We start from the raw sequence: 57,671 nt of genomic DNA, 5'->3' as shown, positions 1-57,671 counted from the left end.
AATAGGGATCCGGGATGACGCCGTGCGCCAGCAAGGAGGTATGGACATCTCCCGGCACCGCCGCCGTCAGCCAACCCTCTCCCTTATAATCAGGCCGATGGACCGCCGGCGCCAGTTCCTCCGCCGTCTCCAATGACCGTATCGACCAACCTTCATTTAGCTTGATCCAATTGCTGTTCTCCATGTCGACGATTCCCCTTTCCCCATCATCTTAGCGGAAAGGAGAACCGTCTCCTATGAGGCAATCTTGAATCTTACTGGGAAAAATCCGAGGTTATCGCTCCGTTCAGCGATTCCTTTGCGCGGAGCGGATGGCGCGAATCGCCATTCGGGTCGGATGCAGCATAGACTCCAGACTTTCAGCCGAAGCGGGAGCGTTCAATAAGATGGCGTCCAGAAACCGGTCGAATTCGGTATAGCCCGGCTTCTCGAAGTCGATGCTGCCGCAATCCCGATCTCCGATGACCAGTCGGGTTCGAGCTCCGCCATCCGTCGACTCGAGAATCCCCTTCGTTCCGAATAGGCGTAGATGGTCGTTCCCCCATTTGCCGAACCCCGGCTGATTGAGATAGTTCGCGACGCCGCACGCAACTCCGCCGTTCTCCAGCTTCATCGTTAGCGTGGCCGCCATACTCAGCCGGCCTCCCGGCACCGGGTTCCCTAATGCGGTCTCGACCGCCGTCACGTCGATCACTCGCTGCATAGCAACTTGCTCTATGAAGCGAAGCAGATAAATCCCGACTTGCCCGACCAGTCCTCCATCTACATCGGGGTCTTGCGGCCGTCGGTCGTGGTAGGGATATGATTTCTGCGCAAACACCTGCACAATTTCACCGATTTCCCCCGAGCGGACGATGTCCCGCATGGCCATATAGGGCTGGGCAAACTCCAGTGCCGACATCTCTCTGAAATGTCTGCCGCTCCGACCGGCTGCCTCAATAATGGCGTCGAGGTCGCTCTCCTGCAAGGCGCACGGCTTCTCCGCCAGTACATGCTTGCCGGCCTGCAAACAAAGAACGGCATCTCGAGCCTGATCCCTTCGATAGGGCGAGCACAGCGAGATGACGGACAGACGAGAGTCCCCTAGCATGGCCTCCAGCGAATCATAGGCTTGGACACTTACATTTTCCGGCATTTTCGTTGGGTCGATCACAGTCTCCAAGCCTACATGCGCCAGCAGCTCCGCCTTCGGATGGTTCTGCAGCAGTCTGTGAATTTGATGTCCATTCGCCCCATAGAGGCCGATTCCCAGCTTTTCTCCGTTCATAGCAGATCGCTCCTTTTGAGGTCTATCATAAAACGGGAGGCCAGCAACTACAAGGAAAACATCCATTTTCAGCCAAATTCATCTCTCTATACAACAGAAGTGTCCTATAATCAGCTAACTTTTCTAGCAGTATACTGGAGGTGTCTTTCCTGTAAGCGCTTATTTTTGTAAAAAAGGAGGTGAGCTTTACTTAGAATGTCTCCATGAACTCTGATCGGCAGTTTGGACAAACAACAATTCTAAGAAAATGGCGGTGCATTTAATGAGATTAAGGAAATCCAGGAAATCGTTAACCGTATTGACTATCGCCACTTTAGTGGCAACCAGCTTCGGGTACTTCGGGGCTCCCCCCGCTCCAGCCGCTGCCGCTTCCATCGAGGTCAACGTGGCCAAGGGCATCCAGGACGTAACGACCAACGGCATTGCGTCCCGCAACGGCAAACGCCTTTCCCTTGTAACGGACGGCAATCGTTCCGCAGCGGAATACGCGCTCATCAGCACTTCGGCAGGCGCCAAGTATGTGCAGTTAAATTTAGGCGAATCGCATTCCATCACCAAGGTCAATATTGTAAACGATTACAATCCGGATGCTCCGCGAGCCGGCAAAGACATTGTCATCCAGCTCTCGAACGATTCGACCTTCGGCTCCGGCGTGACCACGATCTATAACAACGATGCGGACAATAGCTCCGGTCTTGGCGCAGGCAGCGACTCCGAGTATGTCGAACCCTCTTCGGGGGACGGCATGACGGTCACGCTCGGCACCCCGGTCAACGCCCAATATGTCCGATACTGGGCGAACGGGCATACCCGGACGCTGAACAACGCATACAACGCAGTCAACACTCCGATCGAGATTGAAGTTTACGCCTCTCTCCCTGGATTAAACAACACCTTGCCCTCCATCTCCACTCTTGCTGCAAGCAATCTCGCCAACAATTCCGTCCAGCTGTCCTGGACCAGTCCGGGGACGAGCGGCATCACCGGTTACGATATCCGCTATGCCTCCGTGCCGATCACCGAAGGCAACTGGAACGACGGCGCCGTCGTCAAGCGGGTCGTAGGCGAGCCGGCAGTTGCGGCAGTCAGTACGACGCAGCAGATGACACTCACCGGACTCCCGCTCAATACTAGCAATTCGAAGCTCTACTTCGCCATCAAGACGGTGAACGGGCTCACGAATGCTTCGGCCTTATCCAATGCGGTGGAGGTAACCTTGCCTCTGTCGGTTAACGTCGCGCTCAACAAAACCGTGACTTCCAATGGGACCGCCGGCAGCGGAACCTCCTTGACAAGCGTCACGAACGGCGTGCTTACCCGCAGCGACTACGCTCTGATCTCGACTTCCGACGGCGCCAAGTACGTACAAGTCGATTTGGCCGACGACTATGAAATCGTAGGCGTGAACCTGCGCAGCGACTGGGGTTCGGACGCGCCGCGTTACGGTCTCGACTATGTCGTGCAGCTGGCCGATGACGCGGGCTTCACATCGGGAGTCGTCACGGTCTTCAATAACGATGCGGATAATACGCTCGGCCTTGGAGCCGGCACCGACCCGGTCTATGTCGAGCCGGTGGACGGAGCCGGTTGGACGATTCCTCTGCAGACGCCGGTGGAAGCCCGCTACGTCCGCTTCTGGGCCAACGGACATACGCGCACGGCAGGCACGACGAACACCTCGAATACACCGGTAGAGGTACAAGTGTTCGCGAAATCGAAAGACGTAACTCCGCCTTCGGCCATTGCGGACTTGACGGCAACCAGCGTCGGCTGGAAGAGCGTCGGGCTGGAATGGACGGCTCCTGGCAACGACGGCAATACGGGAACGGCACTCGAGTACGACATCCGCATGTCCACCTCGACGATTACGAGCGGCAATTTCAGCTCCGCCACCCAGCTGACCGGCGCTCCGACGCCGCTCGCGGCGGGAACGACGCAGACGTTCTCCTACGGCGGCCTGCAGCCGAATACTACTTATTACTTCGCTATGAAGGCGAAGGACGAGGCTAATGCCTCCGCGATCTCCAACGTGATCAGCATCACCACGCCGACGTCCGATACGACGGCGCCTGCGGCCATCTCGAATCTTGCAGCGGGCCGCGTGAACAGCAAGAGCGTCCAGCTGTCTTGGACGGCGCCCGGCGATGACCTGAACGCCGGCACCGCCGCCTCGTATGAGGTTCGCTATTCGACCTCCCCGATCACGGCGGGCAATTGGAGTTCGGCGACGGAAGCGATCGAAGAGCAGATCCAGCTGACGGCTGGTTCAGCGATGGTGTATAACGCGAATGAACTCGATACGAACGAGACCTATTACTTCGCCGTCAAGACGAAGGATGCCGTCGGGAACGTATCGCCGATCTCGAACGTCGTCAGCGCGACTACGGTAGCGGCCGCTCCCGATTCGGTGCAGGTCAGCTCGATCGCCGCGCTGCAAACGGCCATCAACGGCGCTCCGCAGTCCGGACGTATCATTACGCTCGAGGCCGGCGTGTATGACGTTACGTCGAACATTACGATCAACGGGAAAGACAACATTACGATACAGGGCGAAACGTCCGATCCGGAAGACACCGTGCTTCGAGGACCGGGGATGTCGAGCTCGCTCGGCCAAATTTTCGACGTAAACGGCTCCCACTATTTGACCATTAAGAACTTGAGGACCCAGGATACGAAATATCACGGCGTCAAGATCAACCTGGGCTCCAACTACTTCCTGGCGGATAATATGGTCGCGTGGGATCACGGCGAAGGCGGCTTCAAAGTAACCGCTAATACTTGGACCGAAGGCAAGCCGTACTCCGATTACGGCACGATCCGAAATTCCAGCTTCGGTTACACCACGGCCGGCAACAATACGGTCGTCGAAGCGATCGACATAATCGCCGGTTTGAACTGGAAAATCCAAAACAACCGATTTGAGAATACGTACAAAAGCGTTGGAAACGGCGTTGCCTATGCCGTCTTCGCGAAGGGCGGCTCTCGAGGCACGCTCATCGAGAACAATGAGTTCCGCAACAACTTCACTGCCATTTCGTTCGGCGGTGGAGGTACCGCGGCGGCCTATTTCCGGCACGGGGTCGGTACTTACGAGCATTACGACGGCATCATCCGGAACAACATCATTATCAAGACGACGGATGCCGCTGTGTATATGAATAAAGCAACCAACTTCCAAGTGTACAACAATACGATTTTGGGCGTCGGCTCCGGTGTCGGCGCGATCGAATCCCGTTACGTGCAGAGCAGCGGGATCGTGAGCAATAATCTTATGAACGGGATTATCAAGAACAGAGATTCCGGTACTTACACGGGCTCGAACAACATTCTGAACGCCACGATCGACTATATGGTGGACGCGGCGGGCGGCAATTACCGATTGAATCCGCTGAAAGCGTCGGCAGCCATCAATACCGGGGCCACTTTGACTGAAGTGCCAACGGACTACTACGGCACGGCACGTCCATACGGTGCCGCTTATGATATCGGGGCGGTCGAGTTTACGCCCGACGAGACGATACCGCCGGCAGCCATCAGCGATCTGAGCGCCGTCGATGTCACAATGCGCAAAGCTACGCTTACATGGACGGCACCCGGAGACGATGGTATGGTCGGGACCGCGCATGCCTATGACTTGCGGTACAGCACATCTCCGATCACGTCAGGCAATTGGGCTTCCGCCATACCGCTGAAGGCCGAGCCGACTCCGGCTGTTGCGGGAACGACTCAATCCTACACGTATTACGGCATACCTGCCGGCGGCACGTATTATTTCGCTCTGAAGACGATCGACGATATGAACCAAGAATCAGGGTTGTCGAACGTGCTTGCCGTTACAACGACGTCTAGCAGCACGACCGAGTTCAATGCTGCCGAAGATACGACGATTAGCGGCGCAAGCATTTTGGGCAACTCGGCAAATCTAACCGTCAAACACAACACAAACACCAACGAGAACATATACGCCTTGCTGAAATTCAACATCTCGGGCTTCTTGTCCGGCTCGACTTGGAATGCCAAGCTGTATCTCAATCTGAGGACCGCAGGAAGAACGGATATTCCGGTTACCGTCTTCGGCGTGTATGACGACAGCTGGTCCGAAGCCACGGCGAAGAAAAACGTAGAACCGAATTTGACGAACGAAGTGGCGCTCGGCACGTTCCTCACGAACGAGCTTGGCGTGATCGAGGTCGATGTGACCGATTTCGTCAACAGCCAGCTGGCCGGCGACGATATCGTCACGTTGCGCTTGGCCGACCTCTCTGCGAACAAGTATACGGCCACATTCGAAAGCTCGGAGAGTACCGTGAATCAGCCGTTCCTCCTGATCTATGACGGCACCGATTCGATCGCTCCGGCGGCGGTATCGGATCTGGCCGCTTCTAACCCGACGAACAAGACGGTCGACCTGGCTTGGACGAATACCGGGGACGACGGAGTCACTCGGAACGCGACCAGCCTGGACATACGCTACAGCACGTCGCCGATCACGTCGGGGAACTGGAGCAGCGCGACGCAGGTATCCGGCGAGCCGCTTCCGACCGCGCCGGGAACGGCGCAAGGCTTCACATTGTACGGTCTTAATCTAAACACGACCTACTATTTCGCCATGAAGACGCTGGACGACGCAGGGAACGCTTCCGCGATCTCGAACATCGCTTCGAGCACAACCTCCGCGGGCGTGAATGTAGCCGCGAACAAGTCGGTTACGGCCAGCACGAGCGACCTGATCTCCAAGCCGCTGAGCGTCGTGACGGACGGCAGCTATCTAGGCGTATACGACTACGTGGGCATTCGCACAACGGCCGGACCGCAATATTATCAAGTCGATCTGGGCGCTTCGTATACGGTGAACCGTCTGCGCATCGTCAACGACTGGGGCGATTCAGCCGCGAAGTATAGGACGAACAAAGACATGATCATTCTGTTGTCCAACAATCCTACCTTCTCTACGGGCGTTACCGTCGTCTACAACAACGACGCAGATAATACGGTCGGCCTCGGTGCGGGGACGGATCCCGAATATCAAGAGCCTGTAGGCGGCATCGGCACATGGTTCGATCTGACCTCGCCGGTCTCCGCCCGCTATGCAAGAGTGTGGGGGAACGGCCACGTTCGAGTGGACAACAGCGTCCATGCACTCAATACTCCGATCGAATTCGAGGCTTATGCGGATCCGGGCGACAACACGGCTCCGGCAGCCGTGAGCGACCTGACGAACGAATCCATGACTTACGACAGCATCGATCTCTCCTGGACGGCGCCGGGCGACAACGGAACGAGCGGCCAAGCGAAACAATATTTGCTGCGTTACGCTTCGTTCCCGATTACGGCTGACACTTGGAATTCGGCCACTCCGGTCAGCGGACTGTCCTTGCCGAAGACCAGCGGTCAACCGGAGCTGGCGACCGTAGGCGGACTGACCACGAACGCCACGTACTATTTCGCCCTGAAGACAGTGGACCTGGCGAATAACATCTCCGCGTTGTCGAACGTCGTAACGGCTACGATCACCAACACCGATACAGTAGCACCTGCCGCTATTGATGATCTAGCGGTGCAGCGGATAGGCCCGAAGAGCGTCCGCCTAGGATGGACGGCGCCTGGGGACGACGGCGAGACGGGCAGAGCCACGTCGTATGAGGTGAGATACTCGACTTCGCCGATTACGGAAGGGAATTGGAGCTCGGCTACGGAAGCGATCGACGAGCTGCTGCAGCTGACCGCCGGTTCCTCCATGGTGTATCAGGCCAACGAATTATCGCCGAATACGACCTATTACTTCGCGGTGCGCACAACGGACGACGTAGGCAACGTCTCGGCCATCTCCAACGTAGTCACCGGATCGACTGCCTATGCCGTTCCGGACAGCGTAATCGTGACGTCGCTTGCCGACTTGCAGAACGCCATCGATACGGCGCCTGCCTCGGGACGCATCATTACCCTGGCGGCGGGCACCTATTCGCAAACAACGTCGATCAACATTACGAACAAGGATCACATCACGATTCGCGGCGCCACCTCTACTCCTCAAGACACCATGATTATCGGCCCGGGCATCACGAGCGCACTCGACATCAGCATCCGGGTGAACAATTCCAACTATGCGACGATCCGCGATCTTGCGATCAAGGAATTCAACTACCATGCCATCCAAGTCAATTCCGGCTCCAATTATTTCCACGCAGATAACATCTATGCTTGGGACCTGGGAGAAGGGGCGTTCAAGACGACTTCGGGTGCTCATTCGCAAGGGGGGCTTTATTCCGACTACGGGCTCATCGAAAATTCCGTCATGGGCTACACGACTCGAGGGGCCCGCGGCGCCGTCGAAGCGGTCGACATTATTGCCGCTCGGGGCTGGATCGTACGAGGCAACTCCGTGTACAACGCTTACTACCCGACCGACAACTCAGTCGCTTACGCTCTCTTCGCCAAAGGTGGCTCGATCGATACCATATTCGAGAACAACTATATCAAGGGCAGCGACATTGCAATTTCCTTCGGCGGAGGCACGACCGGCGCCCAGTATTTCCGCAACGGCATTCTCGGCGTAGAGCATTACGGCGGCATCATTCGCAACAACGTCATCCACAACACCGACGACGCCGGCATTTATTTGTCCTACTCGCAAGGCTTCCAAGTGCTGAATAATACGCTGATCAATATCGCACCTGGCGTTAGCGTTGGCGGCGTCGAATCCCGCTTCGCCGTCAGCAATGGAGAAATCCGCAACAACCTGATGGATAAGCCGCTCAAGAAGCGCAATAGCGGGAACTACACCGCATCGAACAACATAGAAACGGTGCCATCGACTTGGTACGTCAATCCTAGTGCAGGCAACTACGCGCTGAATCCGAGCACGGCCTCCGCCGCTATTGATACGGGCGCTTCGTTGCCTACGCTGGTACCGACGGATCGCCTCGGCGTCAACCGGCCGATCGGCTCGGGCTACGACCTCGGCGCCATGGAGTCCGGCACGCCCGCGACGGATACTACTGCTCCAAGCGCGCCTAGCGGCTTGACGTCCGCCGGCGAGACGGGCACGACTGTCTCGCTGTACTGGACGGCCGCGACGGATAACGTCGGCGTCGTCAGCTATGACATCTACGCCGGCTCGACCAAGCTGAATGCGCTGCCGGTCACCAGCACGAATTACGTCGCTTTCAACCTGAATCCGGTCGCTTCCTACTCGTTCACCGTGAAAGCGAAGGATCGCGCGGGCAATGAATCCGCGGCCAGCAATGCGGTGGTCGTCACCAGAGCGGATACGACTCCGCCAAGTGCTCCGACTTTATCCAGCACAGGTGTAACGGATACGACCGTCTCGCTCAGCTGGACGGCTTCGACCGATAATATCGCCGTTGCCGGGTACGACGTTTACAATGGCGTTACGAAGGCGAACAACAGTCTGGTCTCGGGCTCGACCTATACGGTTACCGGGTTGACCCAAGCCACCTCGTACACGTTTACGGTAAAAGCGGTAGATACGTCGAACAACGCCTCGTCCGCCAGCAATAGCGTGACGGTGACGACCGCGACCTATGTCCCGCCAGATACGACGCCTCCAAGCGTACCTGGGAACTTCCGATCAACGGCATCCACGCAAACGACCCTGTCGCTCGCCTGGAATGCTTCTACCGACAACGTCGCCATTGCCGGCTACGACATCTATCTCGGGGGGACGAAAGTCAATGTGACACCGGTGACCGGGACGACCTATCTCTTGACCGGTATCGCAGCCGATACTACCCACTCGCTCTACATCAAGGCGGTCGATACCTCGGGCAACTCCTCGGCAGCCAGCAGCACGATTAGTCCGAGGACACTCGAGTATCCACCGGCAGGAACGCTTTCCCGCACGGGCTGGATCCCCTACGCTTCCAATACGGTCAGCATGAGCAATGCGCTGGACGGCAAACGAAACTCGCGCTGGTACACTACGGTCCATACACCATCGTCTTTCTATCAAGTCGACATGCTGGCGGAGTACGAAATCTACCAAGTGATGTTCCATAACGGCACCGTTGCGGAAAATTATAATATCGACTACACAATCAAGGTATCCACGGACGGAACGACGTGGACGACGGTCGGATTGGGAGACGGCAACGGGACGAGATTCGTTTACGGCAGCTTCACTCCCGTAACCGCACGTTATGTGCGCGTTGAGCCGGCCACCAACGGTGCAGGCTGGTGGGGCTTTACGGAGCTCTACGTGTACGGCGAGTAGGCTTAGGAACCAATAAGAGCCTGACTGGGGATATCCCGGTCAGGCTCTTATTCTGCTTGGCGTCGGGAGTGGTAACATTAGTCTACTTGGTGAAATTCGGCGGGCGGTGGCAGGTTAGGTAGGGTAATTTTGGTCTACTTGGCGGATTCGGCGGGCGGGAACGGCGGGCAATGTAGAGTTTTAGCGGACACAGGAGTCCTTATTCGACGACCAAGTGAGCAAATCGCCACTTTTCCCTCAAATAAAATCTTCCATGTCCGCAAAACGTTTGATGTTGGCCTACAGTAAATGGCTGATGGCGGGTAGTTTCATCTCATCGCACCTTCCATAAGTAGCGAATTACAATGCGATAACCCTGCCTGTCGCCTGGGATTCGAAAGCGCCTAGAATAACCTTCAAGGAGCGCAACCCCTCTTCGCCGGAAATGCTCGGCGGGGTACTGGTCACGATGGACTGCACGAACGCGGCAACGACGCCGCTATCCGTCTGCTTCTCGTTCGTCGCCATAGCGCCGACCTTGTATGTATCCACATTGCCGTTGCGAAACTTCACCGTTACTTCATCGCCCGAAGGGGCGCCGATTTCCATCACGCCGTTCTCGCACCACAGCACCGTGCTGTTGTCGCCGCCCTTGTAGTACGTCCAGCTCGCAACTAGCGTACCAATGGCTCCGCTCTTCATCCGGAGCACGCAGGTCGCGTTATCGTCCACATCCGTGCCTTCCTTGTGCAGCGTGCTCACAAACGCAGCAACATCCGCCACCTCATCGTTCAGCAAATAACGGATCAGATCCGACTTATGAACGCCGAGGTCTCCCATGGCACCCATGATCGCCTCTTCTTTACGGAAGAACCAGCTGTCTCGTCCATCCACGCTCCAACCTTCGGGTCCCGGATGGCCGAAAGTGGTACGGAACGTAAGCACCTTGCCCAATTTGCCGCTCTCCAATATTTCCTTTGCCTTCACATGCGGCGGCATCAAACGTTGGTTGTGGCCGACCATCAGATACACGCCGTTGCGACTGGCGGCATCGATCATTGCTTGCCCTTCCTCGGCGGTTGCGGCCATCGGCTTCTCGACTAGCACATGGGCGCCGGCATTCGCAGCGGCAATCGCTACCGGGGCATGCAGGGCGTTCGGCGTACATACGCTGACCGCATCGACCTTCTCGTGCTGCAGCAGTTCCTGGTAATTGGCATAAGCCTTAGCGCCGTGCTTCTCCGCATATTTCTCCGCTCTTGCTATCACTGGATCGCAGAAGGCGATCAGCTCTACATTCGGGTTATGCTCATACTCGGGAATATGACGACGCTGCGCGATCGCCCCGCAACCGATGACGGCTACTTTTATTTTGTTCATGGTTATGAAAACCTCCTAAAATAGGGTCTATAGAAATCATACTATTTCACGCTATAAATGGAAGTCGAAATAGGAGGAAAATGGTTTAAATAAACTACTAGTTTTTTGTTTAGTATTGTTAACGGTTCTAATGTCTGCTTAGATTTAGTCTTGCTGCATGTCTTATTCGTTTTGCTTTATTCATATGTTCTACCACTAGCAATTTGCTTAAAATCTCTACTGGGGTATTGGGGTTTTGCGACAGTGCTAGCCAAACCGTTGGTTCATTAGTCATGAAAAGAAAATAAAATTCCTCGCTTGATAAATCCGTTCTCCTCGCAAGCTGTTCGTTATGTAGCACGTTTATCAATCTATGCAATCGAGCCGAATCTTTATTTTTTAGTATGGCAGACTCAAGCAATTTTCTCTTTTCAGGAGAGGAAGGGTTCTTGCGAATTAATGTCTCTAACATCCATGTATTGCCGTGAAATTTATCAAACAAAATCTCAGTCTCTTCTAAGCTAAAGTTACGTTGAGTGTAAATATCGCTAGCTAATGTCAATAAGGCTTCGTCCACTAGCTCAGCTAATTTCCACATCACTTCATATTCTTGTTTGGTATGTCCTAAATGAATGAGGGCAATGTTTCTGTCAATAAGATCATATGCGATTGTTTTCGGGAGCGGCCGCTTATATAGAAAAACCAACTCTTCCCACACAGCAGCCTCCATATCCGTACTTCTAAGCCTATGGTAGAGCTCGGACAGCACGTCTTCCGTTATTTCCGAATTAACTTCGGTGCCTTCTAGCAGTTGTTCGATTAAAGCACTATAATTCATTTTCTCCCCCTTTATTAAATCCTTTAAAACTTTATCACGCCCAGAGCAAACTCAACAGCGCTTTCAGCATGAATTCTGGTTGTGTCATACACAGGGATGTTGCAATCGGCTTGAGAGATCAAGAGGGTTATTTCGGTGCATCCGAGTATAACGGCTTCTGCTCCATTCTGAACAAGATCGTCGATAATCTTTATATAAGCTTGCTTGGACTCCTCCTTCTTTATCCCAAGGCATAGCTCTTCATAGATGATGTCGTGCACAACGGCTCGATCTACCTCATTCGGCACCATTACCTCGAGTCCATACTTTTGCGTAAGCCTACCCTTATAGAAATCTTGTTCCATGGTAAAGGCCGTTCCCAGTAGCGCTACTTTTTGGATGCCGTCTTTTACTATTTCAAGCGCCGTAGCGTCTGCAATATGAAGGAGGGGAATCGATACCGCCTGTTCCACTTCCTGCGCCATCTTGTGCATAGTGTTCGTGCAAATGACGAGCAAGTCCGCTCCCCCCGCTTTAAGCTTCTGGGCAGCTTCCACCATGATTCTTGTTGCCTCCGGCCAGTTCCCCTCATGCTGCAAAGTCTTAATCTCGTGAAAATCTACGGAATACATCAGACTCTTGGCGGAGTGATGGCCGCCTAGTTTCTTTTTTACCACTTGATTAATAATTTGGTAGTAGAGCAGCGACGACTCCCAGCTCATGCCGCCGATCAGGCCAATCGTTTTCATGGTACAGTCTCCTCGCTTGTGGTTAAGGCGCGCCTTTCGACCCCCAGGAGCAACCGAAAATATCTCTTTCTTCGTAGTTGTTCCTGCCCAATCAGCGACACCAGTGACTATTGGTGTAAAACCAGATTAATAGTATTAACATCGGCTATGAAAAGAACCGCGGTTTACTGACCTGCCGTGTACTCTGCCAAATTCCCGAAGCATTCAATATAATTTCTTTTTGGTTTTCCCGTACACAATCCTTTTAGTCACATAAAATGAAAGTCCCACTGATATCAAAAGAGTTAAAAGGTTCTCTAAATAGACATCAGAAATAATTGAAGACAACATCGCGTCTACAAACACCCGAATTAATATTAATAACACAATAAACACTGCTACAGAATAAAGTGTTTTCTTCATGCTCAACATATTACAATTGTTCCTCCCTTGAAAAACTGTTTCATTTGTCATACAGAATAGAACGAATCCATAACGAACTGCTCCTTGGTTATTCAACTTGTCGTACTCACCCGTTAGCTTAATGAATACAGGTCACTTCGTAACCTTTAGTCCCTCAATTATTTCTTCAACGCGTTCATCCTTAGGGAAACCATTGTGTACATAGTAAAACAGTACATTTGCTATTTGAAATTTGGTGTGCGGTACAACAAGTGCTGTTGCCGTCTTATCTTCAAACTCCTTGAGTCCTTTTTCAGTTTCCTGACTGGAGGAATAAACATAAAAACTAATCAATTGATTTTGATTAATTGTATAAGTCTCCGGTTTGACATCTTGCAAGGTCCGTAAAAATACATATTCTGGACTTAATCCTTCTGGCTTTATTAACGGAATACCATATGTCTCAAATGATTTTTTAATCTGATCTGACGTAATCAATATTTCATCTGTTGTACACCCTGTTGAAATGAAGCACATTAACAGAAGAACAATCTTTACTATTCTCATGCATTACCCTCCATCGTAAATATCCTATAAGAAAGGACGCTAAAATTATACGAATGTTGCGGTAATCTGCCCGTTCGTTTAATGAACTAATCTGCACATCGATGGTAACTTTCGCAAATTGTCATCCCTTTAATAATATACGATAGATGGGATTGAGCTCTTCCTAGGTCAAATCGAGATCACGTCGATCTGCCATTTGCCCTCTCTCTTCACTAGATGAAAAGTTAACGGCTGCAGCTTTTGGTTCACGCTTAGATTCGTGACGGTCGCTGTTGCAGTGTCCTTGGACTCCTGTACCTCCATCTTTAACTCGAAGGGGAAGTCGGACTGGGAAAGCAACAACTCACCGGCATTGTTGTACACGCATAACTCCGCCAGACGTTTTCCGATCTCGGGATCCTTCTCCCCCTCCAAGATTCGAAGCGCCACATATTGATCAATCACGTCCTTCACAGACTCCGGGTATTTCGGGATCGTGACGGAAGAACGCTGCCAAACGAACTTGCCGTCTTGCAAATCATACTGCCGTCGCACCCTGTAATTAAGAACGTCATAGCTGGACCGGTGCTGAACGTACCCATCAATCTGACCATTATGATCCGAATCCTTAGTCTCATCCGTTCCAGAGCCAGATGCAGCCGCACTATAGGCGAAGGTTTTCACTTGATTGCCCGCAACTTCATGAATACTGAACCCGTTCATGGGACCGCCGTTGCTCAACTGAGCGTAGATATACGTATGGGGGAGATTCTGCAGACGAACGAGCTTAAGTTCCACCACTCCGTACGCTCGGACGATGTCGTTCGTGAGCGGTTCCAGCTTGCCGTCTCGTTCCCGCAGCACATACACGCTTCCAATTCCATCGGATGCTTCCGCCCCGGGATAGCCGAATGCTAGAATTACTTCCTCGTACCCATCCAGATCCAAGTCTTGTTTGTGGAAAAATTGTAAGTCTCCGAGTGGCTTGGGCTGCAGGGACTCGATATAGGCTTGGGCGGTCTTCTTCTGATCGGAGAGGGGGGCCACCAGGCTGAGGACGTAATCCTGATAGATCAGCAATCGTCCGTCAGGCAGTAGGAACAGTTGGGAATTCATGTAATCCGGGCTATTCCGTTTTGTAGCGAAGAGGGGTTTGCCGGCCGCATCGAAGGCGAATACATTCCCGCCGTCGTTGGCAAAAGCAACCGTCCCTTTGGAATCTGTCACGTAGGACTTGGTAGCCCCATACTGGCGATCACTCGGAAAGAAGCTCCATCGGACGGAGCCGTCCCATGCTAGTGAGGCGGCCCCTGATGGGCTGAAAGGAGCATAACACCCGTCCGCATAGCACGTCATGTTGTAGGAGAAAATCCCCTCCACTGTACGATTCTGAACAACTCGGCCGTCCACCCGATTCAAACGTACCCAGCCCTCCTTGCTCTCCATGAGCAGCGGATCTCCATCGGCTGTGAACTGGACGGGAACCGGATTTGAATTTATCATCTGATGCTCCCACACAGGCTTGAGATAGGCGTCCATTCTCATATAGCGGTGAAACTTGCCGTTCGGTTGAAGAGTCTGCAGATAGATCGAGCCGTCTGGCCCAAGATTCAGTTGTCCGTTCAAGGCAGGATCTTCAGCTTGGGCCTTCAGTGTCCCCTTCGAGTCATATTGCAGAAGTCCGGTCGACGTGGAGATCACAACCTCCTGGTTGGGCAGCAATAGCCAGGATCTAGCGCTCGGAACCGTCCAGGAGGCGAGACGAGTGCCCTCTTTTCTAAGGAGGTTGACGGTATTCTGGTTATTCGATTCATTAGAATAGGATACCACGGCGATCGTTCCTGACTTGGTGAACTGCATCGAAAGCAGCATCAGGCTGGACATGTCCAGTTCAAGCCGCCATAACGTTTTGCCCTCCGGGCTGATGGCTTGCATCACGCTTTTTCGGTTGGCCGATGGGGTTGAGAAGCTATAAGCCGTACCATCCGGTCCGAAAAAGAGCGAAGTCGTCACAGCAAGCGCCCATTGAATCTCGTAGGCCGAAGATGACTCCAAGCTATATCGGGCAGGGGATTTCGGCGGGACTATCGCGGGAAGCGGAGTTGAGCTGGCCGGACGGGCGGTTGCGGCACCAGCAACCGCAGTAGCCTGTGTTGCGGATGGCGCAAGAGACGGGCTTATGGGTGATGCTGTTGTCGTGACTAGCATCGAAGATTCCGGCGTGGATTCGACTGAGGGGATGTTGGTAGTAAGGCTGGATTCTTGTTGTCCAGATTTGCCTTCCTGAGATTGAAGGATCCAGAACGTTGGTGCGCATACGGCAACTAATAGGAGAAGACCCGCATAAGGTACCCACTTATGCTTGTACCACATAGATAAATCCCCCTGATCTGCTTTTTGAGGTTAATTTTACCATAAACCTCAGGAATACGGGTACAGTTATCCTACACTTGAAGCTGCGTTAGTATGGCTCCGAATGGCTCGTTCGAGCTCATCTAATAACCGTTTTCCACCTAGAATTGGATTTTCAGAAATCCGTTTATACTCCTTTTCAAGCAAGGTGGAGTAGGCCACTTCGAAAGCTTGGTCTTGAGGAACTTCTAAATCGGGGGTAACTCCTACTCCCTCCCAGTTCGTCTGAGTGATCGGGTTGATGGCCCGGCCAAACGGGATAAACACTTCGAAGTCGTTGTTAATCCTGTGGAAGCCTCCAGGATGCGCCCCACCTCCGGTTCGTTCCCCCACGATAGTAGCTCGTCCCATTGTCTGCAAGTTGTAAGCAAACTCTTCCGCAGCGGAGAATGTTCGATTGCTGGTTAGGATGTATAGCGGCTTGATGCCGCCGAATTTTTTCCCGGGCACATAGGGTAAAGTCCAAAATTGCTTGATCTCCTCGTTTTTCCTAAAGTAAAAACTATTCAAGTGCTTCGGATCTGGATCGAGCAAATAGGTGGTTAGAAACGCTACCATATGGGGGTCGCCACCAAAATTTTTCCTGATATCGATGATCAGACACGATGTGTTGGCAAGAAAGGTCATAGCACTGGCAGCTGTTTCCGCGGCATGCTCGGGCGACAAAAACGCGTGAAATTCCAATAGGCCAATATTGCCTTGGAGCCGCTCAATCTTTACAAATCCGTAATTGTCCAGTTGAATCATCGTCATAAAGTGATCTGCCGGTACTGTATCCTTCTCCTCCGCCCGATCCTCAGTTGGAGGCAGCTGCGGGTTATAGCGGACATTCAAATGCTTGTCTTTTGAAGTATTTTGTAGCTGAGAGGTTAATGTTTTCGCGAAAATTGTAGGGTCAATCATCCCTCCATACTCGTTGTCGTTCAATCGTTGTGTGAATTCCTCTTGCATACGCTGAGCCATGTCGGGAAATACATAGTTTTGGATCAACAACGTTGAAAGCGATTGAATCGTTTCTCCGTGGGTTTGGCGCTCCATCTTAGCCCCTCCTAATTCAAACTGCCCTTCTCAACCCCGAATCGTATGGCGGCTTCAAGTATAACAATGTTTATATCATTTAGCGTTTTGAACTTAATGCAATATCCGCTCACACTCGCCTTACCGATTTTTTTCGCATATGTCTGGATTAAGTATTTCTTTGATAAGACTCTCTGGTTTTTCCATCAGCATATTTTATGTTGTGAACTCCTTATCCTATATTAGGATTAGAAACCGTTATATTTTCATTATTTTTACCATCCAAGAACCATAACTTACAAACTGGCATTACTTGCAGAATGATGCGGTGCAACTCTTGCATATCACTACGTTTGGGTTCCGGTTGGCTGGTAATATATTGGCCGCAGCAGCATCCGAGTGAATTTTTTTTCTTTACGCCACTTTATTTTTCTTCCAAGTGTCGAAGAGCCGCCTGTAGCGCCTCGATCAAACGCTCGGTCTCAGCCTTTCCCATATGTACGGTTACATAATTCGCTCGCAACCCCCCGCTGTTTAGCTCCAACATAACTTGCTTCGATTGCTCGTTTACAGTCACATTGATATTATCGTCATAATAAATCGATTGAAGTGACATATAAGAACTCCTCCTTCGAAATCTAACTAACATTTCACAGTCAGCAGCACTCCAATCACCTATTTACCGAGTTGTTCTGCCAACCCAATTAGAAGTCCTTCAGTTCCACGAATGTAGCAGAGCCGATACGAGTCCCCGTACTGAACCACTTCGCCAACGAGCTGAGCCCCATGCTTAGTGAGTCTGGCTACCATTTCGTCAATGTCTTCAACGGTGAACATGACGCGTAGATAACCGAGGGCATTTACAGGTGCAGTGCGGTGATCGGATATAGTTGGTGGGGTGAGAAATCGCGAAAGTTCAAAGCCACCTGCTGTCGCATGCTCGACTGGTGTCAATTTACTCCCATTAACCAGAAGGAGCCTTGTCACCTTTTCACGTATTTCTTCTCCATTGTGGAGATAGGTCGATTCATCGCGAACCTTTAACGTACCGCTTAAGGCTTTGATAAAGGTCAACCGTACGCCTGATGCATCATGACGAATTTTGTATACCCGTCCTCCGAACGCGGCGTCAGAGTCATACGATTCCGTCTTTTGCTTTTATCTTGTTAGTCCTCCCTTGGGATCTACCTCTTGGTAGATAAATAAATCTTGATGATGATATCGGATCCTATAGTTTTCTTGCTTTAATTACAAAAGTTACAGGAAGCATCTTTGCCTTCTTTGCAAATTTGCTGCTGTTCCCCCACGACTGGATAATCTCCTCATCCGATTGCTCGATCATGTGCTCAATCAGAAAGCCCGCCTTTGCCAACGCATTCACATAGGTTGATAGTGTGCGGTCCGATAGTGTTAGCGTACTTCCGCCAAGAGATGTCGAATACCAGGATTCATCGAAATAACATTTTTTAAAAACAAACGTATCCTTTTCTTCCACAACGCATTTGTGTATAGGGTGGGACCAGCTGAAAATAAAAGCGCCGTCTTTTTTGAGGTAGGCAGCAATGCGGCGAAAAGTGCCCTCCAGGTCGGTTGTCCAGCCTATTGCATAAACTGAATAAACAAAGTCAAAATAATTCTCCGGTATGCCGCATTCCTCTTCCATGGGAGAACAGATTAATTTTGCTGAAAGACCGCACTCCGTCAGATGTTGCTTTGTCTTTTCGATTTGGTTTTCCGATATATCCATCCCCCACAATTCAGATGCTCGGCGTTCCCCCAAATATTGCAAGGAATGACCGCTTCCACATCCAATTTCCAGCAGTTTTTTTCCTGAGACATCGCCAAAAAGCTTGCAATTCTCTTCTGAGACAAATGCCCCATAATGGGGAAGCGAGGTTGCTCCTAAAACTTCATTTCCTTTGGTATCCCAAAATAAGCTGTTCGTTTCATGAATGACACCCTTATCCAGCTCGACCGAGATCGCGACAACCTCGCTGCCGCCTATTACGTTTGTTCTAGAAACAGAATTTTTATCCATGCAAGCACCATCCTCAAAGAAAAATATGAATCCCAACGCCTAATGATCGCGATCAACCTAAATCAAAGTCTATTAGCAGACGATTATTCACAAATGTTATTAATTTCCTACACTCTTGACAACGATTTCAATTTATTAAATTTTCTATTATTCCTCTGGCTATCACTTTATTTGTCATTAATTCAAATTTCATTCCAGGTTTGATTAAATGATTCGGTGCCTCATCTTTCTCATAAAAAGCTAAATACAAGTTTGCAGTTGTATCTCTTTGAGTATTTGGAGTTTTATGAAATTCAATTACTGCACTCCACAAGCCATATATTAACCCCCTATCTTCTTCAAAGATTATCGGTACTGAGAAGTTTCCAACTGGAATAATATTTTGACCGCCTTCTTCGGCTGTCAGGAAATATATCCTCACTTTTCCTATTGTCTTCATAATTTTATTAACTCTCCCACCGTATCAACTATGCAAATATGCATTATTATAACGTATGCTATTAACTTCCAACACTCTTCACTGGCTCTCGCAGTACCTTGACTGCACAGTACGAATACAGCTCAGATGGCGATATCATCCAAGAAGACTTCCTTGATAAAGAATAGAGAGGAATATTGAATCTATATATAATGCCGCATTCTTATCCTTTTCGGTGATTCCAAAAGTTTTGTCTATATTCTGAGGGTGAGACATTCATTTTTTTGTAAATTGCTTAATAAAGTAAGTATCCTATTAAAAACCACAGGATTCACTGATTTCATTTATTTTTAGATTTGGAAGCATTAGGGCTTCACATAGTATGTGGTCGAGGGTCTACTTCACCATGAACTAAGAGCACAGGAGCAGTAATTGAGGAAGTGACCTCATTCATAAACTCATCATTTTCCATATACTCATTGCAGTCAACTTTTTGATTGACTTCATTGTTTACAAATTGACCATCCACCCGTGGAAGCATAGAAAAATTATTTTTGTTAAATAAATCTGCCCTCAAACTGAGTTCACGTATTCGGTTTCGGGTATGTTCTTCTTCTATACCACTCATTTTGTTCACGATTGAGCGCAATTGAGTATACTCTTCTCTTTCATCAATGCTCATATTTTCAAGTCGATTAACACGATAATCGATATGCCATGCGGGGTTTATTCCAGTCCCCGATATATAAATTAATGCTTTAACCTGACTATTATATCTGGCAGTATAAGCTAGTCCCAATGATGCCCTCCAAGAATGTCCGCACACAATCCATTGTCTATACCTAAATGGAGCCTTAAATGTTCTAAATCATCAATAAAGGTTTTAACATCATAGGGTCCTTTTTTCTCAGACCTCCAACTCCCTCGCTGCTCATACCGTATTACTTTGTAACGATTATCTAACATATTAGCGACAGGCTCTAAATAGTCATATGCCCCTGGTCCTCCGTGTAAGAGCACCTTAAGAATTCCCTGCCCTTGTGTTATATGTCAGATTGATACACCATTTATTTTTGAAACTATTCCATCCATCTAATCCCTCACAATTTACGGCTATTATTAAATATATTCCTCTAGAAATTCAAATCCTTTGAGTTCTTTTGCCCGTTACTTCAACGAACAACATTAGCCGATCGTTTGTCCAGTTGCCACTTTATAGAGATTCAACTATCGTTTCCCGCTAGCGTAAGGGACGTTTATTTTTGAACCTCAATTTAACTCTCCATATTATTAAGATTGCTATTGAGAAAACAAAAGTAATAATCAGTAATGATTTATTTTTCCACGCGGGTTCTGTTAATTGGTTGAGAGCGTGAATATCTTTGCTTGCCTCAGTAATCAGTTTATTGCCGCTACAAAGACTGGTGGATTCTTTACCTTTAAGATTTTCTGTATAAACTAGATAATTTTTTCCTACTTCAAATTCTGTCCCACACATACCATAGAACCCACTATATACATAACCATCTGTGAGATTGCCCTTCCAAACCTTATCCGCACTAAAAATGTTCCCGCCATCTTTATCTTTGCTAATTAACGTACCTGTGAATACGACACTAGATAGTTCAAATCTTTCCTCGATGCCTAGATTGCCGCAACTACATGCATACGCCGTATTAGGGCGTTGTACACTCAAACTGACTATAATACAAATAATTAAAACAACAGCTAAGTTTTTTTTATTCAAACTATCACCTCACTCCAGTTTGTGCAGTCGAAAGTATAGACGCAATATGGAAATTATTGTTGCACTATCCTGACCGTTAGCTTAACACCGTCGCTTTAGCCGGCAAAAGGTACAAGTTCTTGTCACAGATCGGCAATAGGTACAAGTTCTTGTCAAAAGCAAATGACAAGCTTGTTCCCATACCGCACAAAAACCGCCAAATGGGCGGTTACTTATCGGTACATGTTCTTGTCATCCGGCACATCATTTAGAAAGAGGGAACCAAAGTTACGAAGCAGGAGAACTTGGCGAACATGGCCTAGAGGTCCGGAACTTAGGCGTTAACAAACAAAAAAAACGGCGCACGGATACGCCGATTCACTGGTTGCCCCTATGAAATCCAACACCTAAAAAAGTCACAGATACATACTATTTTATAAAGAAAATAAACATAAGTCTATATCTTTTTCATCTGAAATTGTATGTTATTTATGCGACCGCGGCGCAACATTTTAACATACAAAGGGTGAAGACCTGAATGATTACAAAAGAAGATGTGTTGTCTATTGTGCAATCCCAACTTGCCACTGACCTGAATTGCTCAGTCGAGGATTTGAACGGCGAAAAGGACAGTATTGTTTTTGTGGATGCCAAGGAAAATCCCGGACGCAGACTGTTTCCAAGAAAAGAGCGATATTTCGAAATCCTGTCTATGGGAAAATCGATTGTCGTTTCGGCAACCCCCGAACGCTTGGCCATTGCCCAATCGCAGATGCAGGGTAAAAGCAGGGATGCCGTATTTTCCTTGCCGTTCATCAGGGGGCTTTACTTGCATTTTCTGCCTGATGTAACAAAAATAAAACCGATGTCGCCGCCGGACCTCTTTACGTTTGAATGGATGGGGCGGGAAGAAGTCTACCAATTATTTGCGGATACTGTAGGTCCAAAATTTCGAGAAGCAGTCATTTATGATCCGAATCTTCCTTGGCAGACCGATCTGATTATGGTTGCAAAGAAAGACGGGGAAATTGTCGGTATGGCGGGTGCCAGCAAAACCTGTGCGAAAATGTGGCAAATCGGCGATGAAATATTACCCGAATATCGGAATAGGGGACTGGCCAGTTTTCTTGTAAACAGATTGACTTTTGAAATATTGGAACGTGGAGAGGTGCCGACTTATGATGCAATCTCCAGTCACATTGCTTCACTGAGGGTTGCCAACCGAATAGGTTACTTCCCCGCATGGGTGTCCGATTGGCGATGCAATTTTGAAGGACTTGAACAGCAGTTTTAAGATAAAGGGTGATACAATAGTTTCCCATTACTAAGACATAAAGTCCCGCAGCCTAAATCGTGGTTGCGGGACCATTGACTTATACGCAATAACAGTCGTGAATAAGGCTATCCTTAGTTCATGTTCGCAGTCGCATCGCTTATTACTATATATAGACGGTTAAAGGATTCAATTGTTGCGTTTAACTGCCCGTTAGCTTAACGACACATCGCTTTAGTGGCCAAGGTACAAGGTAAGGATCATTTCCGTCTACTCTACAATTTGCCATTACGTTGAGAGCAACTAAGCTTAATGGTCTTCCATGTTGTATCCATTTTTTTACTCTCTCCCATTGATCATGGAAACCCTTTACATGTTCCTCCATCCAGTTCAGGACATTCTGCGAGCGAAAGCGGTGCAAGCATGCAAAGGAAGTTTTCGGTAAGCTTTTCTCTTCAACTGTTGTTAAGCATTCTATGACGAGCCGAAACCCCTCATCAGTAGGAAGGCACCTCGCCGCTGCAACGGACAACTGGATTTGATAGGTCTCATCATAATCCTGCCATAAGCTTCGTACCCACGTTTCCGCTTTCTTCGCCAATACTTCCGCTGTAATTTCAAGCAAACGGTCCCTGTTTGGCACGGTTACATCATTCTGGTAACGGTGTTGAATGTGATCCAATAACAAAGAGGCATCAAATGCAGATCACGATTTGCACCGAGTATCGGATGAACAAAATGAGATTTGTATATATAGATATATCGAATAAATGCTATAGATCGACAGAGAGGCATTAGAGGATGATGAACATTACGGTGCTGGGTGCCGGAACGATGGGGCTTGGGATAGCTGGAAGCTCTCATTCAACTGGAAGCCATCGTCGCCTCCAACACCTCCTCTTTCACGCTCCAGGAATTGTCTGCGAATTTGTTGGATCAGGTCGCTTCCCTCCTGCGGGTTTGCGGCAAAGTACCGGTTGTGCTGAGCAAAGATATTCCCGTTTTATTGCCAATCGCTTGCAGGTCGGTGAAGTCTACCACACCCGTCAGCAAAATCAAGAGCGAGTTTTCACTGCAAAACGCCGCGAGCTGTGGGTGCCTCCAAATCTTCTTGGCTTATCTCGAAAAAATCAATCACCTTGATTTACGACTCTTGTTGAAAAGGAGGCCTCATGCCTTATTGAACTATTGCGCCTTCCAACAGGCTTGAGCTCCTTCAATCGTCAACTCCATCCCCAGCTCCCGGCTCAGCTTCTGCAGCTTGTACAGCACCTGGGTGTCGTCCGTCAACCGGGGCCATCCTCTCCGGTAACGGGGCTCCCCAAAGCCGAGCTCAATGGGATGGAACGTCATTTGTGTCAGCATCCCGTCACCGAATGACAGCTCTGCAATAACGGACGACCATACATCCGGATTGACGCCCAAGCCACGAGTATTGTTGGCGCTCCGGGCATCCAGCGCATCCGCTGTATTGTGTTCGTGACCGAGGCCATACTTTTCATAATAGTCAGCCGGCAGCCGAGTTACAGCGTCATTTTGGAAAATAAAATTGCCTAGACTGTACAAAATGGGCTTCCCCTTATACAACTCCACGCCGCGAATGATGTGCGGTCCATGACCCATTACGGCATGTGCCCCTTCATCGATGCAAGCCCTAGAGAACTCCGTCAAAAATTGAGCGGGGAGATCTTTACGTCCATCTCTCATCTCATGCGAATGAATGCTCACAAACACATAGTCGGCCTGCCTTCTTGCCTCCTGGACGGTGCGGAGGAGACGGGACAGATCCGAAGAGTCCGGTTTCGTAACCATCCCCTCGCCAGCGCCCTCCTCGAAACGATGATGGCCAAATTCAAGCGCAGCCGAGTCTTTCGTGACGAAGCCCTCTTTGGCCAACAAATCCCGTTCGTCGTTAATACCGGTTTCTGCCGCTATGGCTTTCAACTGCTCTAGTCTCTCTGCAGAAACCCGGTACACCGTGGAGAAACGAAGCGGATTGACGCCGGGTCTTCCCGGTACGTCGGGCCTTTGCTCCCCGGCGCGCCATGATTCGTGGAAAGTCGATGTAGCTGCAAGTAAAGCGATTCGGGCGCCGCGGACCTCTATATACTTGATCGCTCCGGCTTCCGCCAGATTTCGTCCGACGCCAGCATGCACCCAATCATAACGATCCAAATATCGCGAGGTCGCTTCAAGCCCGCCATACGAATAATCCATGGAATGATTATTCGCCCAAGCCAGCGCATTGAAGCCATACATCTTCAGATCATCGAGCACCCATGGATCGGCTACCGCCCAAGTACCTCCGCTTTGCGCTGAGGGGGGTCCTTCCATTCGATGAACCGTAACCTCCAAATTCGTAAAACGAACATCCGCTTTCCCAATAATACTAGCCACCTGGCGAAACGAATCATCCCCAGCCGGCAGCCGACGGGTAATGAAGCTGTCTCCTGTCGCGGCTAGGCTTATCCGACTCACTCCCATCTCAACCCCCGTCTCCGTCCGTCGTCCGAATCAGATCTTCCTTGTCAACTGTCCATTCCGGGCAAGCGAATACAAGCTGGATCAGCAACTCCGCTGCAATACCCAGCACCTCTTCGTCGAAATCAAAACACGGCTGATGGTGCCCTTGCGTTAACGGGCTGCCGAACATCAAATATGCGGCTTTCCCGCCTCGCTCTTTCACTTTCCTGAGCATGAGGGAGGCATCCTCTGAGACTCCCATCGCCAGGGTAGGTATCACGGTATGGATGCGGTTTATTCGTTCGCATTCCCTTTGTATCCATGGAATAAGAGCCGTGTCTGCCTCCGCCGAAACTCCGCTACCCACCATTTCCCGCTGGCACACGACGCCATACACGTTCGCAGTCCCCTCGAGTATGCGCACGGCTTCCGTAAGCATAAAGGCGTTAAGCTCTTCCGTCACGCCGCGTGTTTCCAGCTTCATATGAGCTTCTTCCGCTATTACATTCCGTCCCGTTCCGGCTACCAATTGGCCGACATGAATTCGCGTCGCCCCTCCACTGTGGCGGCTGATGCTATGTAGGTGCAAGGAGGCGGAACACGCAGCAAGAAGAGCATTCCGTCCCAGCTCGGGCGATTCCCCGGCATGAGCGGCTTTGCCGCGGAATACAACGTCGAGCTTGGTAGTCGATAGGAACCCGCTAGACGAAGCGACAACCTCACCGAGCGTTCTACTCTTGAGTCCGATATGCCCGCCAAAAAAATAATCGACGTCATCGAGCCAGCCGGCCTCAATCATCGCTTTGGCTCCGCGGCACCCTTCCTCGGCAGGCTGAAACAGCAGCCGTATCTCCCCGGTAAGCTCCTCGATTCGCTCCGCGATTTGTACAGCCGTACCAACCCCTATCGCGATGTGACCATCATGGCCACAGGCGTGCATCAGGCCTTGTCTTCGCGAACGGTAGCCCATCTTGACCGGAGCATGAGCCGGATCCTGGCTTTCGCCAACTTCAACACAGTCCATATCGAATCGGAGTGCGACAATGGGGCCAGGCTTCGAGCCGCGAATGATCCCGACGACCGCCGTATGTCCGCCTCTCATCTGTTCGAGCCAATACGGATTGACGCCTTCATTCAGCGCCATCTCCTCATGCAAGCTTATTTCATCGGCATGGGGAACACCCATCCTGGCTTCCGAGAGGCAGGCTTGGCGACCTGTCACCACTTCGAATCCGAGTTGGGTCAACCGCTCCGCCACGAACGCAGCGGCCCTGTACTCCATCCAGCCTGGCTCCGGGTAACTATGGATGGCTCTTCGTATGGCAACCATATCCGAAAGCCATTGGTCATACGCCTCTTGGTCCATGGGAACAATCACCCCCGAGGATCAGTGCGCCAACCAAGCTTCCGCCATCCGTCTCCCCTGTACCCGCCATATTCGATTGACCCAGCAAGACGAATAACCGCATAAAAGAACCCCCTATGGTGTTTGTTCCTGACTACGCTTATGTTTCCGATAGCTACCCGGCGTCGTCCCCGTCACCTGCTTGAAGATCCGCGTGAAATTTTGCACGCTCGTATAGTGCAGGCGATCCGCGATGTCCTTGATAGGCATGTCCGTCGTCGAGAGCCAGACTTGGGCCCGATCCATCCGATAAGCAATGATGAATTCCAAATAGTTGGTATCCGTCTCTTCCTTGAAGAGCCGGCTCAATGTAGAAGCGGATACGCCGAACAGGCCGGACAGATTTTGCAAAGAGAGGTCGGAGTCGAAGTTGTTCTGGATGTAGTGCAGGACTTGCGGGATGAGCTTCTCCGAGTGCTCGATGTACTGCTGGTCCAGGCAGTTGCCTACCTTGGGGAACACTTCCTCGGCAATCCAGCTATGCACCTCCTCAAGGGAGGACAACCCGAACAAATAGTCCAACACGTCGTATTCGAACATGTTGTCGAGGTCGAAGCCCCGCTCCTTGGTCAGCAGCCCGATCTCCCCGATCAACAGGGAAAACAAACCCATAATCGCTTCCGATTGATGAATGGAGGCAGGCAGCTCGGCCATAATGGCGTTCAGCTCCTCTCGGGCCTCATCCAGCTTATTCTGACTCAGACTGTTCAGAATCGCCTTCTTCCGCTTCGCCAGCTTGTGTATAGGTTGCTTGTCCGAATGCTTGAGCGATTCCGCGTGAACGATCGAGTGGCTCCCCAGCACCCACAAGTAATCGGTGAACCGGATCGCTTCATCGTAAGATTCCGCAATGGTGGCATAAGACGGCCTCGAGCTGCTGATGGCGATGCCAGTCTCCACGTTCAGCCCGGCCAATCGCTCGCGGATTTGTTCTCCAACGGCGGTAAGGCGAGCCAATTCTCCCTGCCCCGGCTCCTCGGTTTGAACCAACACGACAATTTGCCTCGACTTCGGCACGACGGAGGCGTACAACCCCTGGAGCGGCTGCAGAAATTCATCAATCACGCTTCGCATCGCATACAAGAGAGACACGCGGTCCTCCTCCTTGTAGGTCGATCTTTCATAAGCCGACTGTCGGATCTCCATCACTACGACGGAGAAGCAGCTGTGATCGCTCGGGAATTTATGCTCGAGCTGCAGCATCTCGATCTCGCGGGAAGTCACTTCCCCCCTCAATAGCTGCAAGAACAAGCTGTCCTTGAGATAAGGCAACTGCTCATGCAATTTCGTCAACAGCTGCGAGTTGCGGTCCGTCATTTTCACCAGGGAAGCATCGATTTGCTGAAGCTCATCATCGCCTCGCGGATTGAGGTCGAACTTACTGGCAAGCGTCTGGATAGGCCGATACACTTTGCGGAATCCGATGATGGAAGCCCCGACACTGGCAAGCAGCAAGCAGCAGACGAACGACCATGTCAGCAGCAGCACTTTATTGGAAGCCGCTTCAAGCTCATCCGTAGGCGTCATAGCGACAAAGGTCCAATTTTTCACATTCGACCGCAGGGAGGCCACCTGATATTCTTGCTGATCGAATGTCACGGTCACGTCCGCGCTGCCCGCTCTCTCTTCGATGGAAGACAGCAGTTCGGGCGGCGATAGCTTGGATCCGGGCTCGACATTGTTCTGACTGGACAAGATCGTCCCCTGATCGTCCACGATGAACACTTTGCGCCCGCCTTCCATGCTGATCCGGTCCAAGTAGCGCTTCATCTTCAACGTATCGAGATGCATGATCAGGAAACCTAACGGATTGCTGCTATTCAGGGGAATCGCTCGGACCAGCAGCATCTCCTTCATCTCCGAATACGTATTCGGGGGGATGACGACCGATCCGTAGCGCAATTGATTGGCTTGACGAATAATGTCCGTATAGGGATATTCCACAGTCCGGATAATCCCGTTGCGCGAAGAGTAGATTTGGCTGTATTGGTTGTAATAGAGCGATATATCGAGTCCGAAGCTCGTATTGGAGATCGCGTTCAGCAGCAGATCCATCATCTCCATCGTAATCGGCAATTGATTCTGGAAGATGCCGGCCTCCAGCGACTTCTTGATCGTTTGATCATTCGCCAGCCGAACCGAGGTGTTCTCGAGATCCAGGAGAAAATCGTCGACTTGAAAGGTGAGCTGCTTCAGAATCGTCTGCTGGCTGCGGTCCGATTCTTCTTGCACGACGCTGGAAGTAATCCAGGAAGACAATAGACCGATCATCAGCACGGGAACGGCGCTTAATAGCAACGAATACAGCAGCAATCTACGTTTGAACGTCAAATGAAGGGAGCTTAGGATTGTCCGCCAAGTCTTCAAGAGTGGCACCCCATTTTGATCAGTTGCCTTTATCATACAATAGAAATCGCGGACGATGTTAGCGTTTCCCCTCGGTGCTTTTCCTCACGCTGCCTTTACCCTTTGACGGATCCGATCAGCATCCCCTTCACGAAGTATTTTTGCAGAAAGGGATAAATCAGGATGATAGGGATAATGGCCAACACGACCGTCGCCATCTTGACCGTTTCCGGCGGCAATTGGGTGAGGCTCGCAATGTCCGTAGACATTAACTCCTGGCTCACATTCGGGGATTGAATCATATTGCGCAGCACGACTTGGATCGGGTGCCAGTTACGGTCGGACAAATACATAATCGCCGGGAAAAAGCTGTTCCAATGCCCTACTCCGTAAAAGAGCCCAAGGGTGGCTACGATTGGCGCCGATAAGGGAAGAACGAGTCGGAAGAGGGTCGACACATCCCCGCAGCCGTCCACCTTCGCCGCATCCTCCAGTTCACTGGGTAGATTCTCGAAATACGTTTTCATGATCAGCATATAAAACGTCGAAACGAGGCTCGGGATGATCAAAGCCCAGAAGGAATCGTACAGCCCCACCGCTCTCACAATAAGATAGGTCGGAATAATGCCGCCGCTGAACAACATCGTAAATACGATGGCTATGAGAAACCCGTTGCGTCCCGGAACGAACTTTTTGGATAACGGGTAAGCCACAAGCATAGTAAAAACCAAGTTCATCAAGGTGCCTACCGTAGTTACCAACACCGTGACACCGAGCGCTCTAGGGATGCGCTGACTCGACAATATTTCCTCATACGCCGACCAAGTCCATTGGCTGGGGAAAATGACGAAGCCTCCGTGGCGAACCACTTCCGTGTAAGGCGTAATGGAAACGACGAATACGTAGTAGAGCGGAAACAAGGTCATAAGCGCGAATAGGCCAAGGGAAAAATAGATCAGACCGTCTACAAGGCGATCCATGGGCGTTCTATCGAAATTCACCATATGCCGGAGCCCCCTACTTTCTTGGCGATGCGATTGGCACCGAGCACCAGGACGAAGCCGATCACGGATTTGAACAAGCCTGTCGCCGCTCCAATACTGAATTCGAGGCTCTCCAGCCCCCTTCGGAATACCCATGTATCGATAATATCGCCGGATTCGTATACCCTCGCATTGAGGAACACGTAGATCTGATCGAAGCCGGCATCCATAATATGGCCGATCCGAATAATTAGCAGCAGCACGAACACTTCACGGATGCCGGGCAGCGTAATGTGCCACAGTCTTCGCCATCTTCCCGCTCCATCTATGACGGCCGCTTCATACAGCTCTTGATTGATGGAAGCTAGCGCCGCCAAATAAATGATCGCTCCGTACCCCGTGTTCTTCCACATCTCCGTCAAAATAATGAGAGGCCGGAATAACCGATTGTCCGTCAGTACCTGCAGCTGTCCCCATCCCATGTCCCGCACCCAAGTGCTCAGCAGCCCGGATTCAGGAGCGAGGAAGGAGAAGGCCAGCCCGTACACGATCACCCAGGACAAAAAATGCGGACCGTAGGTGACCGTCTGCACGACTCGCTTGAACCATTGCAGCCGAATCTCGTTAAGCGCAAGCGCTAGGATGATATCGGGGAACATATTAAATACAATGCGATAGAGGCTGATGACGATCGTGTTGCGGAAAATCGTGAGAAAATCGGGGGAAGCGAAGATGATTTCAAAGTTGTCCCAGCCAACCCACTTGCTTCCCCAAACTCCCTTCACCAAATTGTAGTCTTGAAAGGCGATCAGTAGCCCGCCCATGGGCAAATAGTGAAAGATCAAGTAGTACAGCAGTCCTGGAAACAGCATCAAGTAAAACCATCGACTGCGGTATATTCGATTCCAGGCACCGGAGTTGCGTGAATTTCGGTTCATTTCCTTAGTGCCGTTAAGCATGTCCACCCGCTCCTATCCGATAGGCAAGCATGTTTTATTTTATTTTCCCCGCTGCCTTTACAAGCTCCGTATAGGCATTAATGAGATCGTTGCCCTTATACTTTGTCATCAGCTCTTCCCGATATTGCGGCCAGTTCTTGGCCGACTTCTCTTGGAACACCAGCTTGATCTGCATGTCGTATTGCCGCTTGCGGAAGTCAGCCAATTCAAATCCGACCGGTGGGATCAGAGACACGCCCAAGCTTGGGTACAGCGGCAAGGACAACAGGAATTTGGCCTGCTCCCGGTCTCGGTCGGTTTGTCTCGGATCTACCACAGTAAATCCGTATACCTCCGGCGATTCTGGCGTGAAGAAGCTCCATATTTTCAGAAAATCTCCTTGCTTCACAATATCGTTCGTAAAGGCATCGACATTCAAGTTGATGTTTTTGCCTTCGAGTTTATAGTGCGTATTCGCTACCCCGTAGTGCGTGAGCAGGAAGCCTTCTTCGCTGGCCAACCAATCCAGAATTTCCGTCGAACGCTGCACGCGCTCCGGATATTTCTCCGCGATCGATTTAGCGAACAGGAATGGCACCCCTGGGGCATTCTCGCTGCGCAGCGGTGTGCCCGGGAACATTGTGAACGGCACCCAATCCGCTTTCGGATTCAACTGCTTGCTCCGGTATTGAATGCCTTGTTGATTGTTATCGAAAGCAAAGTCGACGGCGCTCCCCAGGACGATCCCCACTTTGCCTTGAATCGCCTTCTCGATATGCTGCGGGTTCTTGTTCAAGAACCAGTCCGGATCGACCAAATCCTCGGCGTTCAGCTTAATGATGTCGTTCATTACGCCTTCCATCAGCGGATTCAGAGTAATATCCACGTACTTGTTGTCCTTCACGAATCCGGCGAAGCTTAGCCCATTCTTGGTAAATTCCGGCCAGTCCGTACCGAGATTCGTACCGCCGGCCGAAAGGGAAAATCCATAGGTATCCTTCTTTCCATTGCCGTCGGGATCGTTGTTCCGAAAAGCTCTTAACGTGGCTAAATACTCCTCGTAGTTTTTGGGGATCGGCATATTGAGCTTATCCAGCCAATCCTTGCGGATGAAATAGGAACGAACGCTTTTCTTCTGATAAGGAATAGGCGCGCGGACCAGCTTCCCGGACAACGTTCCGTATCCCTTCAATTCCTCCTCATTCATCCAGTATTTGAAATAGTTCGGCATGGCGGACGGAGTAACGATCGTACTGATGTCCGCCAACAGTCCATCCAGCGCATACTTTTGTCCACCGTCTGGAGTCGCATCCCGCCACATATCCGGGGGGGTTACGGCCAACATCGTATTCACCTTCGTCACGTAGTCCGCCACGGGGAAATATTCGATCTTCAGATCCACATTGAATTTCTGCTCGATCGTCGTCAGCACGAAGTCCTTGCTCTCGTCGGGCAGATTCGAATTGGCAGCGCCAGGAATGACCCAATGCAGGGATATCTTCTCCCTAGTCTTGGCTGGACTTGCCGATGAGTTGGGCGAGGATGATGTTTGGGTTGAATTGCCTGAGTTGCCCGACGAACAACCCGACACTAGAACAGCCGTTGCTACCGCGAACATTGTAACCGTATTCAATCTTTTCAAACTTGACCCCTCCTTGGTTGGTTGAGCTATTGACTTGCATCTTCAACTTCTCATAGCTGGCGCTTGTGTCACAATTATCTTTACTCCTAATCCGCTTCCCTACAAGAATAGATAAATCGTCTGGAAATAGATAAGGCTTTACGGAGTGCGACCTAACGCGCCAGCCAGCTGACCCATCAGCCCCATGGCCATTTGCGAAATAACCCGGTACCCGCTCTTCTGCAAAGCTTCGCCGCCGCGGTTGTTCTGCGCGACGCCGGCCAACAGTCCGTCCGGGGTTAAGTAAGCTTGAAGACCGACGAACGCTTTCTCGGCAGATCGTCTTGCCTCGTCCGGGAGCTTGCCATGGCTCGCCCCAAGCGCCAGAGCCGCTGCAATACCCGCCGAGCCGGAAGTATCGGCTCCTGTAGCCGGATCGTCAACAAAGCAGGCCCAGAGCCCGTCTTCTCCTTGCAGCGCAATCAGATGAGCCGCTACACGGCGGATTTCCGGCTCCAATGTCTCCAGCCCTGGCACCTCAGACGCCCCCAATTGCTGCAGGTTCATCAGCGAGCGGGTCAACCCGAGCATGTACCAGGCATAGGCGCGAGCCCAATCTCGATAGCGGTCCGCATTCGAGCCGGGTCTGTAGCATTGCCAGAGGCCCTTGTCATCCGCCAATTCGTCCATCCGCTCGCGCAGGAGCCGCAAAGCCCACCGGCCAAGCTCGGCGTCCTTCCTCTGCCACGCCAAGACGGTTATGGGATAAGCCATCGTATAGCAGCCCTCCGCCGTCAGCGCATGCTCGGTGGAAAGCCAGTACTCGATCGCTCGGTCCAGTACCGGGTGATCCGGCCACACTTCCGCGATAACGGCAATAGGGAGCGTGGATTCATCCAAGTAGAACACATTGTCCGATACTTGGCCGAAATGATCCTCCATCACGAGCGTATCCCCTGTCGGAAAATATAGCTGCAGATGATTCAGCGCGGTGTCCTTCCATCCCTGATTCGGCGCGGCCAGCTCCAATTGGTACAAGCCGTCCAATACACAGCCCTCCAGCCAGCCGAAGGGCTGGATCGAAGTAACCGAGCGAAATTGCGTGTAAAATTCGGATAGTCTGTCGACTCCGCCGCTGATCAGAAGATGAGGCTGCATCGTAGCCGGAATACCGGCCGAGTCGGAAGCGGAATCTGGCTGATAGAACATCCATAACGGTCGGTTCCCCTCTACCATTAAGAGGCTTAATCCCTCTGAAGCGACGGCTGGGATAGCCTCAGCCGGCAGCGGAACCTCATAGATCTGGGTGACATAGCCATACCGGATATCGAATGTGGCGAGAACGCGCCCGCTCTCGGACAAGGCCACGTCAATCCGTTTTTCCTCGCGAACATCGCAAGCTATGCAGAGGCGGAGAAACACGCTGCAGTCGGAGTCGGACGCGGGAAGCCCCGACCACTTCAAGGTAGTAGCCCGCTTGCTGTCCGAGCTGTCGATCGCCGCCGTCCCCCAGCCGTACGGAACTCTTTGTCCGCTCGGGATCGGTAACGTCGGTGCGAATTCGCATACGGCTTTGTATTTCTCTAGTAGCTTACCTGATATTGTCATGGTGTTATACCCCCAACGATTGAATTCATTTCATAGGGTACGGAATGACCCAGAGTCGCAGACTCATAGATGGCATCCATTACCCTCCGCACTACATAGGCTTGCTCCAGGTTCGTCTTGGGCTCCTGATCCAGCACGATCGCTTGCACGAAGTCCGCAAGCAGCCGCTGCTGCATCGTAGCGAAGTTCTCTTCGCCTTCCCAGACGACTTCCTCACTCTGCGCACCGTCGCGATACGTGTCCAGCACGATCGTTTGCTTCGAAGGCAGGATCCGGAAGCTCAAGGAACCGTGCGTGCCGGTTATTCGCCAAACCGTCTCTTGTCTGCCGACGGCAAACTCCCCCTGCTCCAGCATCAGGACGGGACCGCCCTCGAACGTAATCATTGCTGTCGTTAAGGACTCGGCATCGGTTCCCGGAGCCACATGCTCCTGGAACAGGTCGGGCACGCTCCATGTACGAGCGAATACGTGCTCCGGCCGGAGCCTCCAGTTCACAATCCCCAGCATATAATCCAGGGCATAGGAGCCTAGATTCGCCAGGTTGCCTCCCCCATTCACGGACTTGGACAACCGCCACAACGGTGGAGGCACATCGGGTTTCGGCTTGACCGCCGTCTGCCAGCGGCTGTGCAGCACCCGGATCTCGCCTAATTGCCCGGAGGCAACGACGCTCGCTACCGCTTCCGCCGAATCCTGGCATCGCAATCTGGCCGAGCAGCAGCCCACCTTGAGCGAACCCCTCGCCTGAATTAATTGTTTCACTTCATCCGCATGCATCGCTACGGGCTTCTCGGTCAGCACATGTTTGCCGGCCTGCAACGCTTGCAGCGCCAGCGGCGTTCGGAACGCCGTAGGCAGCGCCAGCACGACGGCATCGATAGCCGGATCGCGGAATAGCTCTTCCGCGGTGGCGTACACCTTGGCGATGCGGAACTCATCCGCCGCCGCTCGTGCCAAATCCAAGTTCAGATCCGTAACGGCCTCACTCACCGCCGGAGGGATAGCTTGGGCAGCCTTCATATACACCCGCCCCATGACCCCGCAACCGACGTATCCGATTCTGACTTTCTCCTTGGCCATCATGAGCCTCTCCCTCTCAACGGTCATGTAGTGTTGGTTACTCAGCGACAACTCTCAAGGCATCGAAGGAAATATACGCGTTGGTCGCAGAAGCATTTCGTTCTCCGGTCACGACCAATCGAACGTGGTGCATGCCCTCCGATAAGGAGCCGGTATCGTAAATTTCGTGTTGATACTTCGTGCTCGAGCTGTACGTATCGATCCTGGTGACGAGCACGCCGTCCACATAGACGTCGGCTTTGCCGCGAGATGTGCCGACTCCGCTGAGCACCTTCGCTCTTGTCCCATAGAACGGAATGTCCACGTAGGCGCCAACTTGATTCGACAGCTTGGCCCCGCCGCCGTAGTGCGAGACATTCGTAGAGGGCGACCATGTTCCGCCAATTTGTACGATTGCCTGCGTATCGTCAATCACTTCCGGCTGTGCTAGCGGATCGATGACCGCAATCCGAGTCCCCACAGCGGATAAGAGACCGCCTTGGTCGATTCCGTACAGGCTATACAAATTCGTGGGCAAGCCGGTGGTGTCCAGCGTGCCGTACACATTGGCCGTGACGGCAAAAGATCGGCCGTCCGTCTCGCTACCGGCCGCCATAATGGCGGAACGGGTATAAGGCGTATCGGCGGGGACGAGGTACAGCGTCCCCGTTTTGGAGCTAGTCGCCGAGATGATGGAACCTTGAGCAACAGGCCCTTCGGTGACGGCGGACAAGATCGGTCCTACGTTCAGAGTCTGCAAAGCATCGATCGAGATGTAGGCGTTAGAGGCGGAAACGTTTCTCTCGCCGGTCACGACTACTCGGATCAGATGAAGGCCTTCTGCCAACGTACCGGTATCGTAGATTTCATGCTGGTACTTCGTACTCGGGCTGTACGTATCGATTCTAGTGACGTACTGGCCGTCCACATAGACGTCGGCTTTGCCGCGCGAAGTGCCTACACCGCTTAGCACCTTCGCCCTTGTTCCGAAGAACGGAATGTCCGCGTACGCGCCTACTTGGTTCGACAACCACGCGCCGCCGCCATAATGCGAAGCATTCGTCGAAGCCGACCACGCGCCGCTCCATTGTACGATCCCCTGCGTATCGTCTATTACAACCGGCAGTGTGAACGGATCGATTACGGCCCTATTAGTACCGGCTGCAGACAGCTTCCCGCCATCATCAATCCCATACAAGCTATACAAATTCGTCGGCAATCCGGTCGTGTCGAGCGTCCCATATACGTTCGCGGTGACGGCGACGGTGCGCCCGTCCGCTTCGATGCCGGCAGCCTCGATTGCAGTCCGAGTGTATGCCGTATCCGATGGGACCAAGTATAAATGTCCCGTCTTGGAGCTTGTTGCCGTAACCACAGCCCCCGCCAGGATTGGACCTGCTGTGACGGCTGATAAGGTCGGCCCTTCGTTGAGTGTCTGCAAGGCGTCGATGGAAATATAGGCGTTAGTAGCGGAGCCCTGTTTCTCGCCTTTGACCACGACCCCAACCACATGCACACCTTCCGTCAATGTGCCCGTATCGTAGATGACTTGATTGTATTGCGTGCTCGAGCTGTAGGCGTCGATCGTGACCGAATATACGCCGTCCAGGTAAATGTCCGCTTGGCCTCGCGAGGAACCGAGCAAGCTGATCAATTTGGCACGGGTGCCGTAGAACGGAATTTCGATGGTCGCCCCTTTCCGCTGCGACAGCTTCGTCGTGCCGCCATAATAGTGCGTAGAGCTGCGGTCCGACCAACCGTCGGATACATGAAGGGCAACGTCGGTATCATCGATGATCGGTTTGTAGCCATGAGCGAGATAAACGATTTTGCTCCGGGACACTTGGTCGCTCTCATCGACGGCATACAGCACGTACTTCCCGGGAAGCATGCCGGTCGTGTCGATCGTACCGGGAGTGCCCGCCGTTACAGCGGATCGGGTGCCATGGACCACCTCGCCTACGGTAATTGCAGCCGCCTTGATCGCCGCCATCGTGTTCAAGGTCCCGATCGGCACGATGTAGATATAGCCGTCCGCATTGCTGGTCGCGTGCACATCTTCTCCGACGACTACGCCGATTGGCGGGGTGTCGGTTAAGACCGGCGGCAAATATCGCTTGAAGGCAACCGTTACAGGCAAGGTTTGCCCGCCGGTTATAGTCACGCTAGCCGTCGATACCGTTCGAACGTACCCTGCTTTAGCCGCGGTTACCCAATGCGTACCTGCCGGTACGTTGGCTAAAGTAAAGCTTCCGTCGCTTGCAGAGTGAGCGGTGATCGAAGTGTAACCTGCCAAATTCAGGTCCGCGCCCTGCAGCGGATTCCCGTCAGGGTCATACACAATCCCCGTCAACGTCCCGGTGCCGGATACAGGCGATGGGTCATAATCATCGCTTCGCACCACATTCGCGATGGTGAACGTATTCGTCCCTGTCCATTGTTTGGAAGGATGCGTCGTTTGGGCCGACGTCCCGTCGCCGCGAATCATGAATCCGGGATCCTCGTCCGCCAAGACCAAGATGGTTTCGCCGTTTTCCTCGAGGACATTGCCGATCTTGAAGCCTCGGGTAGACTGATCCGGATGCCGGACGACGACATATTGCCCAATCGCTTCCGAGCCGACCGGCGTCTCCGTTACGATCGCGTTGTAATCGTCCCCGTCCGCCTCCCGCAGGGTTCCGGAAACTTCGCCTTGCACAGGGCCAGCATCGGTTATGGACTCCACTCCGTTGCTCAGAGAGGTGCCGGCTGCGAGCGACATCTCGCTCACCGCCCCGTTCACGAGACGGATCAAGCCCATCTGGCCGTACATGGTGATGCCCTCCACTACGACCGGCTGCTCCGGATGATCCGGATTGCTGATCAGGATATCGGTTTGGTCGCCGTAGACCACCTTGACTGCGATTGCGCCGTCAGGCGCTCCATCCGGCTGCAGCCGCTCCGCCACTTCAATCCGAGGCTGAGCTTCGCCCGCATATGGCTCCATGACGGTAACGAATTTGCTTTGCAAATCGGTTCCGTCCCGACGCAGCACCATTTTGGGCATCGTATACTTGGCGGCTTCGTCGTTGTTGTCGTAATCCCGGCCATACAGCCGCCCCGTCCGCAGCGAAGGGGAGCGACCCAGATAAAGCTCATTCGAGCCTTCCTCCAGCAGTCCGGTTATCCGCATCTTGGAGCGTTCATTTCCTTGCTCCGAGGTGTTGAGCGTCAGCTCGAACCGATCGCCGTCGAGCTCCGCCTGCTGGACGTCATTCACATAGATGTATCCGGGGTAATGACCCTCCGCACTGCCGCTGTCGCTATTGCTCGTCGGTGCCACGACATCCGTTCCAGGCGGCAACAAATAAGGACCGTAGTCGGTAAGCGTCAGATCGGTGGAGAAGAAGGCGTCGCGATTCGCATCCCCCTGCAGCGTATATTCATGGCGGTTGCCCCCGGAAACGCGGAACAGATCCAGCACATACCCTTGTTGGCCGTCGCCGTCGGCAAAAGGAATGAACCACGGCTCGCGGCTATATTCGTCCGTTTCCGTGTAGGCTCCCTCAAAGGACGCACGCATCGCCTTGAAGCTGCCGTCCTCGGCTACGAACGACTCCATCGTTCCGCCGTCGATCGCTTCCTCCGTCGCCGCCGCAGCGTCATGGCTGTTTACCACAACCGTGTTGTGCCCCATCGTCGACCTAGAGAACCAACGGTAAATCGTATTGAACGTATAGCCCAGATCGGGCAGGAGCTCTTGGCCTTCGGCATAGAGACTAAGACTTAAGGGATCGTAGTGATAGTGGGACTTGTAATTCGGCGTAAAATTCATATACACTTGCGTCTGCTCCGAACCTTCTCCGCCGGCCAGCCGTCCGACCCCTGCAACCGGAAGCAGCAGCGAGCCTACATCGGTCCAATCCGGTGCCACTCGATCCGCGAGCGTATCATTGACCGGGTAATATTTGCCGTCCGGGTAGGCGAGGATGTTCTGCATCTGCGCCGCTTTCCCTATGATCGGAAAGTCGCGTTCCATGTCCAGATCGACCAACCGGGTCCCCGTGCGAGGAGAAATGTAGCCGACCGGGTCCGTCCAGCCGCGCAGTAAATTCGCTGCATCCACAATCCCGTCAACGAGAGCGTTGTGATAGGAAAGCGAGATCTCTTGCCAGAAGCCGTCCGACAAGAACAGGTTCGAGACGAATATGTTCATCAGCTCCACGACCCGATGAATATAGTCCGGCTCCTGCATCGCTTTACCGTACTCGATCATGCCTTTCCAATTCGTATAGGATAGATTGCCGAGGCGCGTAGGGTACGACAGCACGTAATCCACCGAAGGCCGGAACATTTCGTCCAGCAGCTTTTGCTCGACATCCACCCCCAGCTCGACGCTCAGCAGGTCAAAAGCATTCGTTTTTTTCACATCGGAATAAGCCCGAATCAGAGGTGTGAGCGTCTGAAGATCGGAGCCGTACCAGCGGTACCACATGCCTCCCCAATAGGAGTACGGCGGCCCGTTCTGGCGTTCGATGGAGTTGTAATACCAGGCTTGATCGATAGTCGGGTTGTAGCCCTTGTAAACTTGTGAAAATTGATAGAGCAGTCGGGCCGCTCCGAGCGGATCCGTTTTGGCTATCTCCGCCGTTTGACCGATTGCCCTCAGTTTCTGCAAATACCACAGATGGGCCGTGATCGGGTATTGCTTGCCCTCGTTGTCTTCGTAGTAAGGAATCGAGACCGGATCCCCTAACGCATTTCCAACTTCAATGGCCTGGTCCTCGAGAAATTGAACGTTCGGGTACACCGTGCTCGTCCGCGTTGCGATCAGGCTATGCCCGTCTTCGGACAGCTCGTACAGCATATCGGGGTATAGATCGGGCATCTCCGGCAATCCGACATAGCGAAAGCCCGGCTGCTCCGGAATGAGCTCCATGGTCTCTTCGACGAGCGTGGAAGGCTCGGACCAAACGACAGTCACAGGCTCCTCCGAGCTCTCCGCCGGTTCGAGAGTGGACAGTCCGGCTTTGATGAAGCTTTCTCGATCGAAGAGGAGATGCGCTAGCAATCCCGTTGAAGCGCTTACCGGAACAGCCGTCAAACGAAGCTGATACATTCCGGATTCCTTCGTAGGGGGATGCTCGAACGTAATCGTAAATGTAGAGACGTCCTCATCCGTCGAAGATGGGGCCAGCTCCTGCCAATCGCCTCCGGGCGATTTCCATTGCAAGCGATACTCGGCCGTGTCGGCGTCCCAGCTCTCCTTGTCAAACGTCAGCTCCATCTCCGAATAGCTCTTATAGTAGAGATTCGCATTCAGAGTGTCCCACGGTGCTAGCGTAGTTGCTCCGCTGCCCGTTGGGAGGTGCTGGAGCGGAAGCTGCCCGAAGAACAGGCTGCCCAGCCGACTTTCGTCTATGACACCTGCATGGTATCGCACCTCACTGCCGTTGCCTCGATCCCATCGCTCGGAGGTACGGATCGGGACCCACGAATTCAGCGCCGCCTCGTTCAGCTTCTCGATCTGAACAATATTGATCCCCCACTCGTCGCCGGCGTCCACCCCTTCGCCTACGATCGAAGCTATCGGGATGGCAGCCTCCAGGTACAGATACCCGTCCGCCACTTGTGTCTGGTAAACCGCGGATGTCACCGTCTGCCTATTGTCATTGATAAAATTATCATCGTACGTCCGGTACCAATACGTATTCCCGATGGACGTATCGGCCGGATCGATCCTGAACGGCACGACATGATGGGCGCCCGGCATATTCGTCGGCGTGAGGATAACCTCGATCCGAGCGAGCGAATCCGCTTCCGCCTGCGCCATCCTGCCGCCGATATAGAGATATTCGCTGCTATAGGCGATCTTATAGTTGACGGCGTGATCTAATGGCTCTAACGCATACGCGGTTCGGAAGTCATCGAGCACGGCGGCATTCGCCCACAGCGGCTCGTCGAGCGCCCCGTCGATCACCGGGGCCGTCGTCCATTCCGGCGCCACGGCCCATTTGTCAGCCATGTAGCCGATCGGCTCGGACGTCTCCGACGCGTTGGCTGCGCTCGGGGGGAATAGGGGGATCGTACTAATCAGCAAAACGAACAACACCAGACCGTTGATCGGACGGCAAATCTTTTGATACATGAGCTCCACCTCTTTCGACGAAGTATGGGTACCCGTCTTCACGGGCTGGTCCAGCCACTGTTGGCTCCAAGCGCCCCCTTCCTCTGCGAGCTGCGAATGGCCTATCCTAGTCAATGTCTCATAGGCGCCGCTTTTGTCTCAATTATCAATACTCCCGATCGTTCGAGCTGCAAGATTGGATAAGGAATGGAGAAAAAGATAAAACCGCCTTGGCGGGCGGTTGTTGGGGTTTGCTCTATGGTTACAGATTTAACTTAATCAGAATATACAGCTCATGCAGCCCGCAAAGCAATTAGACGTAAGGCAATAAAGAATCGGATTCATGCAACAACTGCATGAGCCGCAATCAAAATGGCGAATAGCGGACAGGGGCGAGCGATGTAGGGTAAAATTGGTCTACTTGGGCCCTGGCAAAAAGAAATAAACGACCCAACGGATTCGCCGGATATCTAAGTATCCAGTCTGAGTACCAAATTTCCTTGAATAGGGAGCAAAGCGGTGATCTGAGTACCCAAGTAAACAAAATCGGAAGCTGGGTTCGCGTTTTGTTTCATTTAGTATCCAGATGAGCCAGCAAGACACCAACTAGCGAAATATGGTACTCCACTCGCGAAATTTGGTACTCAGACTAGGATCTAACGATTCTCTGTCGATGCTTGCGCGCTACACCCTACGTTCACTGCCGTTCCTTTGTAAGAATCCGGAACGTAATTCCGAATTTATCCGTTACATTCCCATAAGCGGGGCTGAAGAAACTGGCTTGTAGAGGCTCGTTCACTCGGCCGCCTGGATGACGCGGTGTCAGCTTCTGTCACACCATCTTCGAATACGCTTTATATTCATCCTTCTAAAAATAATCTTTATGCATGCACCTGAATGTAATGTAATTTCATGTTGTAAATATGTGCTATCAACCGGCGTTATTTCATCGTATGCCCACTCTTCAAGGCCTCTTCTATCCTCTTCTTTCAAAGAATAATCGTCATCCTTATCTGATCGGTAGACCTTTTTCTTGCCACTAAAAGAAATATCAATGTGGTTGACACCGCTCCATTGAACTAAATATTCATATCCGTCTATATCTTGTACTAACGCTTCTACACTTGTAGGATCTAGAGTACGTCTCAATAAGGAAGTATTGCTTATCCTTAACTCAAGTACATTAGCATCATGAAACGAGTGGTTACTAATGAAATTGAAAGTTTCTTTAGAAAATCTTGTATTTAGAGACTTCAACTGATTCCAGTATCCATCCATATCCCAATGATCATCTGAAATAAAATACTTCACTTGTGCACCTCTTAATCAGCGGCCTTAATACTTACCCGTATGTGTACCCCACGGCTTTCAGAAATGCCTTGGCCAGCACCATATGTCCAACCGCAGACGGGTGTACGCGATCCCAGGCCAGTGTAGCCGGATAAATATCGCGCAGCACAGGCTCGAAAGCAGCTTGCGTGTCCACTAGCATGGAGCCGGTTTCCTCCGCTACGCGCTTCACGATCGCCCCGTATTCGTCCATCCGCCTCCGCATGGCATCGTCCTTGTTTGGCTCAATGTAGAACGGTGTCATCAATACGATGCCCTTGACCTGCGGCTTGGTCCGTAATACCAGTTCCCGCAGCGTTGCTTCATACTCCTCCGGATATACGTGCGATTCCTGAATGGTAGGTTGGTCGAATTGACGCCACACATCGTTGATCCCGATCATGATCGAGAGCCAGTCCGGCTTTAACGCCTCAACATCGGAAGCCCAGCGCTCCTCCAAATCGCGAACCGTGTCCCCACTAGTCCCCATATTGACAATCCTAATGCCTCTCTCCGGGTACGTGCTTTGAATCAGCGCGTCGACCAGCGACACGTAGCCTTTGCCGATACCTCCGAAAAGTCCTTCGCCGTACGGCCGCTTTCGTTCGCAGTCTGTGATCGAATCTCCGATCATGACGAGTTTTTCACTATTTTGCAAGAGCATGTTATGAGGTCCTCCTTCATCCTATACAGTCCATCATTAGAATTCCTCATGAAATGTGTTTTTCCCTTTCAGAAATCCATTCTGCTTGTAGTATTTATTCCGCTTAAATTTTTGACGTCCGTGAATTTCCGCCTCGCTTGGATTGTGGCTGTTCTGTTATCCATACCTCTCAATAAATGGCTCTAACCGTGAAAGCCCCTCCAGCTGGTGCGCACTGCTCACTCCATAAAAAAATCCATGCTCCGCTTCATGCAGCAAAACCACCTCGGAATATTTCCCATTATGCAGGAGAAGTTCGTTCATCTCGTATATAAACGCATGGGGGAAAAATTGTTCCTTACCCACAATAATAAACAGAAAATCTGCTGACATCGCATCCACATGTACGATAGGCGAAGCTATACGAAAAAGCGGACTCTCATTCTCATACGAAACGCCGAGTAAATCCTCCATATCACGCTTAATATCTATCTGCATGTTATCCCACTTTTCCAAAGTCGCTGGTCCATTAATAGACACGCATGCTGCCGGTCTCTGCCACCCCTGACTCAGCACAAGGTCAGGCTTGAAAAGCCGGGGATCTGTCACGGCAAGCAGTGAAGCCAAATGCGCTCCTGCCGAGCTGCCCAGAACGATTATGCGGTCTATGTCCAGGCCCCTCTCCGCAATGTACGCAAGGAACCGATCATACCCTGTAGCCACATCCTCCATCTGTTCTTGCAGGTGGACGGCTGGCGCCAGGCGATAACCTGCCGAGGCACACAAATAACCCTTGCGCGAAAAATATTGCAAATGCTGATGGAAGCTATCGCGGCTTCCAGATCTCCATCCGCCCCCGTGAATGTAAAACAACGCCGTGCGACGAGTAACGATCAAGGGACTAGCGATATCTACCGCTCTTCTTATTAGGATCTCCTCATCGTAATAACGTGTAATGATTTGCATACAAGACCTCTCTCCTGCTCTAAACTACAGATTCTTTATAAAATGGATGATACTGGGTCAATGCTGCCAAATATTCATCCGTATCAGACGAAAGCAGCCTTTCACTATGCGCCCCATGTTCGAAGCGTGCCCGATCCAGCTCCTGCTTGAAGCTCTGCAGACGCTGTTGCATAACCACGATGTCACTCTCGTTCTGCAATTGCTCATAGATTCCCTTAAGCATCAGATCCCAGCCCCCGCCGAGCAGTGCCGCTCCAGCTTGAACATACGCCCCAATACTTTCGATCGAGACTCCACCCGTATAGAAAATTGGGAACAGACCGTGGACTGGGGCACTGTTCAGTTGGGCGATGCGCTCCGGACTTTTGTAGCAGAACTTCACGAAGTGTGCTCCTGCGTTCAAAGCCGTTACGGCTTCACTATAAGTCTCCACCCCAGGGATGAGCAGATAGTCCCTTGAGTATTTCCTAAGCGTAGCCTCTGAGAAGGGGAGCAAGGCGACAAACCCATCTGCACCTGCAGCTGCCAATTGCTCTATCGAAGGGAAATCCTTCTGTCGCGACTTCAGGAATGGAAGCAGCACGCCGTCATCCACAACACTTCCAACAAGCACGAGCAGCTCCGGATAGTTCATCTTAACGCTTTTGATCTCCTCTATTACTCGGGATCTTCGGCATGTAATTTCAACGGCCTTGAAGCCAGCCGCCACGCAAATTCCGGCTAACTCAACGGCATCCAAACGATCGTTCACGAAGATTGGCATCCAGCCTTGTTTGTGAATCTCTACATACTTATGTTTCAAATTCTGATTCAAAGTAGTTCCTCCTCTGACCGTTTCAGTAAATAGGCATACAGCTTGTGAATGGAATGACGGTATGCCAGCAGCTGCGACTCCCAAGTAACGCCCCCGATATGGGGAGAAATAAGTAAATTAGCATGTTCTCGTGCATATTCGATCAAGGGATGCTTGTGCAGATCCTCCCGCCATTCACCCTCAATGACGTCTAACCCCGCTCCAGCCACCTTCCCGGAGGTCAAGGCCCCCAGCAAGGCTTGCTCATCAATTATGGCTCCGCGCGAGGTGTTAATTAACACTACGCCATCCCTCATTCGCGAGAATGCCTCCCGATTGAGGAGCTGCTTATTCTCAGGCGACAAATGAATGTGAATCGACAGCACATCCGACTCCTGCAGCAAAGTATGGAATGTTACCTTCCTGATTCCCGCCAGATCGACATCCTGCTGCTCGCATGCGATGACGTTCATTCCAAAAGCTTTCCCATACTCCGCCACGATCGAGCCTAGTCGACCATATCCCAGAACGCCTAATGTTTTCCCCCTTAGTTGTCTCCCGCGGAACCGGTCTCTTGCCCAATCTCCTTGTTGAACGGCTTCGAAGCTCCAAGGAATACGCCGTACAACGGCAAGCAGCAGACCCCAAGCCAGCTCCGCCGTCGCGGTAATTCCCTTCAGAAACTCCGTATCCCCGCGCAGAGATAGGACCTCTATTCCTTTTGCCCCGGCATAATCCATATCGATATGATCAAGGCCGGTGGACGGGGTCACAATTACCCGCAGTCTCGTTGCAGCCTCAAGCACTCTAAGGTCAATCTGAGTATGGAGCGAGCAGAAGTAAGCGTCATATTCTGAAATGCACGCGGCCAGCCTCTGCTGATCGGCAGCCATATGGGTCACCTCCGCAAACCCGTGCAGGAGCTTAAATTCCTCTTGGAGAAAAGGGGCATCCGCCATGTTAAGCACCTTAAACGCAGGCTTCATCCTTAGCCTCCCGATCTTGCAGACCCGTAGCAGCCTTGTAGTAACGGTTCTCGCAAGGATTCCCTGCTGTTATCCACGCTTCTCTACTCTTCGGCAGCATGATGAGGGAGTAAGCCGTATGATAATTCTCGCTTACATGACTGCAAATGCTCCTCGGATAATGCTCATGATCCGTCAGCAGAGTCTGTATCCAACCCAGATCGATCTCCTGGCCGCTGCTCCCAACTAATCGATTCATTTGCTCCAAGCGCTCCACCGTATTCGAGGACTTTGAAAGATCTCCTTGCTGGGCAAGCATTTCCGTTTTCTGTGATTGCAGATGATTGGTATGAACAACACAGCTTTTATCCGATTGTGGAAGTATTACATCCAAACAGCCATTTATCAGCTCCAGACAGGCCATATCCCCGCTTGCATCACAAACCGTGAAATTTCCGGAGAAACCTATCTCACCCTGGCTAACAAGCCGCCTGGCCAGCTCAATACAAGCCTTTACATGTTGCTGTCTGAGCAGCATACGCTTAAATAGGCCATGGGGAATGCTAGCCTTCCCAGCCTGGTTGTTAATCCCGTACAAGGAATTCCCGCAAAGGCTTAGCCCATGCTCATTCATTCCGTCGAGTGCTATGGATCCCGGGTAAGCGAGCATGAACAAACGCGGTCCATCAGACGGCAGCATACGTATAATAGAAACCTGTTTTCTGGACCATACGCTGACATCATGATTCGTCCCGCAATACACATTTGCATCTGACGTCATTTCTCTGCTGAACGCAAACGTACTGCAGCCTTCGTTCTTGCAACCCGCGTCGCTGGGAGAAGCCTCAACCTTGTCGCCATCCTCCAATACCTCGTTGATTTCCCATCTGCTATGCAGATAGAGCGCTTCCCATTCGGCTAGACCAGCCCCGGCCTGTATTCCTTCAATCTCCTTCATATAGGATGGGTCCATAGAGTGAATGATCGACCTATATTGTTGCGCCAGAATAGAAATTTGCTCAACCTTCTCGGGATTCATCCAGTGCTGCAAGCTCTCTCGGATCTGCGCTTTGAAGAAACGGCCGATCTGCTCCCCTATCTCATAGCTGTTGCCCTGCAAAGTAACTTCCGGAAAACGCATTCGAATCTCCCTCTCCTACTTGCCATGCATTTACGGTTTCATTATGTCGGCGGACTCCCCTGAATTCAATTGCAACATACTCGCATGGCTTGCAAATAAATAGGAATGGAGCCCTTGAGCCCCATTCCCTTATGCTTCTTGGCGATTCAGTGCCAATTCCCTGTATTCCGAAGGCGTCAGCCCTGTGTATTGCTTGAATACTTTGTTAAAATAGCTGTTGCTGTTGAATCCGACTCTGCTGCTCACGTCTACTATTTTGATTCCCGGATCGGTTAAGAGAAGCTTGCCCTGCTCGATACGATGCCGATTCACATAATCAATGACCGTCATTCCATGATGCTGCTTGAATATAGCGCTGACATATTGCTTAGAGAGGCCCACATGATCAGCGAGGTCATCCAGGGAGAAGTTCGTATGGTAGGATTCGCTTATAAACTGTTCGATTTTACGCAAATACTGTTTGAAATCCTTCTGATACTCACTGAAGAAGCTCTTGTACTTGGAGTAAAAAAATTGCTTCAGCACAACCGTATTCATCGTTCCCCGTTCCACAATCAGCTCATTCATCTCATTCAAAAAGGTCACACTGTTCTGATCATACAGTCGGATTAGGACCGTTATATGCATGTACATGTTGTAGTTGTATTCCATCACGCTGACATCTTCCCTGAACATATCATTCAATAGATCCACATAGGTCTTTTCGTTGTGCTGGCGAATGGCAAGCTCCAGCTCTTCAATCGTATGCAGCCCGATCTGCTGATGGTAATCAATAGGAAGCTTGTTATAGCAAAATATATTTGTGTCCGTCGTGTAAATTCTACCCATGTTATAAGCGTACAAGGCTTCGGTATAAGAATGGTTGATTTTATCCAGCCTGTGAATCCCGCCGATACTAATATCAAGCTTGCCCAGAAGGGTGTCATTCAGACTTGCCAGCATTTCTACTATAAAAGTATTCAGGTCAGGCTGTTCGAGCTTGAACAAAGCGAACCATTGCTTATCCGATTCTTGATAGGTTTCCGCTAAATTCAGATGATCCAGCCTTGCATTCACTCTCTGCATAAGGGAGCCCTGTTCATCCTCCCCATATTCAGTCTCCGCAATCTTGATTGTATAAATAACAATTATCAAGAACCCCCCATATTCGCTAAGCCTCTCCAAGTCCGCATGACTCTCGAATCTGTCCTTGATCAGGTTGTGCAACAGCGTTCGTTTGAGCAATTCCTCCTTCTCCAGCAGTTGAACCTCCAGGCGGTCATTCTTTCTCAACACATTTCTAACCGGACGGTACAAGAAACGAAAGCCCATTCCCCCGCTCGCCAGGATGATGACAATTCCGACGATAGAGAGCAGCACAATGAACTGATTCTTCGTACTGGCCACATCCCGGTATAAATTGTTGAGATTGAGTTCGCTGACAAGCTTCCAGCCTGCGACCTCCAGCTTGTACTCGGTTCGGACCATATCCTCTTCTGCACGAATCAAATGTGGAAATACAATTGCATCCGTGGAAGTATCTACCAAGTACAATTGACCCATGTCCTGATCCTTATTCAACTCCCGGATATAATCGTTATAGAGACGCTCAATATTAATGTGAAAAATGACATAGTACTGTCGGCCATCCTGCTGTGGCAGCTTGGCCATCCAGGAGAACACTAGCCGCTGACCTGCTACAAGTTTAAGCTCGCGGACCTGGGTCGCTTTAATTTGATAATTGAACATCCCTTGAACGGCCGGACCGATCCAGCTGTAGGCAGGAAGCTCCAGACTCCGTTCAATGCCATGATTGGAGACGAGCACAAACGGATCATCGGCGCTATACCATACGACCTCATCGATATATTTATTCGACGCCGCGATCTTGTTCAACCGGTCAAGCAGCAGCAGCCGCTCAGTAATCGACTGGGCTTGCAGGAATCGTTCCTCCACTATGGAGGACATGACAATATCCCGGATTTGTCGAAGAGCAGCGTCGAGCAGCGCCACTGTCCGCTTCAACTCGTTGTCATTCTTGGCATTCACCAAGTCAACGGCTTGTTTGACCAGAACATTCATACTGTATGCGCTGCCAATAAGAAAGGGAATGAGGGAAACCGATAAAAGGATGACCATAATCCGGTATATAAAGCCTCTATGCTTCGCTTCCATGTGCCCTCCTTGTGCAGCTTCAAAAAGAGTTCCGCCTATAAGCAACCCTGTATGTTCTACATTATCGAGCTTGCCCCCGCTCCCGGCAATAACAAAATACTAGAACTTGTGATAGAATCCTCCGATCGCATGAATAAATAAAGGACTCCGGCCGCCTTCCCCGCCGAAGTCCTTTCCTTAATGGCTACCTTGTGTAAAATCGAAAATCATCCACATACACCGGATTCGCCGACAAGCCTGCGTTCACATACAGAAGCACCTGCTTCACCGGCTTACCGCTCTTCGTGGCCGGCAGCACCGAGTTCCACACGAATTCCGACCATTGCCCCGCCGTAGAAGCTAACGGATTAATAGGGGACTGGGCGGTGCCCAGCGCATTGCCGTCCTCATCCAGCATCTCATAGCGAAGCTGAATATTGCCTGTAGCTGAGGGTGGCGCATAATAATATACACTCATCATTACCGTACCTGGGAGCACCGAAATGATCTGCCCCGGTCCCCCATAACCTGTCCCTCCGATCCTAAGGCTAGAGGTGCCCGTATAGGCCACGGTATCCGAGCGTTGAAGCGTGATCGTGCTTGCAGATCCCGGGCGAATAGTCCAGTTAGGCGCGCTGGCAGGAGGATTCTCGAAGGAGCCGTTCAGCGCAATCGAAGTCGCTCCTCCATTCAACAGAACCACATCATCGATATAGATGGGAACCGAGGACAATCCCGCTTGGATCAGAATTTGCGCTTTCTTCACAGCCTTGCCGCCTATTGTAGCGGGAATGCTCCCGCCGGGATAAGGCTCCCATACGAATTCATACCACGTGCCTGCGGTCGAAGCTAACAGTTGGAGTGCGGATCTTTTCGATGCCAGCTCCACTCCATTTGCGTCCAGCAAATTCATCCCCAGTTGCACGTTGCCGGAGGTCGTCCCTGCAGGGACAAAATAACTCACCTTCATTGTAGTTGCACCGGCCGCTATGGGCACAGTCTGAACCGGCCCTCCGTAGCCTGCTCCATTAATACGCAGGCTGGCGCTGCCCGTTAGCGCCTTATTCTCCACCCGCTGGATGCCTATGGTTCCTGTGGAGTTAGGCAGGAGGCTCCAGGCGTCGGCGTTCCCGATGTCTCTCTTCTCCAGATCGGCGTTCCTAATCGTGGAGGAGGTATTCACATTATAGATTTGGGCTTGATCGACATATACGGCTGCAGTTACCGACCCCGTATCTACGATCGTTAGGAGCTGCAGGAACTTGACGGCCTTATTCTTGCTCGTAAGCGGAACCTCGGTATTCAACTCCGCTTCCGTCCAACTGCCGGCTGTCTCCTGCAGCACATGCTGAGCGCCTCTCACATCTCCTATTCTGACTTGATCCTCGTCGAGCAGGTTAAAGCCCAGTTGAAGCGTTCCCTTCTCGGTCCCGCTTGGCGTATAATAACGGAGCTTGAAATTCGCAAGTCCTTGCTCTACCGGAACAATCTGCTGAGGTCCGCCCCAGCCAGTACCCGCAATAAGCAAGCTGGCGCTTCCGTCATCCGCGATTCCCGTCACCCGTTCAATACGCCGAGTCCCGGTATAGCTCTGCCATAAAGTCCAATCATCGGCATCTGTAGGAGAAGGGCCCGCTTGCTCGAATGAGCCATTCTGGACCAGGTTTCCATTGGACAAGCCATACAGCAGCAGTTGAGCAAAGTCCCTCTGGGCAGATGGAACTGCAGCATGCGCCAACTCGGCCGTTCGATCTCTTACCGGCCCCCCTGTCGGCTCTTCATCCCGCATATAACCGACCAGGTTCCAGAAATCGCTATAGTTCCAGCCCGACCACAGCAAGGTTGATTGAGCGTTAGGTCCTTTGGGATTCCACACATGCTTCAACACGGGATCGGCCGCATAGTCGTCAAGCATCTCCAATCTCTTCTGAGCCAGGCGCAGCCTCTCTCCGAAGCCTTGGGAGCTGTCCTCCAGCAAGTCCATTGCCGCTGTCTCGTCCCCCGGGGCATCATGATGCTTCGGATAACTGAGCGAGGATACCTCATAATATTCGAATGCCTTCAAGAGAAGGATCGCCCGCGCCTTCTGCTGAGCCGTCTCGGCCAGGGCATGCGCGGTCTCTAGCTGCGTCCTGCTCCACGCAATCTCCTCATCGGTTACGATATCGAGATAGCTGGCATTGTCATAACGCATGATCAAATAATTGGGCTGGAACCAGGTCGAGGTCTGCACCCGCTCCGTCCAGAACTCCTCCCAATGGTCATAATAAGCCTTCAGATACGGGGCTGCATCCTCTCCGACGGCACGCTCGTACCATTCATCCAGCAGATCGTCCACATCCAACGACGGATTCCACTGCAGCTTGGCAGAGAGCCAGGCCTTCGGCCCTTCGCCCCAGTTTGGATACAGCTCGGCATACTGATTTTTCACACCGAGCTGTTCGTCATAGGCATAATGCTCAGCCATCAGATGCGGATAATAGCGAGGCAGCACATAGGGATTCCCATATATATAATCGTAGGCGCCCACGTTCACCGATACCTCGCTCCAATCCTCCATCAGCGCCTTGCCTTGCGCCTCGACGTTCGGGTCCAGCCATGCCAGACGATCCTTCGTGACATAAGGCACAACTCTGGCGTTTAATGGAAACGAGGGAGGGTTGACTACTTCGGCATAGGCGCTGAGCCCGAACCACTTATCCGGATAGTCGAGCAGCACGGCCTGTGCTACCTGATTGACCCATCCGTAATAAGTGTCCGACAGAGCAGATGTATCGCTTGAGCAGAATCCTCCTCCGTCATTAACGCTTAGGGAATAGGAGGTCTCCTCGGGATGCTGCCGGAAGTAATCTTTGATCGTCAGAATGGCCTCTGCTGCTGTAGCATTCGTGAAGCAAGGCTGCCACCCTGTTCTAATTCCCGAAGCCGGAATGTAGGGCTGACCGTTTCGCACAGGATAAAACTCAGGATGCGGATCGGTTCCGCTCGGTCCATATTTGGAGGGAGGGAACAGGTTCCACATGTTATGCTGCTGTTTGACCCGCATATACAACCGATTGTGCTTCCCCCACTCGAGCAGGATGGAATCGTTCTCTCCTCCTCCGCTATATTCCGGCGAGATCGGCGATAAGACCCGGTTGCGGAAGACGGGCTGATCCGCCACATCCCCTAACGGTACAGAGATATCCGACAGCTGCGGAACATCCTCGCCGTCAGGGCCCGGCATAAGCCATCGCACGCCGACGAATCGCTCCAGAAACTCATTGACGCCGTAATCCGTACCCGATACGGAAGGCCCCAGAACGGTCACACTGTCATTGCCTGCACGAATGATAAATCCATCATCGTCCATTTCTTGTACATCCAGCTCCATACCCACATCGCTTCGCGGACCTGTCGTACCGATATAGAGATGCACGCCCCCCTCGGCTTCTTCGTCAACACCGTTCATGACTACTATGGGCAAGGTGGCACCCGTGGATTTATATACGTATTCCGTTACTCTCTGGGCTGCCTTCACGACTTGCCTGTTAGCATAAACGGACAGGAAAATCGTTGCTGCAGGTTCATGATCGACGACAATGGGAATGCCGCTTTCTTCCTCGCTAGTGTAGGATGACAAGCCTTCCCCCGTACCATTCCAAGCTCTCATAGCTAGTAGCTCAGGCTGAACACTTGCCAATGAAACCATAACGATTACAAGTACGGACAGCTTTCTCAACCAAGCTCTCAAAGCAATTCCCCCTATTCAACTTGTTTGGCTGCTCCAGCTTCGAAGGTAAACAATCGGGCATGCCGCATTCTGAAACGCAATCGAATCCCTTTTCCCTTCCACTGATCCAAGAGTCGACCTTCTCCCCATCCCACAAGCCCGGAAGCAATAACCTTGGCTCCATGTGTATTGCCGCAAAAGACACCGCAGTGTTCTCCGCTCCAGCCTTCAACAGGCTCCCCTTGCTCGTCCAGCACATCGATGCGGATTTCTCCGTTCTGCTTGCCCGGACTGGAATGATAGGATTCTCTCGTATCCGCATTCAGTATTAATTCACCCCCCGGCCATTCCATTGGAATCGTCGTGAACTGTCCTTCTGACTTAGCCTCAATCGCGCAAAATTGATCAATCGGCAAGGTCGCGTAGCCAATTGTGCCGAAGGTATCCACCAAGGGGCGATTATGAGCAGCGTAACGAGCCCCCACGTAGAACACCATTCTCGAGCCTATAAGGACAGGGCCATTAGAAGCGCACGTATTCCATTTCCGATTCCACTCGTACTTGGGCGCGATGAAGGCCGCCCGCGGATTGGCTCTGGACCACCGCTTGCCGTCGCGGCTGAAGACCAGATGAATTTCCAGGCAATCTTGATCGCCATGCCAATACTCCAGCATCCCCAGCTGCCAGCCATGGCGCTCGAATACGGTTAATCCGTAGAATTCAGCGTCAGCGGGGTCCATAAGATCCGGTGTCAAGACCAGCTCCGGCTCCGACCATTCCTGGAAGTCCGTGCTTTCGCTCCGGAATATACAACGCTTGCCGTAATTTTTGGTCATATCGAGATGGCGCGTATAGGCCACATACTTGCCGTCCTGCTTGAGCGCTTGCACGATGGTGCGATCCCCCGCTCGGAGAACAGGACCTGTCGAGCGTTTGTCCCAGCGCAATCCGTCCTTGCTGTGGTACGTATGGATGCCGAACTGCTCATTTTCTCCCCATCCGAGACCGTTTCTCCCCTGTTCGAAGGTGGTCATCTTGTAAGGGTACTCCTGGTCATCCGGGTCGTAGACCAAACTCGGTGAATCCATTTTGAGCCGGGGCGTGAGCACAATGTTGTTATGCTTGCTGTCGTTCCAGCTAACCTGTCCCAGGTCCGGCTTCTCCCAACGAATGCCATCCTTGCTGGTTGCGAGCAGTACATCCTGCGTCGCATTAATCAGGTTGCTGTAGTACATCCGCAGCCCATCCACGGGATGCTCGAAGACGGTGCCGAACAAATTCAGAATCGTTCCTTCCCAAGGCTTGTCAGCGTGAAGCACCGGATTCGGGAACACACTGGCCGGTATCCAGCTCCGGCTCACCCTCCTGAATTCGGCGATCCATTCATCATCGAACAGGAATTGAGGTACATTCGGTGTTAATTGGGCCGGCTCCACACGGCCTTTCCCTATCATTGTCATGGGCTGCAATCCTCCAGTATGGTTTGTGGCTTGCCGTTCTTGGTTATCCTTTGACCGACCCAACCATCAGGCCTTTGACAAAATACTTCTGTATGAACGGGTACACACAAATGATCGGCAAAGAAGTAATAATAATGGCCGCCGCCTTCACTCCATCCTTGGACAGCGAGGAGATGGAATCCGCACTTTGGCTGGCATTGGCATCCAAATCGTTCAATTCGAGCATGGTCAGCATCTGCTTGAGAATGAGCTGGACCGGCCATTTATCCGTAGAATTCAAATAAATCGAAGAGGAGAACCAGGTATTCCAGAATTCAACCGCATAGAACAGTCCGATTGTAGCCAGGGCCGGCATAGACATGGGCAGAATGATCCGGAATAATATCATGAAGTCATTGGCTCCGTCCATACGTGCCGACTCCTCCACCTCACCGGGAATCTCCATGAAAAAATTGCGCATCAGAAACATGTACCAAGGGCTGATCAAGGCGGGAACTATAATCGCCCACAACGAATTTTTCAATCCCAGTGAAGTGACCAGCAAATAACTCGGGATGAGTCCGCCGCCAAAAAACATCGTAATGATCAGCAGCAGCGTAAAGATATTGCGATAAGGCAAATATTTCTTGGATAGTCCATAAGCGAGACTGCTCGTGAACAGCAAGCAGCAGAAGGTACCGACGATGGTAATAAAAAAGGTGTTCGCAAAGCCTCTGTAGAGGAAGGTGCTTTCGAATAACAAATATTTGTAGGAGCTGAACACCACGTGCTTGGGAAACAGCGTATAGCCATGCAGTAAAATATCCTCATGCGACATGAGCGAGCGTGAAATCAAATACAGGAAAGGAATGATAATGGAAGCGGACAATACAATAAGGAAGCTGTAGTTGATCACATCGAACGTTTTGAACCTCACCATAACCCTTCCTTCCCCATTCGCCTGACCGCATAGTTAGTGATCAGCAGGAAGCCCAGGCCAATTACATTCTTGAACATGCCGATAGCGGCTGCATACGAATATCGACTGCTTAACAAACCCTCGCGATATACATAGGTGTCAATAATGTCTCCTACGCTATAAACTAGAGGCGAATATAGTAGGAGAACCTGTTCGAAGCCGATATTCAGGATCTGTCCCATCGACATGATGAATAGAATGGCAATTACATTGGAGATGCCGGGCAAGCTGATGTGAAGCATCTGTTGAAACCGATTGGCCCCGTCCATTTTGGCGCTTTCATACTGAGCCGGATCAATGCCTGCCAACGCGGCCAAATAGATGATGCTGCTCCAGCCGATACTGGTCCACCAATCGCTCACAACCAGGACGCTGCGAAAGTAGCTTGTATCTCCCAAAAAGTTAACGGAGGAGAAGCCCAGCTTAATAAGCAGCAAATTAACCAAGCCGGATGTAGGGGAGAGCAGCATAATGACAAGACCGGATATGATAACCCAGGAAAGAAAATGCGGCAAATAAGAGATCGTCTGGACCGTCCGCTTGAACCTCTCATGCCTCACTTCGTTCAAGAGCAGCGCCAGAATAATGGCGGATGGGAAGATGAACAGTTTTTTATACAGGCTGATCAAGACGGTGTTCTGCAGCAGGGTGCCAAAATAGTAAGAATGAAAAAAATCGGAGAAGTGCTGTAGCCCTACCCATTCCGGATTGACCAGCATGCCCATAATGCCTGAGAAAGGTTTGAAGTTCTGAAACGCAATGACAACCCCGTACATCGGAATGTAATGAAAAATCAAAAAATAAAGCATGCCTGGGAAAATCAACGCATATAAAAATTTGTATTTTTTTACATTATATAGAACACCATGGCGTGCGGAAGCAGCCCCTGGCTTTCGCTTGGGTATGGCGGTGTCTGAGCTGGGCAAAGCCTTCACTCCAATCTGAATAGATCTGATCTGGGCTAGTTGCCCCGGGGCAGCGAGGAGTTAACCTTTCGCTCAGCTGCCCAGGACATCTTGCTGTTGTTATTTGGCTTTAGCTGCTTTGTAATCGGCGGTTTGATCTTCAATCGACTGCTCTCCGCCTATTTGCTTCCATTTGGCCATCACTTTATCCCAATCCGATACCGGCACCTCGCCGCTGAACACCTTATTCTTCTCTTGCAGCAGGTAAGTGGCCATATCGTTCTGCTTCGTATACGACTTCCATTTGGTTTTGTCATATACAACGTTGATGTCAATCGGGTCGAATGAAGGCAATTTCTCCATCTTCGCTTTGTTCTCCGCCATTCTCCTATTCGAGAACGTTTTGAGCGGCCATTGCAGCAAATTCTTGAAGTTGATCGTAATGGTGTAGAATTTGCCGTAATAAGGCGCCTTCTTATGGTCAACCTTATCTTCTCCGAGAAATTCGAAATACCCGTCCGAGGTTTTAGTATAGTTCTCCCCTTCCAGACCGTATAAGGCTGCCGTATATCCTTCCGGTGTGGCCAGGTAATCCAGAAATTTAACCGCGGCTTCCGGATTTTTATTTCGTTTGGTAACGACGGTAAGACTTAAGGTTACGGGAATTTTGGGGATCTTGTTAATTCCGTTGCCTTTCAAGAGAAGAGGTTCATACATCACCTCAGGCACCGTCTTCACCAATATTTCCTCGGAGTCCAGCGTTCCGCTGAACGTGCCTGCCAAGACGCCTACTTTATTCTGCGTCATCAGCTCAATCTGTTTGGCTGAGTTGGAGAGCAGCACATCCGGCCAAATGTAACCCAGCTTATTCCACTCTACCAGCTTGGTCATCATATCCTTATACCCGGACAACAGCTCAGGCGGCATCAGGAGACCGGTCTTTTCATCCAACGTCGGATTCATCCCTTGCGGCAGGAAGAACGGGGCCAAGGCTTTCTCCAGACTGGAGAAATCCCCGCGAATCGATAGCGCGTACGTATCGTTGACACCGTTTTTGTCCGGATCCTTGTTTTTGAAAGCCTCCAGCACGTTCTCAAATTCTGCGATTGTAACCGGCATCGGCAGGTTCAAAGCTTTCAACCAGTCGGTGCGGATCATAAGCGTTGTCGGCGTTGTGATGGCCGTCTCGTTCGGAATTCCGATGATCTTGCCTTGGAAGGTAGCGCGCGGCCAGGCTTGCGGGTCAATGTTCTTCTTCAAGTTGGCGCCATACTTTTCTATAAGCTCATCCAGGCTGACGATCGCGTCGTTTTTGTACAAATCAATTGCTTTTTCGGGTGATACGAACGGAATGACGTCCAATTGGTCACCGGAAGACAGCATCAGATTCATTTTGTTATCGAACTGACCGGCCGCGCTGAACTGCACATCCATATCGACACCGGTCTTCTCCTGAATCAAATCATGCATTCTTTTTTCTTGAGCCGAATCATTCCGACTATACGTAGTTCCGTTCTTCAACTGCACTTGTTTAACCGGGACAACCGGTTTAACCGGATCACTTGCCGCCGTCCCGCTAGGTTGAACGTCCGTCCCGGTTTTTGCACCGCATGCCGCAGTCGTCGCTGTAACCGCCAAGGCAAGCGCCAGCGTCAACCCTTTTCTCCAATGGTTCATGGCCTTTCCCCCTGTATACAATTTAATCGCCTCGCTGTTCGTTCTCACCACGCCTCCGGATAGCGTCATTGTCTACGAAGCTCCGAGTACAATCTCATCATGGTGCAGCAAACGCTTTAATTCAATCGCAATATCCTCGTATTTATTGTAATTTGCGGGTCGTGCCCGCTGCACCTTACAATTTTATGAAAACCGTCCTGGCTGACGGTCCTCTGGCGTAAGTGTTCAGTTGGTACGTGGGGA

At 51.5% G+C, this 57,671-nt stretch carries 39 protein-coding genes and 1 pseudogene (1 of these 40 running past the window's edge); 3 read left to right on the top strand and 37 right to left on the bottom strand.

Annotated features, from left to right (window positions below; translation table 11 throughout):
- A protein-coding gene (locus PKO02S_RS13000) for a beta-mannosidase (RefSeq protein WP_127583403.1) crosses the window boundary here: on the bottom strand, window positions 1-184 show its 5' portion. The gene continues 2,363 nt to the left of window position 1, outside the view; the window shows 184 of its 2,547 coding nt (coding positions 1-184); it begins with the start codon at window positions 182-184; its stop codon lies beyond the left edge, outside the window.
- Window positions 185-286: 102 nt separating this feature from the next.
- On the bottom strand, window positions 287-1,267 hold the full coding sequence (locus tag PKO02S_RS12995) for a Gfo/Idh/MocA family protein (RefSeq protein WP_164821429.1): 981 nt from the start codon (window positions 1,265-1,267) through the stop codon (window positions 287-289).
- Between the two features lie 262 nt (window positions 1,268-1,529).
- Between PKO02S_RS12995 and PKO02S_RS12990 the strand changes: the two genes are divergently transcribed.
- On the top strand, window positions 1,530-9,500 hold the full coding sequence (locus PKO02S_RS12990; RefSeq protein WP_164821428.1) for a fibronectin type III domain-containing protein: 7,971 nt from the start codon (window positions 1,530-1,532) through the stop codon (window positions 9,498-9,500).
- Window positions 9,501-9,839: 339 nt separating this feature from the next.
- Here PKO02S_RS12990 and PKO02S_RS12985 read toward each other — a convergent pair whose 3' ends face one another.
- The 13 genes from PKO02S_RS12985 to PKO02S_RS12920 all read right to left on the bottom strand — a co-directional run bounded on the left by PKO02S_RS12985 (window position 9,840) and on the right by PKO02S_RS12920 (window position 20,963).
- On the bottom strand, window positions 9,840-10,859 hold the full coding sequence (locus PKO02S_RS12985) for a Gfo/Idh/MocA family protein (protein WP_127583397.1): 1,020 nt from the start codon (window positions 10,857-10,859) through the stop codon (window positions 9,840-9,842).
- A gap of 127 nt (window positions 10,860-10,986) precedes the next feature.
- Entirely contained in the window at window positions 10,987-11,676 is a 690-nt protein-coding gene (locus PKO02S_RS12980; RefSeq protein ID WP_127583395.1) for a hypothetical protein, read from the bottom strand.
- A gap of 23 nt (window positions 11,677-11,699) precedes the next feature.
- Window positions 11,700-12,404, bottom strand: a complete 705-nt coding sequence (locus tag PKO02S_RS12975) for an aspartate/glutamate racemase family protein (protein WP_127583393.1) — start codon at window positions 12,402-12,404, stop codon at window positions 11,700-11,702.
- Window positions 12,405-12,938: 534 nt separating this feature from the next.
- Window positions 12,939-13,352, bottom strand: a complete 414-nt coding sequence (locus PKO02S_RS12970) for a hypothetical protein (RefSeq protein ID WP_246066962.1) — start codon at window positions 13,350-13,352, stop codon at window positions 12,939-12,941.
- Window positions 13,353-13,520: 168 nt separating this feature from the next.
- Entirely contained in the window at window positions 13,521-15,704 is a 2,184-nt protein-coding gene (locus tag PKO02S_RS12965) for a hypothetical protein (protein ID WP_127583391.1), read from the bottom strand.
- A 66-nt stretch (window positions 15,705-15,770) separates the two neighbouring features.
- Window positions 15,771-16,781 (bottom strand): S41 family peptidase, encoded by a 1,011-nt coding sequence (locus PKO02S_RS12960; protein ID WP_127583389.1) that lies wholly within the window; start codon window positions 16,779-16,781, stop codon window positions 15,771-15,773.
- A gap of 403 nt (window positions 16,782-17,184) precedes the next feature.
- Window positions 17,185-17,376, bottom strand: a complete 192-nt coding sequence (locus tag PKO02S_RS12950) for a hypothetical protein (RefSeq protein WP_127583387.1) — start codon at window positions 17,374-17,376, stop codon at window positions 17,185-17,187.
- A 59-nt stretch (window positions 17,377-17,435) separates the two neighbouring features.
- Entirely contained in the window at window positions 17,436-17,834 is a 399-nt protein-coding gene (locus tag PKO02S_RS33755) for a hypothetical protein (protein WP_307720020.1), read from the bottom strand.
- Window positions 17,835-17,988: 154 nt separating this feature from the next.
- The gene (locus PKO02S_RS12940; RefSeq protein ID WP_127583385.1) at window positions 17,989-18,798 is read right to left on the bottom strand and encodes a class I SAM-dependent methyltransferase; all 810 of its coding nucleotides are present in this window, start codon (window positions 18,796-18,798) and stop codon (window positions 17,989-17,991) included.
- Between the two features lie 127 nt (window positions 18,799-18,925).
- Window positions 18,926-19,237 carry a hypothetical protein gene (locus PKO02S_RS12935; RefSeq protein WP_127583383.1) on the bottom strand — a complete coding sequence of 104 codons (312 nt, stop codon included), beginning with the start codon at window positions 19,235-19,237 and terminating at the stop codon, window positions 18,926-18,928.
- A gap of 352 nt (window positions 19,238-19,589) precedes the next feature.
- Window positions 19,590-20,015, bottom strand: a complete 426-nt coding sequence (locus PKO02S_RS12930; RefSeq protein WP_127583381.1) for a hypothetical protein — start codon at window positions 20,013-20,015, stop codon at window positions 19,590-19,592.
- Window positions 20,006-20,236: an alpha/beta fold hydrolase gene (locus PKO02S_RS33875; RefSeq protein WP_164821427.1), complete on the bottom strand. Its 231-nt coding sequence runs from the start codon at window positions 20,234-20,236 to the stop codon at window positions 20,006-20,008. The genes PKO02S_RS12930 and PKO02S_RS33875 overlap by 10 nt, the downstream gene beginning before the upstream one ends.
- A gap of 220 nt (window positions 20,237-20,456) precedes the next feature.
- The gene (locus tag PKO02S_RS12920; protein ID WP_127583379.1) at window positions 20,457-20,963 is read right to left on the bottom strand and encodes a hypothetical protein; all 507 of its coding nucleotides are present in this window, start codon (window positions 20,961-20,963) and stop codon (window positions 20,457-20,459) included.
- 517 nt (window positions 20,964-21,480) lie between these two features.
- On the opposite strand from PKO02S_RS12920, the gene PKO02S_RS12915 reads away from it, so the two are divergent.
- Together PKO02S_RS12915 and PKO02S_RS32355 are read left to right on the top strand one after the other, a co-directional pair.
- Entirely contained in the window at window positions 21,481-22,236 is a 756-nt protein-coding gene (locus tag PKO02S_RS12915) for a GNAT family N-acetyltransferase (protein WP_127583377.1), read from the top strand.
- A gap of 780 nt (window positions 22,237-23,016) precedes the next feature.
- Window positions 23,017-23,358 carry a hypothetical protein gene (locus PKO02S_RS32355; RefSeq protein ID WP_164821426.1) on the top strand — a complete coding sequence of 114 codons (342 nt, stop codon included), beginning with the start codon at window positions 23,017-23,019 and terminating at the stop codon, window positions 23,356-23,358.
- Between the two features lie 42 nt (window positions 23,359-23,400).
- Here the strand turns inward: PKO02S_RS32355 and PKO02S_RS12905 are convergent, their stop codons facing one another.
- From PKO02S_RS12905 to PKO02S_RS12800, 22 genes and pseudogenes are all read right to left on the bottom strand, one after another.
- Window positions 23,401-24,693 (bottom strand): CapA family protein, encoded by a 1,293-nt coding sequence (locus tag PKO02S_RS12905; RefSeq protein ID WP_373865209.1) that lies wholly within the window; start codon window positions 24,691-24,693, stop codon window positions 23,401-23,403.
- A gap of 7 nt (window positions 24,694-24,700) precedes the next feature.
- Complete coding sequence (locus tag PKO02S_RS12900; RefSeq protein ID WP_127583371.1) at window positions 24,701-26,044, bottom strand: amidohydrolase; 1,344 nt, start codon at window positions 26,042-26,044, stop codon at window positions 24,701-24,703.
- Window positions 26,045-26,158: 114 nt separating this feature from the next.
- Window positions 26,159-28,450, bottom strand: a complete 2,292-nt coding sequence (locus PKO02S_RS12895; RefSeq protein WP_164821425.1) for a helix-turn-helix domain-containing protein — start codon at window positions 28,448-28,450, stop codon at window positions 26,159-26,161.
- A gap of 95 nt (window positions 28,451-28,545) precedes the next feature.
- Window positions 28,546-29,433 (bottom strand): carbohydrate ABC transporter permease, encoded by an 888-nt coding sequence (locus PKO02S_RS12890; protein ID WP_127583367.1) that lies wholly within the window; start codon window positions 29,431-29,433, stop codon window positions 28,546-28,548.
- Window positions 29,427-30,371: an ABC transporter permease gene (locus PKO02S_RS12885; RefSeq protein WP_127583365.1), complete on the bottom strand. Its 945-nt coding sequence runs from the start codon at window positions 30,369-30,371 to the stop codon at window positions 29,427-29,429. The genes PKO02S_RS12890 and PKO02S_RS12885 overlap by 7 nt, the downstream gene beginning before the upstream one ends.
- Before the next feature lie 34 nt (window positions 30,372-30,405).
- On the bottom strand, window positions 30,406-31,992 hold the full coding sequence (locus tag PKO02S_RS12880; RefSeq protein WP_127583363.1) for an extracellular solute-binding protein: 1,587 nt from the start codon (window positions 31,990-31,992) through the stop codon (window positions 30,406-30,408).
- Between the two features lie 138 nt (window positions 31,993-32,130).
- Window positions 32,131-33,579 (bottom strand): glycoside hydrolase family 88 protein, encoded by a 1,449-nt coding sequence (locus tag PKO02S_RS12875; protein WP_127583361.1) that lies wholly within the window; start codon window positions 33,577-33,579, stop codon window positions 32,131-32,133.
- Window positions 33,576-34,661 carry a Gfo/Idh/MocA family protein gene (locus tag PKO02S_RS12870; protein WP_164821424.1) on the bottom strand — a complete coding sequence of 362 codons (1,086 nt, stop codon included), beginning with the start codon at window positions 34,659-34,661 and terminating at the stop codon, window positions 33,576-33,578. Before PKO02S_RS12870 ends, PKO02S_RS12875 begins: the two co-directional genes overlap by 4 nt.
- A gap of 37 nt (window positions 34,662-34,698) precedes the next feature.
- Complete coding sequence (locus PKO02S_RS12865) at window positions 34,699-40,767, bottom strand: carboxypeptidase regulatory-like domain-containing protein (protein ID WP_127583357.1); 6,069 nt, start codon at window positions 40,765-40,767, stop codon at window positions 34,699-34,701.
- 676 nt (window positions 40,768-41,443) lie between these two features.
- Window positions 41,444-41,554, bottom strand: a pseudogene (locus PKO02S_RS33230) (VOC family protein); the annotation flags it as partial.
- Window positions 41,555-41,568: 14 nt separating this feature from the next.
- Complete coding sequence (locus PKO02S_RS12855) at window positions 41,569-42,057, bottom strand: hypothetical protein (protein ID WP_127583355.1); 489 nt, start codon at window positions 42,055-42,057, stop codon at window positions 41,569-41,571.
- Window positions 42,058-42,088: 31 nt separating this feature from the next.
- Window positions 42,089-42,739, bottom strand: coding sequence for an SGNH/GDSL hydrolase family protein (locus tag PKO02S_RS12850; RefSeq protein ID WP_127583353.1), 651 nt, complete (start codon window positions 42,737-42,739; stop codon window positions 42,089-42,091).
- Between the two features lie 156 nt (window positions 42,740-42,895).
- Window positions 42,896-43,684: an alpha/beta hydrolase gene (locus PKO02S_RS12845; RefSeq protein ID WP_127583351.1), complete on the bottom strand. Its 789-nt coding sequence runs from the start codon at window positions 43,682-43,684 to the stop codon at window positions 42,896-42,898.
- Window positions 43,685-43,703: 19 nt separating this feature from the next.
- Window positions 43,704-44,498 (bottom strand): bifunctional 4-hydroxy-2-oxoglutarate aldolase/2-dehydro-3-deoxy-phosphogluconate aldolase, encoded by a 795-nt coding sequence (locus PKO02S_RS12840; protein WP_127583349.1) that lies wholly within the window; start codon window positions 44,496-44,498, stop codon window positions 43,704-43,706.
- Window positions 44,495-45,463, bottom strand: a complete 969-nt coding sequence (locus PKO02S_RS12835) for an NAD(P)-dependent oxidoreductase (RefSeq protein WP_127583347.1) — start codon at window positions 45,461-45,463, stop codon at window positions 44,495-44,497. Before PKO02S_RS12835 ends, PKO02S_RS12840 begins: the two co-directional genes overlap by 4 nt.
- On the bottom strand, window positions 45,447-46,583 hold the full coding sequence (locus tag PKO02S_RS12830) for a C45 family autoproteolytic acyltransferase/hydrolase (protein WP_127583345.1): 1,137 nt from the start codon (window positions 46,581-46,583) through the stop codon (window positions 45,447-45,449). Before PKO02S_RS12830 ends, PKO02S_RS12835 begins: the two co-directional genes overlap by 17 nt.
- 129 nt (window positions 46,584-46,712) lie before the next feature.
- Complete coding sequence (locus PKO02S_RS12825; RefSeq protein ID WP_127583343.1) at window positions 46,713-48,737, bottom strand: helix-turn-helix transcriptional regulator; 2,025 nt, start codon at window positions 48,735-48,737, stop codon at window positions 46,713-46,715.
- Between the two features lie 184 nt (window positions 48,738-48,921).
- Window positions 48,922-52,449 carry a DUF4838 domain-containing protein gene (locus PKO02S_RS12820; RefSeq protein WP_127583341.1) on the bottom strand — a complete coding sequence of 1,176 codons (3,528 nt, stop codon included), beginning with the start codon at window positions 52,447-52,449 and terminating at the stop codon, window positions 48,922-48,924.
- An 11-nt stretch (window positions 52,450-52,460) separates the two neighbouring features.
- Entirely contained in the window at window positions 52,461-53,888 is a 1,428-nt protein-coding gene (locus PKO02S_RS12815) for a hypothetical protein (RefSeq protein ID WP_127583337.1), read from the bottom strand.
- 43 nt (window positions 53,889-53,931) lie between these two features.
- Window positions 53,932-54,807, bottom strand: a complete 876-nt coding sequence (locus PKO02S_RS12810; protein WP_127583335.1) for a carbohydrate ABC transporter permease — start codon at window positions 54,805-54,807, stop codon at window positions 53,932-53,934.
- Window positions 54,801-55,643: an ABC transporter permease gene (locus tag PKO02S_RS12805; protein ID WP_246066961.1), complete on the bottom strand. Its 843-nt coding sequence runs from the start codon at window positions 55,641-55,643 to the stop codon at window positions 54,801-54,803. The genes PKO02S_RS12810 and PKO02S_RS12805 overlap by 7 nt, the downstream gene beginning before the upstream one ends.
- A gap of 228 nt (window positions 55,644-55,871) precedes the next feature.
- Window positions 55,872-57,428, bottom strand: coding sequence for an extracellular solute-binding protein (locus PKO02S_RS12800; protein ID WP_164821423.1), 1,557 nt, complete (start codon window positions 57,426-57,428; stop codon window positions 55,872-55,874).
- Window positions 57,429-57,671 lie beyond the last annotated feature (243 nt).

Origin of the sequence: Paenibacillus koleovorans NBRC 103111 (assembly GCF_004000845.1) — a bacterium.
Lineage (GTDB): Bacteria > Bacillota > Bacilli > Paenibacillales > NBRC-103111 > Paenibacillus_AA > Paenibacillus_AA koleovorans.
The sequence above is the reverse complement of the archived record's forward strand: the minus strand, read 5'-3'. Positions and strand labels throughout refer to the sequence as shown.

What these genes read in the sequence shown, in the direction of transcription:
- PKO02S_RS12995 (WP_164821429.1), bottom strand. Translation starts at nt 1,267, where the DNA reads ATGAACGGAGAAAAGCTGGGAATCGGCCTCTATGGGGCGAATGGACAT.
- PKO02S_RS12990 (WP_164821428.1), top strand. Translation starts at nt 1,530, where the DNA reads ATGAGATTAAGGAAATCCAGGAAATCGTTAACCGTATTGACTATCGCC.
- PKO02S_RS12985 (WP_127583397.1), bottom strand. Translation starts at nt 10,859, where the DNA reads ATGAACAAAATAAAAGTAGCCGTCATCGGTTGCGGGGCGATCGCGCAG.
- PKO02S_RS12980 (WP_127583395.1), bottom strand. Translation starts at nt 11,676, where the DNA reads ATGAATTATAGTGCTTTAATCGAACAACTGCTAGAAGGCACCGAAGTT.
- PKO02S_RS12975 (WP_127583393.1), bottom strand. Translation starts at nt 12,404, where the DNA reads ATGAAAACGATTGGCCTGATCGGCGGCATGAGCTGGGAGTCGTCGCTG.
- PKO02S_RS12970 (WP_246066962.1), bottom strand. Translation starts at nt 13,352, where the DNA reads ATGAGAATAGTAAAGATTGTTCTTCTGTTAATGTGCTTCATTTCAACA.
- PKO02S_RS12965 (WP_127583391.1), bottom strand. Translation starts at nt 15,704, where the DNA reads ATGTGGTACAAGCATAAGTGGGTACCTTATGCGGGTCTTCTCCTATTA.
- PKO02S_RS12960 (WP_127583389.1), bottom strand. Translation starts at nt 16,781, where the DNA reads ATGGAGCGCCAAACCCACGGAGAAACGATTCAATCGCTTTCAACGTTG.
- PKO02S_RS12950 (WP_127583387.1), bottom strand. Translation starts at nt 17,376, where the DNA reads ATGTCACTTCAATCGATTTATTATGACGATAATATCAATGTGACTGTA.
- PKO02S_RS12940 (WP_127583385.1), bottom strand. Translation starts at nt 18,798, where the DNA reads ATGGATAAAAATTCTGTTTCTAGAACAAACGTAATAGGCGGCAGCGAG.
- PKO02S_RS12935 (WP_127583383.1), bottom strand. Translation starts at nt 19,237, where the DNA reads ATGAAGACAATAGGAAAAGTGAGGATATATTTCCTGACAGCCGAAGAA.
- PKO02S_RS12915 (WP_127583377.1), top strand. Translation starts at nt 21,481, where the DNA reads ATGATTACAAAAGAAGATGTGTTGTCTATTGTGCAATCCCAACTTGCC.
- PKO02S_RS32355 (WP_164821426.1), top strand. Translation starts at nt 23,017, where the DNA reads ATGATGAACATTACGGTGCTGGGTGCCGGAACGATGGGGCTTGGGATA.
- PKO02S_RS12900 (WP_127583371.1), bottom strand. Translation starts at nt 26,044, where the DNA reads ATGGACCAAGAGGCGTATGACCAATGGCTTTCGGATATGGTTGCCATA.
- PKO02S_RS12890 (WP_127583367.1), bottom strand. Translation starts at nt 29,433, where the DNA reads ATGGTGAATTTCGATAGAACGCCCATGGATCGCCTTGTAGACGGTCTG.
- PKO02S_RS12885 (WP_127583365.1), bottom strand. Translation starts at nt 30,371, where the DNA reads ATGCTTAACGGCACTAAGGAAATGAACCGAAATTCACGCAACTCCGGT.
- PKO02S_RS12875 (WP_127583361.1), bottom strand. Translation starts at nt 33,579, where the DNA reads ATGACAATATCAGGTAAGCTACTAGAGAAATACAAAGCCGTATGCGAA.
- PKO02S_RS12870 (WP_164821424.1), bottom strand. Translation starts at nt 34,661, where the DNA reads ATGGCCAAGGAGAAAGTCAGAATCGGATACGTCGGTTGCGGGGTCATG.
- PKO02S_RS12865 (WP_127583357.1), bottom strand. Translation starts at nt 40,767, where the DNA reads ATGTATCAAAAGATTTGCCGTCCGATCAACGGTCTGGTGTTGTTCGTT.
- PKO02S_RS12850 (WP_127583353.1), bottom strand. Translation starts at nt 42,739, where the DNA reads ATGCTCTTGCAAAATAGTGAAAAACTCGTCATGATCGGAGATTCGATC.
- PKO02S_RS12845 (WP_127583351.1), bottom strand. Translation starts at nt 43,684, where the DNA reads ATGCAAATCATTACACGTTATTACGATGAGGAGATCCTAATAAGAAGA.
- PKO02S_RS12835 (WP_127583347.1), bottom strand. Translation starts at nt 45,463, where the DNA reads ATGAAGCCTGCGTTTAAGGTGCTTAACATGGCGGATGCCCCTTTTCTC.
- PKO02S_RS12830 (WP_127583345.1), bottom strand. Translation starts at nt 46,583, where the DNA reads ATGCGTTTTCCGGAAGTTACTTTGCAGGGCAACAGCTATGAGATAGGG.
- PKO02S_RS12825 (WP_127583343.1), bottom strand. Translation starts at nt 48,737, where the DNA reads ATGGAAGCGAAGCATAGAGGCTTTATATACCGGATTATGGTCATCCTT.
- PKO02S_RS12815 (WP_127583337.1), bottom strand. Translation starts at nt 53,888, where the DNA reads ATGACAATGATAGGGAAAGGCCGTGTGGAGCCGGCCCAATTAACACCG.
- PKO02S_RS12810 (WP_127583335.1), bottom strand. Translation starts at nt 54,807, where the DNA reads ATGGTGAGGTTCAAAACGTTCGATGTGATCAACTACAGCTTCCTTATT.
- PKO02S_RS12800 (WP_164821423.1), bottom strand. Translation starts at nt 57,428, where the DNA reads ATGAACCATTGGAGAAAAGGGTTGACGCTGGCGCTTGCCTTGGCGGTT.